We start from the raw sequence: 57671 nt of genomic DNA on the forward strand, positions 1-57671 counted from the left end.
ATGGTCAAAAAAATCCGCACATGTTTCGAAGCGTCGAGCGCATGATGCAAAAGAATGTGCTAGGTACCGAGAGAGCCATGGAACTTTTCAAGGTCAAGAGCATGCAGGACCTGAAAGTCGAGCGTTTGAGCGATCCCGGAGTACGAACCAATCTATTGATGAACAATGCAGACAGCTTGGCAATGTTAAGTTTCATGCTTGCGGAGTCGGCTGTGAAAGGCCGTCTGAGAAGCTGGGGTGCATTGGTATAATGCCGGCAGTGGGCAAGGCTGACAGTTTTTATAGCGGCACGCCCATAGCCGGGAATAAGGTCATATCAAACTTTCATGGATGAAGGTCATGAGTTCGATTGTGCACAGCAATACGCCAATACTGGCGGTCATTGACCCGCGTGCGCTGGCCGTGCGTAGCGTGCAGTTCTGTCGAACTGTGGCCGGGCAGCCTCTTGCCGCGCGGGTGACCCATCAGCGCTATGACTGGGCAGGGCGTCCGGTTGTCGGTCGTGATCCGCGTCTGTTCAGTCGCTCGGAAACCGAAGCGCAGACCCCGGCAAATCGGCTGGTCAGGTTCAGTCTGTCCGGAGCGGCCTTGCTGAGCGAAAGCGTCGACTCGGGTTGGCGACTGAACCTGATGGGCGAGGCCGGGCAGTTGCTTGAAAGCCGGGACGGGCGAGGCACTCAGCGCTTGATGGAATACGACAGTTCGCTGCGCCCGGTCTCTGTGACAGAGCAAGGGCTTGTCGTCGAACGCCTGGCCTATGGTGGTCCCGACGCCGCTGAGCATAACCAGTGCAATCAACTGATTCGCCATGACGATACGGCAGGCTCGCGTTTGCTGCATGATTACGGCCTGCTTGGCGCTGCGCTGGGTGAGGAACGGCATTTTTTGCAAGCGCCTGAAAGTCCGGACTGGCCGCTGCCCGAAGCAGAGCGCGATGCGTTGCTTGAGCCTGTCGGGCTGCAAACCCGCTGGGGTTTCAATGCGCTGGGCGAAGTGCTCGTGCAGACCGATGCCATGGGCAACACGCAGGCCTTTGGCATGACCGTTGCTGGGCAGTTGAAAGCTGCTGAACTGACATTGGCCGGTGCCGCACAGTCGCAGACGCTGGTCAGTGAAATACGTTACAACGCGCTTGACCAGGTCGAACAGGAAACGGCGGGCAATGGTGTTGTCAGTCATTTCCAATATGATCCGCAGGACAGTCGGCTCGCTGCACTCAACGCGATGGCGGCAGATGGCGCGCTATTACAAAAGCTGATTTACAGCTATGACCCGGTTGGTAATGTTCTGGTGGTCAACGATGCGTCCCAACCAGACCGCTATTGCGACAACCAGCTTATAGAACCGATCAGTCGCTTCGGGTACGACACGCTGTATCAACTGATCGAAGCCAGCGGCCGTGAAGTCAGAAACGGTGCCAGCCATGGTCCCGCGTTGCCGGGCCTGCAATCTCTGCCGACGGATGATCCGTGTCAGGTCAGCAACTACACACAGCGTTACAGCTACGACGCTGCGGGTAATCTGCTGCAAATGCGCCACGAAGGCGCGCACAACTTCACCCGCAACATGCACGTTGATGCCGACAGCAATCGCAGCCTGCCCGACGATGAAGGAGAAGTTGATTTCGCCACAAGTTTCGACGCCAACGGCAACCTGTTGCAACTCGTGCGTGGGCAGACCATGAGCTGGGATGTGCGTAATCAGTTGCAGCACATCACCACTGTGCAACGTGAAGACGAACCGAACGATGACGAACGCTATGTCTATGACGGCCAGGGTCAACGCTGCCGCAAGATCAGTACCGCGCAGGCATCAGGTCGCACACTGACCAACGAGGTGCGCTACCTGCCGGGGCTGGAAATTCGTACCACGGCCGATGGAGAAACTCTCCACGTCGTTACGGCTCAGGCGGGTCGCAACAGCGTGCGGGTGTTGCATTGGGAAGCTGGGAAACCAGATTCCATTACGAACGATCAGGTGCGTTACAGCCTGGGTGATCATCTGGGCTCAAGCACGCTGGAGCTTGATCAGCAAGGCGGTCTGATCAGTCAGGAAAGTTATTACCCCTTTGGCGGCACGGCCTGGTGGGCGGCGCGTAGTGCAGTGGAGGCCAAGTACAAGACCGTGCGTTATTCGGGTAAAGAGCGTGACGCCAGCGGGCTTTATTATTACGGGTTCAGGTATTACGCGCCGTGGTTGCAGCGGTGGATCAATCCGGACCCGGCAGGGGATGTGGATGGGTTGAATCTGTACAGGATGGTCAGAAATAATCCGCTTGTTTACGTTGATGCGAAGGGCCAGCAACCTGAACCTGTTCCAAAAACTATTCACCAGATCTGGATAGGTGAAAACAAGAAGGCCTTGAGAGCTCAGGTTAGCAATATCAACAGAACCGTTGAAATGGCCTCGGGCTATAAAGTAATGTTGCATCTGGAAACGAGCAGGCCGGATAGTTACTCTGAAATCGAAAAAGATTTGAAATCGGAAGTCGTCCCGCTCGCTGGGTCCGATTTTTTCCAGCGCTTCAAGGAGCAGCCGCTTTACGTAGCTTATGAAGATTTCCGAAAAAACAATCAGAATTACGCATTCGCGGTAGACGTTTTACGTATGCATACCGTTCATGAATTGGGCGGAATTTATTCAGACGTTGATGATGTTTATGCCGGCGCAGATACCGAGGATATGACGCCGTTGGGAGATCAATCACTGCTTGCTGAGCAGAACGAAGTTCTAACACTGAACCCGGTTCATGTGCCTTGGGAATCTGAATATTCGGTTGACAGTTTCATGGTTAATAATAGCTCTTTTGCCGCTCATGCCGGTGCTGGCGTATTACACGATATGATGGACGAAGGTGTCAAACGGTATAACAGTGCTTTAAACAGCGGGCTCTATCCAGATCCCATGGGGCTGTCGGGGATCGGCTTTAATTTAATTTGGAACGATGATGCAGACGCAAGGGTGCGAGTATTGTCAAACATCGTAGGCCCTGGTCTGTTTACAGACGTAATAGGCCGATCTGATCAAGAGTACGGAGACTTACTGGATCATTTTAGAGCTTACGTTTTTGACGACGCCCCTTTTACAGCTGACGAACAAATGATGAGGAAAATGCCGTTGAACGCCTATATACGGAGCGGCGCGGCGCAAACCTGGCGCTGACCATAACCGATAAAACCCGCCTCAATGAGACGGGTTTTATCCGGTGTTTACTGCACTTCCACCGCCAGACTGTCGCTGATCTTCTTCTGCCAGATCTGCGGGCCGGTGATGTGAACGGATTCACCGGTGCTGTCGACGGCAACGGTCACCGGCATGTCCTTGACCTCGAACTCGTAGATCGCTTCCATGCCCAGCTCGGCGAACGCCACGACGCGGGATTTCTTGATCGCCTGAGCCACCAGATAGGCAGCACCACCAACGGCCATCAGGTATACGGCCTTGTGGTCACGGATCGCTTCGATCGCGGTCGGGCCGCGTTCGGACTTGCCGATCATGCCCAGCAAACCGGTCTGATCGAGGATCTGCCGGGTAAACTTGTCCATTCGCGTGGCCGTGGTCGGGCCGGCCGGGCCGACGACTTCTTCGCGTACCGGATCAACCGGGCCGACGTAGTAGATGAAGCGACCCTTGAGGTCCACCGGCAGGGTTTCGCCCCTGTTGAGCATTTCGACCATGCGCTTGTGCGCCGCGTCGCGGCCGGTGAGCATCTTGCCATTGAGCAAAACGGTTTCGCCCGGTTTCCAGCTTTGTACTTCTTCCGGGGTCAGCGTATCGAGGTTGACGCGGCGGGCCGATGGGCCGGCTTCCCAGACGATTTCCGGGTAGGCGTCCAGCGATGGAGCCTCCAGCGAAGCAGGGCCGCTGCCGTCGAGCACGAAATGTGCGTGGCGGGTGGCGGCGCAGTTGGGGATCATGCACACCGGCAGCGACGCGGCGTGGGTCGGGTAATCCATGATCTTGACGTCGAGCACGGTGGTCAGGCCGCCCAGCCCCTGAGCGCCAATGCCCAGTTGGTTGACCTTCTCGAACAGCTCCAGACGCATCTCTTCGATACGGTTCTGCGGGCCGCGGGCCTTCAGTTCATGAATGTCGATGGACTCCATCAACACTTCCTTGGCCATGACCGCGGCTTTTTCTGCGGTGCCGCCGATACCTATGCCGAGCATGCCTGGCGGGCACCAGCCTGCGCCCATGGTCGGAACGGTTTTCAGAACCCAGTCGACGATCGAGTCGGAAGGGTTGAGCATCGCCATCTTCGATTTGTTTTCCGAACCGCCGCCTTTTGCCGCGACGTCCACTTCCACGGTGTTACCCGGGACGATGGAGTAGTGAATGACGGCCGGGGTGTTGTCCTTGGTGTTTTTGCGAGCGCCTGCCGGATCGGCAAGGATCGAGGCACGCAGCACGTTTTCCGGCAGGTTGTACGCGCGGCGCACGCCTTCGTTGATCATGTCGTCCAGGCCCATGGTGGCGCCGTCCCAGCGAACATCCATCCCCACGCGCACGAAAACCGTGACGATGCCGGTGTCCTGGCAGATCGGGCGATGACCGGTCGCGCACATGCGCGAGTTGATCAGGATCTGGGCGATGGAGTCACGAGCGGCAGGCGACTCTTCACGCAGATACGCCTCGTGCATGGCCTGGATGAAGTCTACGGGGTGGTAATAGGAAATGAACTGCAGTGCGTCTGCAACGCTCTGAATCAGGTCGTCTTGCTTGATCACGGTCATGCGGCGCGCTCCTCTGTAAGGACGGGAACATTCAATTACGCTATCGGCGGCAGTCTGGAACTGCGGCTTGAACCAGAGCTGTCAGGGTGGCGATAGCGGGCGCAAAAAGGCGCGGCAGTATAACCCGCCCGACAGGCCAGTCTGTACAATCGCCGTTATTTTCTGCACAGGCCGTTTTGATGCCTCAATTGCATGTGGGTGAGCTTAGCTGGTCGGTGGCATCGGCCAGCAATCTGCTTGACGCCCTGAACCATGCCGGTATTCCGGTCCCTTACAGCTGTCGTGCCGGCAGTTGCCACGCGTGTCTGGTGCGCGTCGTAAAGGGCGAGCCTGAAGACGCTTTGCCCGACGCGCTGCCTGCCGAAAAGCGCCAGCAGGGTTGGCGGCTTGCCTGTCAGTGCCGAGTGACGGGGGATCTGGCTGTCGAGGTGTTTGACCCGCAGCGTGATGGCCTGCCTGCCACGGTGGCAGGCTGCGACTGGCTCTCTGTATCGGTGCTGCGTTTGCGTCTGGAGCCAGCGCGACCGCTGCGCTACAGCGCCGGGCAGCACCAGGTGTTGTGGACTGACAGCGGTGTTGCGCGGCCTTACTCGCTGGCGAGCCTTCCCGGTGAGGATGTGTTTCTGGAGTTTCACATCGACTGCCTGCAGCCCGGGGCCTTCCGTGACGTTGCCCGCCAGTTGCAGGTCGGTGACGCCCTGAGGCTTGGCGAGTTGCGTGGCGGGGCGCTGCGTTACGACCCCGACTGGCAGGAAAAACCCTTGTTGCTGCTGGCCGCCGGCACCGGGCTCGGGCCCTTGTGGGGCGTACTGCGCGAGGCTTTGCGCCAGGACCATCAGGGCGCCATACGCGTGATTCATCTGGCCCGCGATAGCCAGGAGCACTATCTGGCCGATGAACTGCACGCCCTGGCTGAACGTCATCCCCAACTGCATGTTGAGCTGGTTACCCCGCAGACGCTACAGGCAACCCTGGCTGAACTGCGCCTGTTGTCGCGGCACGCGATGGCGCTGGTGTGCGGCAGTGGCGACAGCGTGGAGATGTTTGCCAAGCGCCTTTATCTGGCGGGGCTGCCGCGTAATCAGTTGCTGGCGGATGTGTTTGTGTCGCGCGAATAAAAGGCACGTTAGTTAAAGCTCTCGTTCTTCGGCACGATAATCACATGATTCGCAGGGCTGACCCAACGCAAAAAGGCCCCGACTCTTGCGAGACGGGGCCTTGGCTTGCCGTGTGCTGCGATCAGACCAATGGGTCGCCGACGTGCAGAATCTTCATGCCGTTGGTGCCGCCAATGGTGTGGTAACTGTCGCCCTTGGTGAGGATGACCCAGTCACCTTGCTCGACCAGACCACGCTTGAGCAGTTCGTCGACTGCGGCCTGGCTGACCTGACCTGGCGGCAGGGCTGCCGGGTCGAATGGCACGGTGTAGACACCACGGAACATCGCTGCACGCGCCTGAGTACCACGGTGCGGAGAGAACGCGTAGATCGGCACCGAAGAGCGGATGCGCGACATGATCAGCGGGGTATAGCCGCTTTCGGTCAGTGCGATGATCGCCTTCACACCCGGGAAGTGGTTGGCGGTGTACATGGCCGCCAGCGCGATGCTTTCATCGCAACGGGTGAACGAGTGACCGATACGGTGGCTGGAAGTCTTGCCGGTCGGGTGCTTTTCAGCACCGATGCAGATACGGGCCATGGCCTGAACCGCTTCGATCGGGTAGGAGCCTGCAGCACTTTCAGCCGACAGCATCACGGCGTCGGTGTAGTCGAGCACGGCGTTGGCCACGTCGGACACTTCGGCACGCGTCGGCATGGGGCTGGAGATCATCGACTCCATCATCTGCGTGGCAACGATCACCGCCTTGTTGTGGCGACGAGCGTGCAGGATGATGCGTTTCTGTACGCCGACCAGTTCGGCATCACCGATTTCGACGCCCAGGTCACCACGAGCGACCATGACCGCGTCACTGGCGCGGATCAGTTCATCCAGCACTTCGTCGTTGGCAACGGCTTCGGCGCGTTCGATCTTGGCCACCAGCCAGGCCGTACCACCGGATTCGTCGCGCAGCTGGCGAGCGTATTCCATGTCGGCGGCGTCGCGCGGGAAGGAAACGGCCAGGTAGTCCAGGTCCATCTCGGCAGCGAGCTTGATGTCCTGCTTGTCTTTTTCGGTCAGTGCCGGCGCCGTCAGGCCACCACCACGACGGTTGATGCCTTTGTGGTCGGACAGCGGACCACCGATCAACACAGTGCAGTGCAGTTCGTTAGCGGTCTGGGTGTCGACGCGCATGACCACGCGGCCATCGTCGAGCAGCAACTCGTCGCCTACGCCGCAATCCTTGACCAGATCCGGGTAGTCGATACCCACGATCTGCTGGTTGCCACTGGTCAGCGGATGAGCGGTGGAGAAGGTGAACTTGTCACCGACCTTCAGCTCTATTCGCTTGTCGGTGAACTTTGCGATACGGATCTTCGGACCCTGCAGGTCGCCCAGCAGAGCGACGAAGCGCCCGTGTCTGGCGGCGATTTCGCGGATCAGCCTGGCGCGAGCCTTGTGCTCGTCCGGAGTACCGTGGGAGAAGTTCAGACGAGCAACGTCCAGACCCGAAAGGATCAGTTGTTCGATGACTTCCGGCGAATTGCTGGCAGGGCCAAGTGTGGCGACGATTTTGGTGCGGCGAACGGTCATGCACAAACTCCTTAATTGAAGCGCAGCGAGAGGCTACTCCTGTCTGGGTCTTTAGTCATTGTTCCTTTGCACTACCGTGTCAGGGTCAGGGAGGGCAATCGGCTGACAACCGGCGCTCTATTGGCCTGAAGAAACAGGCCGTGAAGCCGATACAGGGCAGAGAACAGGAGAGTCCCATGCGTATTGTAACGATTGTTGTATTACTGACTGCGCTCAGCGGTTGCACCCGCTGGGCGATGAATTCCAACCTTGATCACGCCTACCGTGCCTATCAGGAGGGCGACTGTGATCGGGTGATGCTCGATCTCTCCAAGGTCGAACGCCAGAGCCGCTCGCGCCGTTATGTCCAGCCGGAAGTGTCGATGTTGCGCGGCCAGTGCCTGGAACGGCAGAAATTGTATGTCGATGCGGCACAGACCTATCAATTCCTGATGGCGCAGTATCCAGAAAGTGAATACGCCTTCCGTGCACGCGCCAGACTCGACACGCTGGCACAAACAGGTCTTTACCCCAGGACTCAACCTGCCAGACCCATACCTGTACCGGTTCGAAACGCTCCTGTATCGAAATAATTACCCTCGTTTGAATGGAAGGTGCTGTGTTCGGGTGGATTTCGAATAATTGTGAGCTAGGCTGAGGTCACAAAGCGAACGAGCTGCAGGGCTCCGGGTCGAGACTGTTTCCTGGATAGCCGCTGTCGTGCAGTGCATTAGAAGTCCGCAACGAACACACGGTGCCGCGTGGTCGCAGCATCGGTCTCGGAAGGCAGTCTGCCATGTATAAAGAGCGAAAAATCGAACGTCATCAACTGCAGGATTATCTGCAGGTTTTCAATTGTCATACCGGCAAGCTGGTGGGGTGTCTGGGGAATGTGTCCGGTGATGGGCTGATGCTTATCAGCAGCCTGCCGGTGCTTGTGGGCGCGAGATTCGATCTGTGCCTGAAACTGCCGAATGGCAATGTCGGACAGCCGATCGATGTGAGCGCCAAGTGCCTCTGGTGTCACGAAGACGAGACACCCGGCAGCTATGACTCTGGTTTTGAATTGTGTCAGGTCTCGACGGAGTATCTGGAGTTCGTGCAGTTGTTGCGACGGTACTTCTGTTTTTACCCTTCCTACGAAGCCTCTGCCTGATGTTGCTGCCTGACGGGCAGGGCGTTGTTCATAAAGTCCCTGCCTTTTTCCAGCTCATGTAACGGTTGACCAACTGTGGCCCCAGTTCTCCTGGCCGCGCATCCATGATCACGATGCCTTGCGCACTCAAACGATCGTGCAGCGAAGCGCGGGCGTTGAGGAAGTCGATCGTCCCGCAGTAACTCAGCGCTTCATCGTAGGTGTGTACCGGTGAGTGGCGCAGGCCGTCGAGGACTTCTTCGCGCAGACTGGCGATCAGTACCCGATGCTGTTTGCCGAGCTGCCTGGCAGCGGCTAGCAGTTCTTCATCGTCTTCATCGCGCAAGTTGGTCATCAACACCACCAGTGAGCGTCTTTTATGACGAACCATCAGCTGGCGCACGGCGGCGCTGTAGTCAGCGGGGCGCCGGGTGGTCTGCAGGTCATAAACCGAGTTGAGCACCCGATTCAGCTGCCCGGGGCCCTTCACCGGCGCCAGATAACGATCCTGCTCGCCGGCAAAAGTCGCAATACCGACAGAATCACCCTGACGCAGCGCGACATAACTCAGTAGCAGACAAGCGTTGAGGGCGTGATCGAAGTGAGACAGGTCGCCGTCCTGACTGCGCATCCGACGTCCGCAATCGAGCATGAAAACGATTTGCTGATCCCGCTCGTCCTGATATTCCCGTGCAATGGGCGCTCGCTGGCGGGCGGTGGCTTTCCAGTCGATCTGGCGCAGGCTGTCGCCCTCGCGAAACTCACGCAACTGGTTGAATTCCATGCCCAGCCCACGGCGTTGCAACTGGCGCACGCCCAGTTGGCTCAGCCAGTTATCCACCGCCATCAATTGACCGCCGCAGAGGCGGGCGAAATCCGGATAGACCCGCGTGGTGCCGGGCACTGCCAGGTAGCGTCGTGTCGTCCACAGGCGCAACGGCCCCGGCAGGCTGATTTCGCACTGCTCAAACGTAAAGTGACCCCGGCTTGACGGGCGCAGGCGATAGCCGATGCTGCTTTTACCGCGTGCGGCCAGGGTGAGGGACTGAGGCAGGTTTTCGTGTTCCAGCCCGTGCGGCACATGATCGAATAGCCGCACGGTCACGGGTCTGCCACCGTCGTGCTGCACGTCGAGTCGGGCTTCGTTCCAGCGATCCAGCGTCAGACTGCCCGCCAGCTCGCGCTGCACGCGTGGCGAGGGGCTTCTGAGCAGCCAGATTGCATCAAGCACGCTCACGACGACGAGGGCCAGCAATGCCCCCCAGTAAAGGTCGTCGATTTTTGCCGGATACTCGATGCCCAGCGCATGAAACGTTCCGAGCAGCAAGGCCACGCCCATCAGTCCACCGAGCCAGCGCAGCAGCGTTATCGACGGCTTGAGGACCTGTTTCACAGGCGCGGTGCCGAGACCTGGTCGAGGATCTGCCTGAGCACCTGATCCACCGACAGCCCTTCGATGTCCAGCTCGGGCGACAACCTGACCCGGTGTCGCAGCACCGCCAGTGCACAGCCCTTGATATCGTCCGGGGTCACGAACTCGCCGCCACGCAACACGGCTCGGGCCCGCCCGCCACGCACCAGCGCAATCGAAGCGCGAGGACCTGCGCCCTGACTCAGACCTGGCCAGGTGCGCGTGCTGCGTGCCAGTCGCACGGCGTAGTCCAGCACCTGCTCATCAATAGGCAGCTCGCTGGCAATGCGTTGCAGCGCCTGAACCTCGCGAGCCTGCATGATGACCCTGAGCGGTCGCACATCCAGCATGTCAGCCCGGGACGAGCGGGTGACCTGACGCACCATGTTCAGCTCTTCCTGCGCTTCGGGATAATCCATGCGCAGTTTGAGCATGAAGCGATCCAGTTCAGCTTCAGGCAGTGGATACGTGCCTTCCTGTTCGATGGGGTTCTGGGTCGCCAGCACCATGAACGGCTGCGGGATCGGCAGGGCGCGCCCTTCAAGGGTGACTTGCCGCTCCTGCATCGCTTCGAGCAAAGCCGCCTGGGTCTTGGCCGGTGCCCTGTTGATTTCGTCGGCCAGCAACAGGTTGGTGAACAGCGGCCCCTTGCGCAGCTTGAACTGCTCGGTCTGCAGGTCGTACACCGCATGACCGGTGACATCGCTGGGCATCAGGTCCGGCGTAAACTGGATGCGCGCGAATTCGCAGCCGATGCAACTGGCCAGCGCCCGAACCAGCAGCGTCTTGCCAAGTCCCGGAACACCTTCCAGCAACACATGCCCGCCACCAATCAGCGCGGTCAGCACATCGTCGATAACCGCATTTTGTCCAATCACGGCCTTTTGCAGCTCATTGCGCAACGCCTGAGCCAACTGGCTGGCGCGCTGCCGCTGCTGCAACTGGGTGGTGGATTCGGCTGCGGGCTCGGCAAGTGACTCGGTGCTGCTGCCTGATGGGGCGGGTGTTTGATCGCTCATAGGGCATTCCTGAGAGTTTGCAGGTGGGCTACCTGGCGGGTGAATTCGCTGTGTGACAGGCGTTGCGGCGGGCGAGGGCGCAGCGCGTCGCTGATGGCGCTGGTGGGCTGACGGGTCAGGCGTGCAAGCACTTGCCATTGTTCGGCAACGACCAGCCGCTCGAAACCGGGATGCAACCGGCGGGCGCGACGCAGGATGTCCTGTTGCAGGCGTTTGATCAGCGTCTGCTGCCCGGTGTGTTTGCGCAGGAACTCGGCACTGGCGCGCAGGTGCTCGGTCAGTTGGCGGCGTGCAAGTGGTGCGGGCCTGCGCAACGGGCCCTCGCGCAGACCGATGTGCCACAGACCCAGGCCGATCAGCAGTGCCAGCGTCAGCAGCGCCTGAGGGTAGTTGCGCAGCAACAGGCTCAGCAGGTTGTCGTGTTCGGTTTCCAGCACCAGGGTCACCTGGCTGTCCTGCGTCAGATACCAGAGCAGCCAGGCATTGTCATAGTGGCCGATCGAGCGGGTTTTCCACAGGTTGGCGTCCGTGATAACCGTGATCAGCCCAGTGCCCCGGCTTATCTGCAGCAGGTGCGTGGCATCGGCGCTGTTGGCCCAGGATTGAGCGTGATCTTCCGGGTCTTCGAGGTGAAACGCCGGATCGAAACTCATGTAGGCCGGGGCGCTCTCGTTTTCCAGGTACAGGCGGGTCAGCTCTGGCCAGGGCATTTTCTTGTGTTTGGGGGCCGGCGTCATCAGCGGGATGGGCAGTGGCGGCTGAGCGTCGGTCAGTTGCTGTTCCTTGGCATTGATGTCTTTGGTGAGGTACTGATGAATCTGCAGGCTGTCCAGCAGCAGATCGCCGCTGCGGCCTTTTTGTTCGTCCCACAGTTGTTCGGCGACAAACAGCAGGTGCCCGCCTGCTTCGGCCCAGTCCAGCAGTTTTTGGGTTTGCGTCGGCGTCATGTCTTCCCGGTCATCGAGCAGCAGCAGGGTCTGGGTGCTCTGACTCGGGTCGGGGAGCTGGGCCAGCGTATCGACGGTATTCACTGTGACAGAGAGGCCACGCAGAAAATGTTCGGCCGCCAGCCAGGGATTGGCCTTCGCCTCTGGCGAGGGGCCCTGATCGACCGTTTTCTCGTAGCGCTCGAGCTGAGTGCTCAGAAACAGCGCGCCACCTGCCAGCAGCAACAGGACCAGCAGCCCGATCAGCAGTCCGGTACGGCGGCTCATGGCTGCGCTGCCTGGTTGAACAGGCGACGCCAGCCATCGCAGAGTTCCTGCCGGGCATGCGCCGGTGGCAGGCGATGCCCGTAGGCGAGGTTTTGCCAGTGTGCGGTCAGCGCGCGGCTGAATTCACTCAGCAGCGGCTGGTTGAGCGCGGCGATACGTTCGAGTACCTGACTTTCGGTATCAGCATTTTTCAAGGGCAATCGATAGTCGCTCAGCAAGCGGCTGAGCAAGGCGCGGTACAGCAGACCCAGCGCTTCGCGGGGCTGGCTGTTCCAGAGCTGCTCGGCCCGGCCGGCAACATCGTCAGGCAGGCTTTGAGCATTCACTTGCAGACCAAAGAGCTGCTCGGGTGTCGGGCGGGTGGTTTTGGCCTTGTCGGTCTTCCGGCCAACGAAGGTCCTGAACCAGTCCCTGTAACGAAAGATCACCAGCCCCACAAGCCCGATGACCACGCCCCACAGCAGTACTTCAATCAGGCTGGCCAGGGCGCTCGCTGCGTGCAGAAGCCGGTTGAGCCAGGTCATCAGCCAGCTCTGATCACGCGTGTCCCGCGCCGCAAACTGGCCTTTCTGTTTTTCAGGAAAGCGCCAGCCAGTTTCAGTCCTGGGGTTGCGGAAGGGCGGCTGTTGCAGAACGTTGTGGATCTGGCTGCGCGCCGCTTCGCTGGTCAGGGACTGGCGGGTCAGGCGCGGTGTGTCGGGCGTCGCCACGGACGGAGTGGATTGCGCAGGGGCGGACTCCGGCAGCGGGCAGCTGTAGCTTGGCTGATCGGCCCAGACCGGTGCTGGCGCTGCCGAAAGTACCAGCCCGACGCCCATCAACACGGCATAGGCCGTACCGATCAGGCGCTGACGCAGGCGTCGGAAGATCAGTTCTATGTCCCAGGCTTCAAGAACCGTGCGGCGGTTCAGGTACAGCGTGAAGCCGCAGGCGACATACACGGGCTCCCAAAGTATCAACGCCAGGGCATAGAAGAGGTTGGTCAGGTGGTCGATCCACAGCCATTGGTTTTCGACGTCGAGCAGACTCATCCAGTGCCAGTCGATCTGGATCTGCTGCGGTATCAGGGCGTAGAGCAGGACCAGCAGGCCTATCCACAGTGCGTATTCCAGGTGTGCGCCAACGATGGTGAGCAGCTGTGCGGCACGCAGGTCTTTCTGGCTGAGCAGGCTGATGCGCAGGGCGCGCTCGGTGCCTGCCAGATGCTCCAGTTGCTGTACTGGCAGTTGGAAACTGCGACTCAGCGAAAGACGTCGCCAAACGAGGCTGGGCAGCAGTTGCTCCTTCAGGGTCGCCGGCCAGGCCTTGAGGGCCTGTCGCAGTGTCGGCGTGGCCCCGAACAGTGACTGCGAAAGGATCAGCAGCGGCAACCGTTCGAACGCAGGTTTGAGCCACCAGAACAGCAGAATGGCGGCCGTGGGGTAATCCCAGAGCAACGCACTGAGGACGCAGAAAAAGGGCAGGGTGACGATTGCCCAACTGCTCATCAAAACACCGCGGTGCCGCCCGGCGAGCAGCACGCCCAGGTCGATGGCTTCCCACGGCGAGCGAGGGCGTATGGCAACAGTCGACTCAGTCAGGCGCATGAGGTGTACGTCCCGCCAGAGTCAGATACGCGGCCACCAGCAGCCACAGGACGGCACCTGTCAGGTACTTGAGAAGCGGTCCGGGCCAGGTCATCGATGACCAGTACGCCTCGATGAAGGCTGCGATCAGCAGAAACAGGATAACCCCGCCGACCAGCTCCATGCTGGCTCGCGCGGCGATGCGCAGTGCGGCACTGCGCGTCAGCCTTCCCGGAGCCAGCAAGGCCCAGCCCAACTTGAGGCCCGCCGCCCCGGCGAGGGCGATGGCTGTCAGCTCGAAGGCACCGTGACCGATGACGAAGGGCCAGAAGGTCTGCCCGTAACCGATGTCTGTCAGGTGCCCGGCGATTGCGCCGGTCATCAATCCGTTGAAGAGCAGGAAAAACAGACTGCCCAGCCCGAACAGCAGGCCGCTTGCATAGGTTTGGAAGGCGATACCGATATTGTTCATGATGTAGTAGCCGAACATCATCCAGTCCGTATCGGAACCGCGTTCGACGGGCTGACCGACCCGGCTGGCCGACGGGTCATACATACTCTGCATGTCTGCCAGTTGTTCGGGGCTGACGACGCTGTAGATCAGTTGTGGAAAACCATACACCAGCAGCGCCATGCCGATCAGGCTGCCGAACAGCAGCAGGCTGGCAACCAGTACAAAGCGCCACTCGGCCCGCACGCGTCGCGGAAAGTCTGCCAGAACGAAGCTCAGTAGTCGCACTCCGGCAGTGCTGCGGTGGCGGTAAAGTTGCTGATGACCGCGCATGGCCAACTGATGCAAGGGGTCGACCAGATGGCTGCTGTAGCCGCGCTCCTGCGCCAGCGCCAGATGGTGGCAGAGGCGTCGATAATCGCCGGGAAAGGTCGCGCCGCCGCTGACATCGGCCTTGCCCTGTTCAAGGGCCGTCAGGCGCTGCTCGAAGCGTTGCCACTCCTGCTGATGGCGGGTTTCAAACAGGCTCTGCTTCATGTCGGCCCCAGCAGGTTGCGGGCGATGCCGTTTACATGAGCGACCGCCGTGTCGGCGGGGATACGCAAGGGTTCGGCGAGGATGGCCGCTAGTTCCTGGGTTCGCGCGCTGGACAGTTCACCCTGCCGCTCCGCCAGGCCGAGCACCGCCCGCTGTTCATCCAGACGCAGAGCAAAGGGCACCATGACCGGTTCGGCCTGCGGCAGGGTAGGGCGCGCCACCGGCCGGTCGCTGTAAATCACCAGCGTTCCGGCGGCGAGATCACCCAGCCGTTTGAATAGCGGATGGTTCAGACAAGTGATCGCCCCCAGCCCGTAGCCCAGCGGGAGCATGTCGACGAAGCGCAGCAGGTTGCGGATCAGCGACGAAGACCAGTCTATGGGCGTGCCGTCGTCGTGCACCACTCGCAGCCCGAGCAGGCGCTTTCCCGGTGTGCGTCCCTGGTTGAGCACTTCGAACAGCACCATGTACCACCAGTTCACCAGAAAAAACACCAGGGCGGCCAGACCCATGCCGAGCTTGTCGAACAACTGCAGAAGCACGAAGAACACGCCGAGGAGGGCTGCGCGAATGGCGAAGTCGATGCCGAACGCCAATGCGCGGGAAACCAGCCCGGCAGGGCGCAGAAGCATATCGATGCCTTCTGGCGTCTCGATTTCAATACGCGTGTCCAATGGCGTGGGCAGCGCTGCATTCCTTGGCGAAGCGGGACGGGATGACATTGTCGGAAGGACGCGCCTGAAAACGAAAACTGATGCTAGCTACCGCAGCGGAGCTAAGCAACCGACCATTCAATACGCGGGCTGTAAGAAAACATTTCCCGGTGCGCCGGATATGACCCGATTAGCCAATGACACCTGTCACGCCCTACACTTCGCGGGTCTTTTGTTCAGGATCAGCCCGTGACCTCCAGCATCTTTTGGTACGACTACGAAACCACCGGTATCAACCCGCGCAATGACCGTGCGCTGCAGATGGCCGGAATTCGCACGGATACCGACCTCAATGAAATCGCGCCTCCGGTCAATCTGCACTGCCAGCTGAGCGATGACATCCTGCCTCATCCTGCCGCCTGCATGATTACCGGAATCACTCCGGCCACGCTGGCAGAAAAAGGCCTGTGCGAGGCCGATTTCATGACGCGCGTACATGCCGAACTGTCTGCGCCGGGTACCTGTGGCGCGGGTTACAACACCTTGCGTTTTGATGATGAAGTCACGCGCTACAGTTTTTATCGCAACTTCTTCGACCCCTACGCGCGCGAATGGCAGGGGGGCAACAGTCGCTGGGATCTGATCGATGTCGTGCGGGCCGCCTACGCATTGCGCCCCGATGGCATTGTCTGGCCGGAACAGGACGGTCGGGTCACGCTGAAGCTGGAGCGGCTGACGGCTGCCAACGGTATTGATCACGGGCAGGCGCACGACGCGTTATCCGATGTGCGTGCAACTATTGCTCTGGCGCGTTTGATTCGTGAAAAGCAGCCGAAGCTTTACGACTTTCTGTTCGCCTTGCGCAGCAAGCAGAAAGTCCAGGAACAGGTACGCCTGATGCAGCCTCTTGTGCATATTTCAGGACGTTTTTCTGCGGCGCGCAATTACCTGGGCGTGGTGCTGCCGTTGGCGTGGCACCCGCATAATCGCAACGCGCTGATCGTGTGTGATCTGCACCTGGATCACTCACCGTTGTTGCACGAGGACGCTGAAACACTCAAGCGGCGTTTATATACGCGGCACGACGCGCTGGGCGACGGCGAATTGCCCGTGCCGCTCAAACTGTTGCATATAAACCGTTGCCCGGTGATCGCGCCGCTGGGGGTGCTGCGCAGCGAAGATCAGCAGCGGCTGCAACTGGACATGGCTGGCTATCAGGTGCGCGCAACGCAATTGAGTGAACGCCGCGAAGTTTGGCACGATAAACTGGCGGCGGTTTACGGCAAGGACGATTTCGCCGCAAGTGAAGATCCCGAACAGCAGTTATATGACGGTTTTATAGGTGATCGTGATCGTCGACTGTGTGAGCAAGTTCGGCAGGCCGAGCCCGAACAACTGGCGCGTGACGCCTGGCCGTTTGATGATGCCCGATTGCCTGAATTGTTATTCCGGTATCGCGCTCGTAACTTTCCTGACACCTTGAGTGGCGAAGAGCAAACACGCTGGCGGGATTTCTGTCAGCAGCGCTTGCGCAACCCGGAATGGGGCGCTCCCAACACCCTGCATGACTTTACGGCCGCATGGGTAGAATGCTCCCTTAGTGCCGCGCCAGAGCAGTTGGAGGTGTTGCGGCAATGGCAGGATTACGCACACGAACTGAGTAACCGTCTGGGCGTATAGAAAATACCGGGCAATAAAAAACGCCAGCAAGCTGGCGTTTTTGCAATCGCGATGAACCGCGATCTGGTGAAGCTTAGCCCAGCAAAGTGGCCCAGCTTTCAACGTCGTCGCTGCCCCACTTGGCTTTCCACTCTTTCAGCGTCTTGTGGTTGCCACCTTTGGTTTCGATGACTTCACCGTTGTGCGGGTTCTTGTATTGCTTGACCTTGCGGGCGCGTTTGGTGCCGGCAGGTTTAACAGCGCCGCCACGAGGGGCCTTGTTTACCTTGGCATCCGGATCCAGCAGGGCAATGATGTCACGCAGCGACTTTTGGTATTCGCCCATCAGCGTGCGCAGTTTGCCTTCGAATTCCAGCTCGGTTTGCAGTTTGTCGTCTTGCGACAGGTTCTTCAAACGGGCTTGCAGTTCTTTGATGGCTTCTTCTGTAGCGCGGTATTCGTTGATCAGGGACATGAGGAGACCTTATGTTGTGAGGGTTGCAGGGATACAGTGCGGCAATAATAGTCACTGTAAATGAGCAAGTAAACATTAAATAAAAGTTTTATTTGAATTATTTAGCAATATACACACGTCCTACAGACGTCTGAACTAGGGGCGCGTCACGCTTCCTTCAAAAGATCGCCGCTATAAAGCCCTCTTTATTACAGGTTTTGTTTAGCGCTGGGCACCCGGAAAACGCATACTGGCAAGGTGCAATCTTTGGCCTTGGCGGTGTGCTTTTTCGCCATCTGAATTCAGGCAACAGAGATACTGCAGTTTTGCTGCGCAGCCGCTAGAATAGCGGCTTTGCGAAGTTCTGGAGTTTCCCCCAATGCGCACTTTTCGTCTGGTGATTGCTTGCCCGGACCGTGTAGGCATCGTTGCCAAAGTCAGTAACTTTCTGGCGTCCCATAACGGCTGGATCACCGAAGCGAGTCATCATTCGGACAATCTCAGCGGCTGGTTTTTCATGCGTCACGAGATCCGTGCCGACACCCTGCCTTTTGACCTGGACGGCTTCCGTGAAGCCTTCACGCCGATCGCCGAAGAATTTTCGATGGACTGGCGCATTACCGACTCGGCGCAGAAGAAGCGCGTCGTGCTCATGGCAAGTCGCGAATCGCACTGTCTGGCCGACCTGCTGCACCGTTGGCACAGTGACGAGCTCGACTGCGACATCGCCTGTGTGATCTCAAACCACCAGGACCTGCGCAGCATGGTCGAGTGGCACAACATCCCTTACTACCATGTTCCGGTGGACCCGAAAGACAAGGAGCCTGCATTCGCCGAGGTATCGCGTCTGGTCGGTCATCATCAGGCTGATGTCGTGGTTCTGGCGCGTTATATGCAAATCCTGCCGCCGCAGTTGTGCCGTGAATATGCCCATCAGGTTATCAATATCCACCACAGCTTCCTGCCATCGTTCGTCGGGGCCAAGCCTTATCACCAGGCCTCGTTGCGCGGCGTCAAACTGATCGGCGCGACCTGTCACTATGTGACCGAAGAGCTCGACGCCGGTCCGATCATCGAGCAGGACGTCGTGCGCGTCAGCCACCGTGACAGCATCGAAAACATGGTGCGTTTCGGCCGCGACGTGGAAAAAATGGTGCTGGCCCGCGGCCTGCGCGCTCACCTGGAAGACCGCGTTCTGGTTCACGACAACAAGACAGTCGTCTTCGGCTGATCTATCTTTTCCGGAGCGCGTCTGTCGCGCTCCCGACTCAGCTGTCGGCAATGGTGCAACGCGCAAGGTGACAGCCAATGACCGATCCTCTCGACAAAGCCACTTCCACCGCTCCGGCAACGCTTGGCGAAGGCTGCCTGAGTCGCTATGACCCTGCTGAACTGACTGCGGAAAACGGCACTGATTTCGACGGTGCCGCAGCGCTGTGGCGCGAGCTGCAGCAAGCGCAATCGCCTGTTGAAGGGCTTGAGGAGGAGGGCGCGCAGGGGGATAAGTGAGTCAAACCCTTGAGCGGTGCAAGGCATGCACCGCCCGAAGGGTTTTAGGCTCTGTACGAAAAGTGGCTGCGCTCGGTGATGCTTCGTTAAAAACAGGCTCGGAATGCGAGTCCAATCGGAATGCTCATTTACAACACGTAGAGTCGAACGCGACCCCGGCCGTTCCTCGCCTGTTTTTGCCTCGCCTGACCTTCGCTCGCCGACTTTTCGCACAGGCCTAGATCAGGCCAGGGCCTTGGAAGCCAGCCAGAACAACGCTGCGGACAAGGCGACCGTTGCCGGTAGGGTCAGCACCCAGGCCAGCAGGATGGTGCGCACGGTTCCGCCTTGCAGGCCGCTCTTGTTGGCGACCATGGTGCCAGCTACACCCGATGACAGAATGTGCGTGGTGGACACAGGAAGACTGAACACGTTGGCCAGACCGATCGCGCAAGCGGTGGTGATCTGCGCCGACATGCCTTGTGCGTAGGTCATGCCCTGCTTGCCGATCTTCTCGCCAATTGTCAGTACCACACGTTTCCAGCCGACCATGGTGCCGATACCCAACGCCAGTGCGACCGCCAGAATCACCCAGAACGGTGCGTACTCGGTGGTGGTGGTCAGGTCCTTGCGAAGTTTCTCCAGGTCGGATTTTTCACGCGCTGACAGGTCTGGAAGTTTGCCGACCTTGCGGGCGGTATCGTCCAGGCACAACAGGTAGCGACGAACTTCGATGCGGCTTTCAGGGGCCAGCGCATGGTAATCGGACACGCCCTTCAGGCGGTCGAGCAGCGCGTCGATGGTAGGTTCGGTCTGCTTCGGATTACAGGCGGAACTGGATGGCAGGTCGCCTTTTTCAGCTTTACCCATGGCCAGATATTCGCCAAGCGTGCTGCTGTTGCGCTGATAGAACTGGTTCAGGTGCTGGGTCGCGTCGCGGGTGCGTTCGATCTGGTAGGTCGTGCTGGTGAGGTCAAGCACGAACTGGCTGGGCACGATACCGATCAGCACCAGCATGATCAGGCCAATACCTTTCTGGCCGTCATTCGAACCGTGTACGAAGCTGACCGCCATGGCGGAAATGACCAGCACCAGACGGTTCCAGAACGGCGGGTGCTTCTTGTCATCCAGTTTGCGGCGCTGGTCAGGGGTCTTGTGCATCTTCGACAGCGGGCGCCACCATTTCAACGCAACCAGTACCAGACCCGCAACGATAAAGCCGGCCAGCGGCGAGAACACCAGCGAAGCGCCGATATCGATCGCTTTCTGCCAATTCACGCCATCGGCCAGCGGGATATCGTTGAGCAGCGCATTGGCCAGACCCACACCGAGTATCGAGCCGATCAGCGTGTGCGAACTGGAGGCCGGAATGCCGAAGTACCAGGTACCGAGGTTCCAGGTAATCGCCGCCGCCAGCAGCGAAAACACCATGGCTAGGCCATGTCCGGTGTTGACGTTGATGAGCAGTTCGACCGGCAGTAGATGGACGATGGCATAGGCAACGCCCACGCCGCCCAGCAACACGCCGAGAAAGTTGAATACACCGGAAAAAAACACGGCCAGGTGAGGCGGCATCGCTTTGGTGTAAATGACTGTCGCCACCGCGTTGGCGGTGTCATGAAAGCCGTTGATGAACTCGAAGGTGAGGACGAAAGCCAGGGCGAGCAACAGGCTCACAAGCACCCAGGCATCAAGCCCGCTGAATAAATCGATCATGTAGGTTTTCTGACCGGGTCTGAAGGGGGCGCGATTATGACAGAAAAAATACCGAACGACTTGTCGTCACCACGCGGTGTCGCCTCAAACCAAAAAAAAGACGCATGAGCGCCGCCCCGTTGAATGTTCAATGAGGCAGTAAGGCGTGTAATTCCGGGGGCTGGAAGTCAGAGTGTCGGGCAGGGATCGGCAGACCCGTGCTGTCATGGCTCTTCTTTCAGGCCTTCTTCCATTTTTTGCAGTTCTTGCTTGAACGCCTGGTCCAGCAGGCTGGCTCTTTTGCGCCAAGGCTTGCGTTCCGGTTCCGGTTGCGCGGCGTAGGTGGTGATTTCACCGCCGTAGACATCCTTGTAGCGTTGTTCCTGGCGCTCAAGTTCCGCGCGCAGTTCATCTTTAGTCACTTTAATACCTGATCGAGTCGAATGGGCTCTGGCGATGACGCAGAACATCGCAAGTATGTTCACTCCAGTCTGGCCGTATACCAAATACAGTCAGCGTCCTGTTCGGGCAATTGCGCGAAAGGGTTACTGGACATACCTGTTGTTGTCTGCGGCTACGTGCACCAGAGAAAAACACCTGTCGTAGCGACACACGTTTGATTTCAAGCACAGGGCTTGTGCTGGCAGGCTTGCTGATGGTCTCGCGGCGATACTGCACCGTGACAGCGCGCCGACAGGGCAGTCGATGCGAAAATCGGGTGAGTGGATCAATCGTTGCGAGGGTATTGCCAACCAACTGACGGATACTATCTCCAAGAACTTCTGCTACGTCAACAACAGAGGTTGAATGAGTTCACATGTCTGGTTTTTTTGTACGATTGTTCCGAAGTTTCAGTGAGCCGTTTATATGACATAAGTTTTATAAAACAGTTTTCACTTTCGACGACAAAATGTTGGCGAAGAAATTCCACGCTTTTTATATGCAGGATGTGTGGAGTTGCGCGGCAGGCACCGATCGCGAACGGGATGAGGAGGAGGGTGTCGCGAGCATCGGGCACGAGGGATGCGCCTGAGTAATGAAAACGGCCTTGCTTGGTGAGCAAGGCCGCTGCCTTGGACTTCTCAGTGGGTACCTGACCAGTATTTCCAAGAAGTCACTTCGTGGCAGAGGTAAAGGTATAAGTATATTTACATGGGGTCAATTGCGATTATCGGCCACCTGTTCGATAATCGCACAGACGGGGAAGGGCTTCGCTCCCCTGAAAAGAGCTGAAACCTACGGTTTACAGGGCCTGAAAGGCAGTTACATAAGGTGTGTCAATGAACGACGAACTGCGTAAATCTTTTGCCTCATTGGCACCGCCCATCGTGGCGTCGCCCGCAAAGCGCATTCAGGCGCTGACCGGTGACCCGGATTTCATGACCTCGCTGGCGCGTGGGCTGGCGGTGATTCATGCCTTTCAGGAGCGCAAGCGGCACCTGACCATTGCGCAGATCAGCCATCGCACGGAGATCCCTCGCGCGGCAGTGCGTCGTTGCCTGCACACCCTGATCAAGCTTGGTTATGCGACCACTGATGGCCGGACCTACTCGTTACTGCCCAAAGTGTTGACTCTGGGTCACGCCTATTTGTCATCGACGCCACTGGCAACGTCGTCGCAGCCTTATCTGGACCGTATGAGTGATCAACTGCACGAGGCGTGCAACATGGCCACGCTGGAAGGCGATGACATTCTGTATATAGCGCGCTCTGCGACCACGCAGCGGCTCATCTCGGTCGACCTTTCCGTGGGCGGTCGTCTTCCCGCGTACTGCACGTCCATGGGCCGCATTCTGCTGGCCGCACTGGATGACGTGTCGCTGCATGAATACCTTGACCATGTCGATCTGCAGCCCAAGACCAGCCGCACCATTCGCACGCCGGAAGCCTTGCTCGAATGTCTGCAACTGGTTCGGCAACAGGGCTGGTGCATTGTCGATCAGGAACTGGAGCAGGGGCTGCGTTCGATTGCCGTACCGGTCTATGATGCGTCGGGCCAGGTGCTGGCTGCGCTGAATGTCAGTACCAGTGCCGGGCGTGTCGCACGCAGCGAGCTGGAACAGCGCTTTCTGCCGATCATGCTCGATGCCAGTCGCGACCTGAGTACGCAGCTGTTTACCTGACGTGGCCGTGTTTTCCCCGGATTGAATTCGTTCGATTACCGAACGTTTAGTCGATTATCGGATTGTTTGCCTTCTTGCTCAGGCATAACCTCATTTTCATTCCGGCGCAGGTCTTCGCGCTGATCATTGAACGTGATGTTGGGTTCGGAGCACCTCATGGCAGACATTCTTTCTCTACGCGATGCGGTGAAGCAACTGGTCAACGATGGCGACACCGTTGCGCTGGAAGGCTTCACGCATCTGATCCCCACGGCCGCTGGCCATGAAATCATCCGTCAGGGTAAAAAAGACCTGACCCTGGTGCGCATGACGCCCGATCTGATCTACGACCAGTTGATCGGTGCCGGCTGTGCGAAGCGGCTGATTTTCTCGTGGGGCGGCAACCCTGGCGTTGGCTCCTTGCACCGTTTGCGCGACGCCGTTGAAAAGCAGTGGCCGCGCGCGATGGAAATTGAAGAGCACAGCCATGCCGACCTCGCCAACGCTTATGTAGCGGGCGCGTCCGGTCTGCCGTTCGCCGTGCTGCGCGCTTACGCCGGGTCCGACCTGCCCAAGGTCAACCCGCTGATCAAGACGGTCACCTGCCCGTTCACCGGCGAAGTGTTGGCAGCGGTGCCTTCGGTACGTCCCGACGTAACCGTGATTCATGCGCAGAAAGCCGACCGCAAGGGCAACGTGCTGTTGTGGGGCATTCTCGGTGCGCAGAAAGAAGCCGCACTGGCTGCGAAGCGTTGCATTGTGACGGTGGAAGAAATCGTCGATGACCTCAAGGCGCCGATGAACTCCTGCGTGTTGCCGACCTGGGCGCTGAGCGCGGTGTGCCTGGTGCCAGGCGGTGCGCACCCGTCTTATGCGCATGGCTACTACGAGCGTGACAACCCCTTCTATCAGGCCTGGGACCCGATCGCCCGAGACCGGGAGACCTTTACGGCGTGGATCGATGAATACATCCACGGCACCGCAGACTTCAGTGAATTCCAGAGCAAGCTGGCTCGCGCGTCGGAGGCCAAATAATGACTTACTCCACCAGTGAAATGATGACCGTTGCCGCAGCCCGTCGCTTGCGTAATGGTTCTGTGTGCTTCGTCGGCATCGGCCTGCCTTCGAAGGCAGCGAATCTGGCACGTCTTACCTCTGCGCCTGACGTGGTACTGATCTACGAGTCCGGCCCGATTGGTGCCAAGCCCACGGTGTTGCCGTTGTCTATCGGTGATGGCGAGTTGGCTGAAACCGCCGACACAGTGGTATCCACCAGCGAAATCTTCCGCTACTGGCTGCAGGGCGGTCGCGTCGATGTCGGCTTTCTCGGCGCGGCGCAGGTCGACCGTTTCGGCAACATCAACACCACCGTGGTCGGCGATTACCACCATCCAAAAGTGCGTCTGCCGGGTGCAGGTGGTGCGCCGGAGATCGCCGGTTCGGCCAAATCAGTGCTGATCATCCTCAAGCAGTCGGCGCGTTCGTTCGTCGACAAGCTGGACTTCATCACCTCGGTCGGCCATGGCGAAGGCGGCGACTCGCGCAAACGCCTGGGCCTGCCAGGTGCCGGTCCGGTGGGCATCATCACCGACCTGTGCATCATGGAGCCGGAAGCCGGCACCCACGAGTTTGTCGTCACCACGTTGCACCCTGGCGTGACCCGCGAGCAGGTCGTTGCCGCAACCGGCTGGGAGATCCGCTTTGCCGACACGGTGGCGGTTTCCGAAGAGCCTACCGACGTCGAGCTGACGGCGCTGCGTGATCTGGAAGCACGAACTGCCGCGGCTCATGGTCAGGTTGCAGGAGAAGCGTGATGCGTGAAGTATTTATTTGCGATGCGATTCGTACGCCCATCGGTCGCTTTGGTGGCGGGTTGTCTTCGGTGCGAGCAGACGACCTGGCGGCGGTGCCGATCAAGGCGCTGATGGAGCGCAATCCGTCGGTCAACTGGGAAGAGATCGACGAAGTGTTCTTTGGCTGTGCCAATCAGGCCGGTGAGGACAACCGCAACGTTGCGCGCATGGCCGCACTGTTGGCCGGGCTGCCGGAAAGTGTACCGGGCGTCACCCTCAATCGTTTGTGTGCGTCCGGGATGGACGCCATCGGCACCGCTTTCCGGGCCATCGCGTCAGGTGAAATCGAGCTGGCCATCGCCGGAGGCGTCGAGTCGATGTCCCGCGCCCCCTTTGTGATGGGCAAGGCCGATGCCGCGTTTTCGCGCAACATGAAGCTGGAAGACACCACCATCGGCTGGCGCTTTATCAATCCGGCGATGAAAGCGCAGTACGGCGTGGACTCAATGCCCGAGACGGGCGACAACGTGGCAACCGACTTCAGGATTTCTCGAGCCGATCAGGACGCTTTCGCCCTGCGCAGCCAGCAACGCACTGCCGTTGCCCAGGCTGCGGGCTTTTTCGAGGAAGAGATCGTGCCGGTGCGGGTCGCGCACAAAAAGGGCGAGACCCTTGTCGACAAGGATGAGCATCCGCGTGGCGATACCAGTCTGGAAACCCTGAGCAAACTCAAGCCGGTCAATGGCCCGGACCGTACGGTGACTGCCGGTAATGCGTCCGGAGTCAACGACGGCGCTGCTGCACTGATTCTGGCGTCGGCCGAAGCGGTCAAAAAGCATGGCCTGACGCCCCGCGCCCGCGTGCTCGGGATGGCCAGCGCCGCGGTTGCACCTCGGGTGATGGGCATTGGCCCGGTGCCAGCGGTGCGTAAACTGGTCGAGCGGCTGGGCCTGGCGGTGACCGATTTCGATGTCATCGAGCTCAATGAAGCGTTTGCCAGCCAGGGGCTTGCGGTGCTGCGCGAGCTGGGTCTGGCGGACGATGCGCCGCAGGTCAATCCCAACGGCGGGGCGATTGCCCTAGGCCATCCGCTGGGCATGAGCGGCGCGCGGCTGGTGCTGACGGCGCTGCATCATCTGGAGAAAACCGGCGGGCGCAGAGGTCTGGCAACCATGTGCGTTGGCGTCGGGCAGGGGCTTGCGCTGGCCATCGAGCGGTAAGCCCTCCCGCTTCAACCTGTTGTCCAGCAACCCGGATCGTTTGTCTGCCTCCACGAAAAGGCGGGCCGATGATCCGGGTTGTTGTTCGTCTGGGCACTGAATGTTCAACCCTGCCGATTTTCCTGGTGGCTGAATTGCTCAGACTGATTGTGCTCGATTAAAGACGGTGTTACAGATTGTTTCTTATGGACAGTTCTGCTTGGGGAAAATAATGACTACAACATCAAAAGCACCGCATTACACCGGCGAGGAGCGAAGCAAAAGAATTTTCGCGATTGTCGGTGCTTCATCCGGCAACCTGGTCGAATGGTTCGACTTTTATATCTACGCCTTCTGCGCGATTTATTTCGCACCGGCTTTCTTCCCTTCCGATGATCCGACCGTTCAGTTGCTCAACACCGCAGGTGTGTTTGCCGCTGGCTTTCTGATGCGTCCGATTGGCGGATGGCTGTTTGGTCGTGTCGCAGACAAACATGGCCGCAAGAACTCCATGCTGATTTCGGTCACCATGATGTGTGCCGGATCATTGATCATTGCCTGTCTGCCGACCTATGCATCGATTGGCGCCTGGGCGCCGGCCTTGCTGCTGATGGCGCGCCTGCTGCAAGGCCTGTCGGTGGGTGGCGAGTACGGCACCACGGCCACTTACATGAGTGAAGTGGCGCTGCGTGGCCAGCGTGGCTTTTATGCTTCGTTTCAGTACGTGACTCTGATCGGCGGGCAACTGCTGGCGGTGTTGACCGTGGTCATCCTCCAGCAATTCCTGACCACCGAAGAGTTGCGTGACTACGGCTGGCGCATCCCCTTCGTGATCGGTGCTGCCGCTGCGGTCATTGCCTTGCTGCTGCGTCGCACCCTCAATGAAACCACCACGGCCGAAAGCCGGCAGGACAAGGACGCGGGCAGTATCGCGGCACTGTTCAAGCATCATGCGGCTGCCTTTATCACGGTGCTGGGTTATACCGCCGGTGGCTCGCTGATTTTCTACACCTTCACGACCTACATGCAGAAATACCTGGTCAACACCGGGGGCATGGAAGCCAAGACCGCCAGCTACATCATGACCGGCGCGCTGTTTCTATACATGTGCATGCAGCCGTTCTTCGGCATGCTTGCGGACCGCATCGGCCGTCGCAATTCGATGCTCCTGTTCGGCGCGCTGGGTACGCTGTTTACAGTGCCGATCCTGATGACGCTCAAGACCACCACCAACCCGTTCATTGCCTTTGTGCTGATTACCCTGGCGCTGGCGATCGTCAGCTTCTACACCTCGATCAGCGGGCTGGTCAAAGCCGAGATGTTTCCGCCTCAGGTTCGTGCGCTGGGCGTGGGGCTGGCGTACGCGGTGGCCAACGCGATGTTCGGCGGCTCGGCTGAGTGGGTTGCGCTGAAACTCAAGAGTGCCGGGATGGAGAACAGCTTTTACTGGTACGTGACGGCCATGATGGCGGTGGCGTTCCTGTTCAGTCTGCGCTTGCCCAAAGAGCCCAAGTACCTGCATCAGGATCATTGATCGCAGGTATGTTTCGGCCACAAAAAAACCACCTGATCAGGTGGTTTTTTTGTGTGCCGCTGTCAATCAGAACAGCTGAACCGAAGGCTTCTCCTTGGAGATGGTTTCGGTCTGTCCGGTTCTTTCATACCAGCCGCCGCCGAGGGCCTTGTACAGGTTGACCTCGCTGGTCAGCTGCGACAGGCGATCGGTGATCAGTGTTTGTTGCGCACTGAACAGCGAGCGCTGGGCGTCGAGGAAGGTCAGGTTGCTGTCGATGCCGATCCGGTAGCGACGCTCGGCCAGACGGTAGTAATCCTGGTTGGCCGCGACGAAGTCACGTTGCGCCTGGAGCTGCTCGTCATAGGTCTTGCGTGAAGCCAGGCCGTCGGACACTTCCTGGAAGGCGGTCTGAATCGCCTTCTCGTAGTTGGCAACGCTGATTTCCTTCTGGATTTTCGAGTAGTCCAGGCTGGCGCGCAGGTTACCGGCGTTGAAGATCGGAATGTTGATGCTTGGCTGGAACAGCCAGGCGCCCGATCCGCCCTTGAACAGGCCGGACAGCTCGCTGCTGCTGGTCCCGGCACTGGCCGTCAGGCTGATGCTCGGGAAGAACGCTGCACGTGCCGCGCCGATGTTGGCGTTGGCCGCCTTCAGCGAGTGCTCGGCTTCCAGTATGTCCGGACGACGCTGCAGCAGGTCGGACGGCAGGCCTGCCGGCATTTCGGTCAGCATGTCGGAATCGAGCAAATGGCTGGCCGGAAGGTTGTCAGGCAGGCTGGTGCCGAGCAGCAGCACCAGGCTGTTCTGATCCTGGGCAACCAGGCGCTGGTACTGGGCCAGTTTGGCGCGCGCGCTTTCAACGGCGGTGCGTGACTGGCTCAGGTCCAGTGCCGAAGACACGCCGACTTCGCTGGCGCGCGAGGTCAGACGGAAGCTTTCTTCGTAGGTCTTCAGGGTGTCCTGCGTCAGCTTGAGCAGTTCCTTGTCGGCCTGCCAGGTCATGTAGGCATTGGCGACGCTGGCCACCAGACTGATCTGGGTGCTGCGACGCGCTTCCTCGCTGGCGAAGTAGGTCTCCAGCGCCTGCTCGCTGAGGCTGCGGACCCGGCCGAAGAGGTCCAGCTCGTACGAGCTGACACCCAGAGAGGCCGAGTAGCTGCTGGTGATGCCTGATTGACCGGTTTGCGACTGATCGGCTGGCACGCGCTGACGTGTACCGCTGCCGGTGGCCGAAACAGCAGGGAACAGGTCCGAGCGCTGGATACGGTACTGGGCGCGGTAGGCGTCGATGTTCAGCGCCGCAACCCGCAGGTCACGGTTGTTGAGCAGTGCAGTCTGAATCAGCTGTTGCAGCGCCGGGTCATTGAAGAAATGCCGCCAGCCTTGTTCCGCGGCGGCCATTTTGGCGCCTTCGACCGGCGAGTACGCCGGCCCTTGCGGGTATTGTGCCGCGACCGGTGCTTCCGGCTGCTTGTAATCGGGGATCAAAGAGCAGCCGCCGAGAATGAACGCGGTAACTGCAAGTGAGATCAATGACTTGCTCATTGGCCAGCCTCATCGTGTGAAATATGTTTCTGCTTGCTCTTGAAGAGCCCTGAAACCGTTACGAAGAACAGGGGCACCCAGAAGATCGCCAGAATAACTGCGGTGATCATACCGCCAATTACGCCAGTACCGATCGAATGCTGACTGCCCGAACCTGCGCCCGAGGAAATCGCCAGCGGCACGACGCCGAGAATGAAGGCCATGGAGGTCATGATGATCGGGCGCAGACGCATGCGGCAGGCCTCGATCGCCGCGTCCACCAGGCTCTTGCCCTGTTCGTGAAGCTCTTTGGCGAACTCGACGATCAGAATGGCGTTTTTCGCCGCCAGACCCACCGTCACCAGCAACCCGACCTGGAAGAACACGTCGTTGGACAGACCGCGCAGGCTGGTTGCCATCAGTGCACCGATAACCCCCAGTGGCACCACGAGGATGACCGCGATCGGAATCGACCAGCTTTCATACAGCGCCGCCAGACAGAGGAACACGACCAGCAACGACAGGGCATACAGGGCAGGGGCCTGCGAACCGGACAGACGTTCCTCGTAGGACAGACCGGTCCACGAGATGCCGATGCCCTGCGGCAGCTTCTTGGCCAGCGCCTCGACTTCGTTCATCGCGTCGCCGCTGCTGTAACCAGGGGCTGGCGTACCGAGCACTTCCTCTGCCGCCACGCCGTTGTAGCGTGACAGTTTCGGCGAGCCGTAGGACCATTTGCCGCTGGCGAAGGCCGAGAACGGCACCATCTCACCCGCGCTGTTGCGCACGTACCATTTCTTCAGGTCTTCAGGCGTCATACGCGCACCTGCATCGCCCTGGATGTACACCTTCTTCACACGGCCACGGTCGATGAAGTCGTTGACGTAGCTGCCACCCAACGCGATGGACAGGGTATTGTTGATGTCGGACAGGGTGATACCCAATGCGCTGGCGCGCTCGTCGTCGATGATCAACTGGTATTGCGGTTCGTCGTTCAGACCGTTCGGACGCACGCCCGCCAGAATCTTGCTCTGTGCAGCCATGCCGAGGAACTGGTTACGCGCCTGCATCAGTTTCTCGTGACCGACGCCGCCTTGGTCTTGCAGGTAAACGTCGAAGCCGGTGGCGTTACCCAGCTCCAATACCGATGGCGGCACGATGGCAAACACCATCGCGTCGCGCAGGCTGAAGAAATAGCCCTGAGCCCGCTTGGCCAGTTCGAAAACGCTGTTGTCGGAATCACGTTCTTCCCACGGCTTGAGCATCACGAACGCAATCGCCGAGCTCTGACCGCGGCCCGCGAAGTTGAAGCCGTTTACCGAGAACACCGACTTCACCGCGCCGCTTTCCTTGGTCAGCAGGTACTCGCGCATCTGATCGATGACTTCCTGCGTACGCTCGGTCGAGGAGCCGGCCGGTGTCTGGATCTGGGCGAAGATAACGCCCTGGTCTTCTTCGGGCAGGAACGCAGCCGGAATACGCATGAACATGAACACCATGCCCGCGCAGATCAGTATGTAACCCAGGTACGCAGGCCACTTGTGCTTGAGCATGTTGCCGACGCCGCGCTCGTAACTCAGAACGCTGCGGTCGAAGGTGCGGTTGAACCAGCCGAAGAAACCACGTTTCGGTTGCCCGTGCTTCTCGTGATCGATGGGCTTGAGCATGGTGGCGCACAGCGCCGGGGTGAAGATCAGCGCAACCACGACCGACAGGGCCATGGCCGAGACGATGGTGATCGAGAACTGCTTGTAGATCACCCCGGTGGAGCCGCCGAAGAACGCCATCGGCAACAGAACCGCCGACAGCACCAAGGCAATACCGACCAGCGCGCCCTGAATTTGTGTCATGGATTTGATCGTGGCGTCGCGTGGGGAGAGTTTTTCCTCCTCCATGACCCGCTCGACGTTTTCCACCACCACAATCGCATCGTCCACCAGCAAGCCGATGGCCAGCACCATACCGAACATGGTCAGGGTGTTGATGGTGAAGCCGAAGGCCGCGAGGATGCCGAACGTACCCAGCAAGACCACCGGAACCGTCATCGTGGTGATGATGGTTGCGCGGAAGTTCTGCAGGAACAGGTACATCACCAGGAACACCAGCACGATCGCTTCGATCAGGGTGTGCACCACGCCGTTGATCGATTCGCTGACCACCGGTGTGGTGTCATACGGGTACACGACTTTCATGCCCGGCGGGAAGAACGGCTCCAGCGACGACACGGTCGCGCGGATGGCCTTGGCGGTGTCCAGTGCGTTGGCGCCGGTGGCGAGCTTGATCGCCAGACCGGAAGCCGGTTTGCCGTCGAACTGCGAATCGGTGCTGTAGTTCTCTGCGCCCAGGCCGACCGTGGCGACGTCTTTCAGGCGAACCTGCGAGCCGTCAGTGTTGACCTTGAGGAAGATGTTGCCGAACTGCTCGGCGGTCTGCAGGCGGGTCTTGCCGATGATCGTGGCGTTCAACTGCTGGCCGCTGATCGATGGCAGGCCGCCCAACTGGCCGGACGACACCTGAACGTTCTGCGCGGTGATCGCGTCTTTCACGTCCACTGGCGTCAGCTGGAAGTTGTTCAGCTTGGCCGGGTCCAGCCAGATACGCATGGCGTACTGCGAACCGAACACCTGGAAGTCACCCACACCGGAGGTCCGCGAGATCGGGTCCTGCATGTTCGACACAATGTAGTTGGCCAGGTCTTCCTTACCCATGCTGCCGTCTTCCGACACCAGGCCGATCACCATCAGGAAGTTCTTCACTGCCTTGGTGACGCGGATACCCTGTTGCTGCACTTCCTGCGGCAGCAGCGGGGTCGCGAGGTTGAGCTTGTTCTGCACCTGGACCTGCGCCGTATCCGGGTTGGTGCCCTGATTGAAGGTCGCCGTGATGGTCATGCTGCCGTCGGAGTTACTTTCCGAGCTGACATAACGCAGGTTGTCGATACCGTTGAGCTGTTGCTCGATCACCTGAACCACGGTGTCCTGGACCGTCTGGGCAGACGCGCCCGGATAGGTAACCTGGATACCGATGGCGGGCGGTGCGATGCTCGGGTACTGGTTGATCGGCAGGCTGGAAATCGACAGCGCACCGACCAGCATGATCACGAGGGCAATAACCCAGGCAAAAATGGGTCGATCAATAAAGAATTTCGACATGGGTTACTCCCCTTTGCTGCCTGCGGCTTTATCAGTGGCCGGGGCAGGTGCCGGGTTTGCTCCTTTGACGTTGGTCGCTTCGGCGACTTTCACTTCGGCGCCTGGTTTGACGTACTGCAAGCCTTCGGTGATGACACGATCACCTTCTTTCAGGCCGTCTTCGATCAGCCAGTCGCTGCCCACGGTGCGATTGGCCACCAGCGTACGCATTTCAACCTTGTTGTCCTGATTGACGACCATGGCGGTCGGCGTGCCTTTCAGGTCGCGCGTCACGCCTTGCTGCGGCGCCAGAATGGCTTTTGAATTGACGCCAGCCTGCAACTGCGCATGAACGAACATGCCCGGCAGCAGACGGTGTTCAGGGTTCGGGAACACGGCACGCAGGGTCACGGAGCCGGTGGTCTGGTCAACCGACACTTCGGCGAATTCCAGTTTGCCTTCCTGGCCATAGACGCTGTTGTCTTCCAGGGTCAGCTTGACCTTGGCCGCGTTGTCGCCGGCTTTCTGCAGCTTGCCGCTGTCCAGGTCGCTGCGCAGTTTGAGCATGTCGGCAGAGGACTGCACCACGTCGACATAGATCGGATCGAGTTGCTGGATGGTCGCCATGGCGTCGGTCTGCGCGCTGCTCACCAGTGCGCCTTCAGTCACCGCAGAGCGACCGATACGACCGGAAATGGGCGCCAGCACCTTGGTGTAGCGCAGGTTGATCTGGGCGGTCTGCAGGGTTGCCTGAGCTTCCTGGGTCGATGCCAGCGCCGTGTCGTACTCCTGGCGGCTCACCGCCTGCTCGCTGACCAGCTGCTTGTAGCGATCGGACATCGACTTGGCGGATTGCAGGGTGGCCTTGGCGCTGTTGGCGTTGGCTTCATAGACAGCCGGGTCGATCTGGTAGAGCTGCTGACCGGCTTTGACGTCGCCACCTTCGGTGAACAGACGCTTGAGAATGATGCCGTTGACCTGAGGACGAACCTCGGCGACGCGGAAGGCGGTGGTCCGGCCCGGCAGCTCGGTGGTCAGGGTATAGGGCTGTGCTTTGATGGTAACGACGCCTACCTGAGGGGTTTGCGCAGGCGGGGCGGCCTGTTCCTTCTTGCTACAGCCACTGAGCAGGGTTGCCAGGGCGACGGCAGTGACCAGAACGGTAACAGCTGGCTTGAATTGCATGAAGATCCTCGGGGCAGGAGCCTGTTATCTCAACAGTACGTTGAAGTGTAAAAAAATATTTCGGCTAGATAAGTAGCATGCTAAGGAATATACTTACATTCGCGGCTGTTTGTAAACACCGCAATGCGCATTCGGCCACTATTCAGGGAGCCGGGAGCCAATTCGGGACAAGGCGAGACAAATGCCGCCCGGCCATATCTCGAGGCATGACGCAAGACGCGTGCCTGAGGTGAATTTTTTGAGGTCTTATTGCCATGGTTCGTCGCACCAAAGAGGAAGCTCAGATCACTCGCAGCCAGATCCTGGAGGCTGCCGAGCAGGCTTTTTATGAGCGAGGCGTCGCCCGCACGACGCTGGCCGACATTGCCACCCTTGCCGGTGTGACGCGGGGCGCCATCTATTGGCACTTCAACAATAAGGCCGATCTGGTGCAGGCCATGCTCGACAGCCTTCAGGAGCCCCTCGACGAAATGGCGCAGGCCAGTCAGAGCGAGGACGAAGAAGACCCGCTGGGCTGCATGAGAAATCTGTTGATTCACCTGTTTCATGAACTCGCACTGGACCCGAAAACCCGTCGCATCAATGAAATCCTCTTTCACAAGTGCGAGTTTACCGACGAGATGTGTGATTTTCGTCGTCAGCGTCAGGACAACGCCATACAGTGCCACGACCGTATCACCCTGGGGCTGAACAACGCCGTACGCCAAGGGCAATTACCCAAAGGGCTGGACACGGCCCGGGCTGCAGTGGCGCTGTTTGCCTACGTCAACGGCATCATTTACCAATGGCTGCTGGTTCCGGACAGCTTCTCGTTGCCCGCAGAGGCCGAGCAACTGGTCGACGTGTGTCTGGACATGCTGCGTTTCAGCCCGACGTTGCTGATCGATAGCAACCGCTCGACAGTTGGCGCCTGACAGAGCGTGAGCGGCGGCGGCACCCGCCGGTTCCGCCTGCCAGCGACGCTGTGCAGAGCCTAACTCCAATCCCTGCCTCTTATATAGTGTGTTTGCTGATCGTTTATCGGTATTCATTGATAGCGCTCACCGTGCAGGCATCAGCGAGCGTTGATCTGACAAGATATTGTAGGAAGCAAGTAGGACATTTCCTGATACATGTAGCTGATTTCCCAAAGTAAATTCCGAGTATTGCTCCGCAGGAAAACTCCCTTCACTCTTCGCCTCCTGAAAGATCAGAAGAGAGGAAGGTTGCATGTTTTTGCCGAATCTTGCGCCTATGTGCCCTGAAATCATCGCCAGTTACGCTGATGTCCACTCGGGCGGGCAGGGCCATGGCTATCCACTGAACGGGGACATTTCCGGCGTGACCGACACCTGCGAAGGGCATGCAGGTACGCGCAAAAACCTGACCCCCGCGACTGATGGGAGGGCAGGGCATGTCGGACACTGCAACTGATGCTGTGAGGTTATTGGCCAGGATCACGCAACAATCCGAACGTGTGGCCATGGATTCCGTGTTGGGCACGCCGGTCATACGCTTGGGATTGATCACCACGCTGTATTTTCACAATGGCCACACCGTGGAGATGAAGCGTCGCGTCGAAGCCTGCTTTTTGCGCTTTTATGACGCGTTCAAAACCAGACTCAAATGGCAACTCTTCAAACGCATGCGCCGCCTGAGCGGCTCCGGGTTCGCCTCGACCCGGCGTCAGATTGTCGAGAGCCCGCCAGACGAGCAGTTCATCTGGTCTATCGCCAGCGCCACTCAGGCTGAAGTCGCTACCTACAGCCTGTTCGTGATGAACACCTCAGAGGGGCAGGCCGACAACGACCGATCGTGTCTGAAAATGGTTCTGCCCTGGTCGTACCTGGCCGAGCCCGACGGCTTGAAACAGTATGAGGAGTGGATCAGGTACCTCAGCAGCGAACTGCAGGCCGAGCATGGCTTTGGTGGCCTTGCCTGCGTGTTGCCGTGCGACGGCCATCAGTATTTACCGTGGGAATTTCGGCTTGCTCAGGATTTCAGCGGACTCATGGTCGACCCCGGCCCGCACATTGAAAGCCTGCGTCTGCTGGACCGTATCAAGGGCGTCAGCTGGTACACCGTGCTCGGTGATGCGTTCGTCAGGCAGTTGGGAGGCAGCGACAAAATGCGCGGCGAGATGAGTGCGCACAGCGAGATCGTGTTCCACACCTACCGCAACGGCCTGATCATTCGCGCCGGCGAGGTGCCTGAGCTGGGCGGGCGAGGGCTGCCGCCGCCAAAGCCTTATGTGACGGTCAACAGGATGATCAAGCCGATTCGCCTGCAGGACACCGGCAACCTTCATCCCTACCTGGCTCCCGGGATTGGCTTTACCGATGAAACCACTGCGCAGTGGTATGCGCGATTCGATGAAAAGCCGCTGCCGCCGGTCTATGCCGGGCAAGCATGCCCTCGCTCAGGCAGCTGGTTCAGCAGTGCACAGTCCGGCTCGCGTCGGCACTTCGACGAGGGCGAACTGATGCCTGCGTTTGCCCATATAAAGAGCAAGAAAACGCAATGGTTCTGGGCCGGGATGCCTTCCTGAACCAGAAAGGCAGTCAGTCCCGTCCTCGCAGCAACGTATTGGGCATCACCGCGGCTGCCGCAAGACCGAGCAGCGAAATGGCCGCGCTGGTGACCAGCAGGTTTCTGAAGGTCAATGCCAGTTCGGCGCGCAGGGTTTCCAGCGCGGGTCCGGTGGCCGCGTTAAGGCTGTCGAGCAGGACATTGCCGGAGCCGCCTTCGCCACCCAGTGCTCCTGCGCCGAGTTGGCCGACCCCGGTGTGTTGCAACATGGCCAACAGCAGCGCCGACATCAGTGCCACGCCCACTGCACCACCCAGTGAGCGGAACAGATTGGTCGTGCTGGTGGCCACGCCCATATCCCGGGGCTGAACCGAATTCTGAGTGCCGACCAGTGAGGTGGGGAACTGCATGCCGGTCGCAACACCGGTGAGGACCATGAACAGGCTCATCACTATCAGCGATTGCGGCGGCGTGAAGGCCATGCCCAGAATCGCAACCGGCATCAACAGCGCACCGGTCAGGATCAGCGGCTTGTAGCGCCCGGTATGCGCGGTGCGTCGCCCGGCGAAATAGGCACCCATCGGCATACCGATCGCCAGCGGAAGCAAGTGCAGGGCGGCGCTGTCTGCGCCGCCCCCGGTAACGGTCTGGTAACGCAGTGGCATCAGGACAATCAGGGAGATGGCCTGAAAACTGGTGAAGAACACGGTACACCAGCACAGCACGGCGCTCTTGTTGGTGAACAGATGCATGGGCAGCAAGGGTTCGGCTGTGCGACGTTCGTACCAGACGAAAATGGCCAGTGTCAGCAGCGCCGTGCCCAGTAACAACAGAACCTCGGTATCGCCCAGACCGTGGCCTTGACCAATTTCGGTAATCCCCAGCAGCAGCGCTGTCAGGCCGATGATCATCAGCACGGTACCCAGGTAATCGATAATCGGCTTGCGCTGCGGTACTGGCAGGCCGACGAGGGTCCGATACGCGACGATCAGCGCGGCGGCTCCCAAGGGCAGATTGATCAGGAACACCCAGCGCCAGGACAGGTATTCGGTCATCAGGCCACCGAGCACCGGCCCGGCAACGCTGGCCACGGCGTACATGCTACTGAAGTAACCCTGATAACGGCCACGCTCGCGAGGTGGAACGATGTCGGCGATGATCGCTTGGCTGACCGAAACCATCCCGCCGGCGCCGATACCTTGAAGAACGCGCGCCAGGACCAGTTGTTCCATGCTCTGCGCCAGGCCACAAAACAGCGAAGCCAGGGTAAAAATCCCCAGCCCGAACAGCATCAGTTTACGTCGCCCGTAAAGATCGCCGAGTTTGCCGTAGATCGGCACGGCCACGGTCAGCGACACCATGTAGGCGGAGATGACCCAGGCCAGTAGATCGATGTCTCTGAACTGCGCAGAAATGGCGGGCATCGATACCGCGACGATGGTTTGGTCCAGCGCGCTGAGCAGGACTGCCATCATCAACGCAAACAGGATGCTGCGGATGGCCGGAGGCGTTTGATTAAGACTGGTCAAGGCAAAACCTGATGGCAGTGTTGACCCGCCGCAAGTGTGGCGGGAGAGTCCGGCCAGTCTAATCCGATAGCTTGCTAATCGATAGCTGCCTTTGCGCAATGGCGATGCAATTCACGCTGTGCGAGCCTCATCGCAAGGCACTGAAGGTTGCATCGGTTGGCACGCAATGGCCAAACGTACAGCTGGAGACATAGGGGGCCTGGCGCGCCAGTTCGTTACGATAGGCACCGGCGGTGTAGACAGCCAATACCGCCAGAGCGCCTGCGACAACCATGCATTTTCTTGTTATTACTTTCATGACGCACTCCTTACCTCGGCTACAGAGCAGTTTGAAAGAACTGATTAGAGTGTAGGACAAGGTTGGGTTTTGCGTCGGCTGCCTTATCGCTGCATGCCGCGTGTCGGACGAGGCGAAAGACGCGCTAGAATTCGCGCTTTGACGTATTGGCAGGGTTGAGAGACATGGCACGCAAGGAATACAACGGGTTTGAAGTGGTCTCGGCAGTGATGCCGTCCGAGCAGGGTTATAACGCGGCGATTGCCGTGAAGGCGCTGGGCGCCGGCGGCGCACCGCGCTTCCATGCGCTGCTGCCGGACCAGAAATTCAAGACCGCCGATGATGCCGACCTGGCCGCCGTGCAAGAGCTGCAGCGGCTGGTCGATATCGATGCAGAGGGCGAACCGGTGTGGGCTGACGCCTGATCAGGCGCCTGGGCGGAACATCTTGAACAGCGCTTCCGGGCCGAGCTGGAAGTAATCCGCCGGGCCGCCGCCGCGCAGGATAGGCTCGGCGGCGGCAGTGTCGTAAACGCCGTCCTTGAGCAGCGACTTGTCGATATGCACCGCCACCACCTCGCCAAGAATCAACCAGCTGGGCACCAGCTCTTTGTCGGCACGCTGCAACTGAATGATCTGCGTGACCTTGCACTCGAACGACACCGGCGTTTCAAGTACACGCGGCACCGAGACGATCTGCGAGGCCAGTGGGGTCAGGTTTGCCAGCTCGAATTCGCTGACATCCGGCGCTACCGGTGCGCAGCTCTGGTTCATGGCTTCGGCCAGCGAACGGGTCGCCAGGTTCCAGACGAACTCGCCGGTCTGCTCGATATTATTGAGGCTGTCTTTGCGACCCACGCTGCAGAAGCCGATGATCGGCGGCACGTAGTTGAAGGCGTTGAAGAAGCTGTAAGGTGCCAGGTTGAGTTTACCGTTGGCATCCTGCGACGAAATCCAGCCAATCGGGCGTGGGCCTACAATCGCGTTGAACGGGTCGTGCGGCAGGCCGTGACCCTTGGATGGCTCGTAGGAGTGAATAGCGTCTGACATGCTCGGTTCCTGATGGGCTCAATAGTGGATGTCAGCATAGTGCTGCGCATTTGCAGAGGATGCCAGAGCGGCGTGTGTGTTTCATCCTGAGCCAGACATGAAGAAGCCCGACATGAGCCGGGCTTTGGGGGTGTTGCGTGAGTGATCAGCCCAGACGATTGGCGCCTACGCGATCTGCACCGTCTGCAGCAAGACGATTGGCACCGACGTGGTCTGCACCATCGGCAGCCTGACGGTTTGCACCGACGCGGTCTGCGCCATCAGCGGCGAGACGATTGGCACCGACATGATCTGCGCCGTCAGCCGATACACGGATCGAGCCGACGTTAGTGTGTTTGGTGCCGCCTTCAGCAACGAGGGTGGCGCTGGACAGGTCGCTTTGAACGTGGGTGGCCGGAAGTGCAAATGCGCTCGAAGCCAGAACAGAGATAGCCAGGCCAAAGATCAGTGTGTTGGTTTTCATGATGATGTCTCCAATGCGTGTCGGGTGAGTTGTCATCCCGGTATGGAGGCAATGCTACGCGCCAGCGGATTATTAAGAAGTTAATAGGATTGCTAGCGATCATCGTTGAAAATGATAGTTGGCTGTGATGCTCTGATTTCGGGCCTTTCAGCGGGGGTTGCATTATTGTGGTGCAATTCTTGAAAAGTCTTGTAATAAACGCTCTTGACAAATTAAAAGTGCAGTTTATTCAATCGGTTATTGCTGAAAGTTGGTTGAATAACGCACCGCTCTGTAACACTCTGTTGCAGGTGCTGTATGTAATTGATTGTTTTGGAGCGGCCGTTGTATCGATGCGGACGATGATATTGATCGTTGTAAGTGAGCCTGAATGACTCTTCTGCCTGCGCGGAGTCCTCAGCGTTATACACACGTCTCGATAAGCCCGAAAAATGGAGTGACGGGGCGGCGATCCCCATTGCTCACGAAGAGTCAGTCATAACGCTCTATTTCTGGAGGCTTTACCGGGCTCTTCGCGAGCAAGCTCGCTCCCACGAGATTTGTATATAACGATGAGAGCGGAGCCTGGGCACGAGAATCGTCGCAATCCGATCAGTCAGTTTCGATACGCGAGTGCTTGCGGGTGTCTTTCATGAACACATACACCAGCAGCGAGCAGGCAATACACGCGGTGACGTACCAGTAGTAACCGGTTTCCATACCGATGCTCTTGAACCACAGCGCTATGTATTCCGCAGTGCCGCCAAAGATCGATACCGTCAGGGCGTAAGGTAGACCGACGCCCAGCGCGCGGATCTCGGTGGGAAACAGCTCGGCCTTCACCACTGCGTTGATCGAGGTGTAGCCGCTGACAATGATCAGTGCCGCCATGATCAGGAAGAACGCACCCCACCATGTCTGAATGGTATGCAGCGTGGTCAGGATCGGTACGGTGCACAGCGTTCCCAGTACGCCGAACGCAATCAGGATCGGACGACGCCCGATCTTGTCGGACAGCGCACCAACGACCGGCTGCAACAGCATGAACAGAAACAGTGTCGCCGCTGATATCGACGTCGAGTCGGTGATGCTCATGCCGACGGTGTTGACCAGATACTTCTGCATGTAAGTGGTGTAAGTGTAGAAAGCCAGCGTCCCGCCCATGGTCAGACCCACGACGGTCATCAGTTCCTTGGGATGACGCATCAGCGTGCGCATCAGGCTTTCCTTGGGCTTTTCCTTCTTCTTGCGCGTGAACGACTCGGTTTCTTCCATGCCACGACGCAGAAACAGCGCGACGATTGCGCACAGTGCACCGATGACGAACGGGATACGCCAGCCCCAGGCATACAGTTGCTCGGTGGTCAGCGTCTGCTGCAGAACGATCAGCACGCCCAGCGCGATGAGCTGGCCGGAAATCAGCGTGACGTACTGAAAGCTGGAGAAGAAGCCGCGACGCTCCTTGGTGGCCATTTCGCTGAGGTAGGTGGCGGACGTGCCGTACTCGCCGCCGACAGACAGCCCCTGCAGCAAGCGGGCAAACACCAGCAGGATCGGAGCACCGACGCCGATGCTTTCATAGCCTGGCGTCAGGGCAATGATCAGCGAGCCGAAGCACATCAGCAGCACCGAGGCCATCAGCGCAGCCTTGCGCCCTTTGTAGTCGGCGTACAGCCCCATCAGCCAGCCACCGATGGGCCGCATCAGAAAGCCGACGGCAAAGATCGCGGCGGTGTTGAGCAACTGGGCGGTGGTGTCGCCCTTGGGAAAGAAGGCTTTGGCGAAGTACAGCGAGAAGGCGGCGTAGACGTACCAGTCGTACCACTCGACCATGTTGCCGACCGAACCACTGAAAATCGATTTGAGACGGCTGGAGGTGGTTTTCTGGCCAGCGGCACTAGCAGCCGACCCATGGGAGGCGGGATTGGAAGTTTCCATGGTGTTCCTTGTTTTTCATTATTTTTGGAAGGAGGCATTGGATGCCCTGCGTGTTACATAGCAGGAGCTGTGCCAGACCATGAGGGCTTGTTCTAGAGCGGTCGGGCGACTTTGATGAGCAAGAATCCGCTTATCTGCCCGGCTGGGGTAAGCGGATTCTTGCCGATGGAAGCGCTCGCAGCAGGGTGTTCTGGTCGATTGCCGACAGAAAGACCGCTCAAGCGCTCATTTTAGAGGAGATCAACAGCGCCGCCATGACGATGCTCAGCGTGCCGATGATCACCTTGATCGTGTGCCTTGCATAAAACTGCCGAATCTTCTGCCGGGCAGGCGCCGTCTGAAACAGGTAGCGATAAGGTGACAGGGCGACCCACAGCACCGCCAGCAGCAGATAAGTCAGCAGTGTGCGTGGGCCATCAAGCACGTGGACAAGGCCCAGAAACAAAAACGGAAGGCCATGCCGCAAGAGCAGCGCCTGGGCACCGGGCCAGCTCAGCACCTTGGGCAGTAACTTGCTGCTCAGCCAGGCATCGGCAGGCTCTGCCAGAATCATCAGCGGACGCCATACGCAGATAAAGATGAAGAAGCCGACGGTTGTCCAGAGCGGTGTCAGGAACAGCACGAGGACCCGCGTTCCCGGATTGTATTCCGTGCCTTCAGGCGCTAGCGGGGGTGCCAGCAACGCCAGCAGAAACGCGCCGATGTAGACCCAGATGAGCGGCGTGAAGTCGCTCTGCTCACGCATGAGTTTCCAGGCGTTCAGGTCTGCTTTGGGGTAGCGCTTGAGGATATCGGGGTAGTGGACGGCCAACTGCTCCTGAATATGCGCGCAGGCGTTCCACACCGAGGCGTCTTGCTTGACCGCGGTACGGATCCGCGCGGCCAGACGTGGCGGCTTGAACATCAAGTGCGCGGCCTTGCCTTCGGCAGTGCTCGGTTTGGCGTCGAGCAGGCGTTGCAGATGCTCGGCGTACTCCACTTCTTCGTATCGCTGGCGCAGCGTCTGCCAGAGGTCTTCGGGGCCGGGGTGAAGGTTTTGCTGCAGGTTCCAGCCAAATACCGCGCGTGTCTGTTCCAGCAGGTCAGAGGTCACATGCTGGCTGGCAATCAGCAAGACCATGCACCTGCATTGCAAATGCTCTCGACGCTCCAGCTCTGTCAGCCAGGGCTGTTGCTCCAGCGTCTGAAGTTCTTCAATGAAGCGTGCATGCTGCCCGCTCTCGATGAGTGCGCTGAACGCTTCGAACGCCTCGCGCAATATCGCCTCGGCCAAGGCGTGCTGCTGGTAGCTGTTGATGTGAATGCTTTGCCATACCGTCAGCCAGCGCAGATGCTGAAATGCAGCTTTGATCAACTCGACACGACGCGCTGAGTCGTTCAGGCACTCCAGCAGCAACAGTTGTTGAAAGCGCTCTGCCTGTCCATGCTCCATGGCGAGCTGCTGGTGCTCGAGCAGGTTCTGCGCAGTGGTTTGCCTGACCTGTTGAAGCCAGTCCATGCCATCGGGCTGCTCGACAACGGTCGTTGTCAGCAGGGGGGCAGGCGAGGGCTCAGGCAAGGGCTGGCGCAGCATGACAGGCTGGTCGTCTTCATCTGCGCGTGATCGTGCCCGCTGCAGCGCCTCTTCATAGGCATCACGCAGATTCTGGAAGGCTACCGGGTCTTCATCTGGGCGGTTGACCTTCAGTAACCGGGCATATTGTCGTTTGATGCTGCGCTCGTCGGCATCGTTACTCAGCTCAAGTACTGACCAACAGTCGATCATCTTGCGCCCTGCTCGAACGTGTCGACTTCCTGTTTGAGTTGCTTGCGAATTTCGCTGATCTGCCGCTCGTCCTGTGTCTCCAGCACATGCTGGAACTGGGTGGTCCAGTGATCGATAAGTTCTCGATCGCTGCCCAGGCATTCCTGATACAGGCGTTCAAGTCTGGCGATCAGATGAGTATTGGCCTGCTGTTCGCGCGGATGGACTTTGAGTGCTTCGAGTACCTGAAGGCGCTCCTGTATTTCATCAGGCGTCATCACGCCAGGGTTGTTTTCGATGACCAGCTTGTGACGTTCCCCGGTCAGCTGTGTCATCACATCGGCCTCCAGCAGGCCGTTGTTGTCATAGGTAAAGCGTACATCCAGCGCCACTTCGCCGGCCTTCGCCTTGGGGATCGGGATAATGAGCTCGCCCAGGGCGATGTTGTCCTTGACCATGCGGCTTTCGCCTTGAAAGATCCGCACCATAACGTGCTCTTGATCATCACTGACGGTCTGGACCGTTTTTACCCGGCTGACCGGTACGACACTGTTGCGTTCGATAATGGGCAGGTAATGACCGCTTTCATAGCGATTGCCAACTTGCGTGATGGTCTCGATCCCCAGTGTGTAAGGGCACACATCGGTGAGGACGATCTCTTCCAGCGCTGCGTCCCGGTGCTTGAGTGCCGCCTGCACCGCTGCGCCCTGAGCGACGATTTCGTCGGGATTGAGCGCAATGGAAGGGAAGCGCCCGAACAGGCTCGCGGCAAGCTTGCGGATCAGTGGCATGCGCGTGGTGCCGCCCACCAGCAGAATCTCATCCAGATCGGCGACGCGTATCCGCGCGTCTCGAAGCGCACGCTCGGCCGGCGCGCGCAGGCGGTTGAGCAGGGGCGCATAAAAATCGCTCATTTGCTCTTGAGTAATGGTCTTTCGCCATTCCCTGTCGGCGTGACGCAATACGAAGTCGGCACTCCCGTCCTGGCCCAAAGCCCTGCGCACCCGCTCGGCTTCGCGCCGCAAGGCCGGTGCAATCAGATCCGTTGACGGGAAGTCCGGCTCATCGCGGTGCAGGTTCACAAAGTGCTCGACCATGACCTGATCGAAATCCTCGCCCCCCAGAAAGTTGTCGCCCGCGCTGGCACGCACTTCCATCACGCCGTCGAAAAGCTCGAGGATCGAGATGTCGAAGGTCCCGCCACCCAGATCGAAGACCAGAAACGAGGTTTCGCCTTCCTTCTGGTGAAGGCCATACGCAAGTGCGGCCGCTGTCGGCTCGTTGATGAGCTTCTCGACCTTGAGCCCCGCCAGCTCACCGGCAATACGCGTGGCTTTACGTTGAGCGTCGCTGAAATAGGCCGGGACGCTGATCACCGCTTCGGTAACAGGCTCGCCAAACGCGCGCTCGACATCAGCCTTCAGGCTTTTGAGCACCAGCGAGGACAGCTCTTCCGGGCGGTAAGTGGCCGATCCCAGGCGAATTTCCTGAGCGCTGCCCATGTAGCGTTTGAACAGGGCGGCGGTTTTTTCCGGGTGGGTCTGCAGGCGTTCGCGGGCTGCCTTGCCGACCAGAATCTGCCCGTCGTCGTCCAGCCCGACAACGCTGGGGGTGAGTGTTTCTCCCAATGCGTTGGTCACCAGCTCGCTGCTGCCGTCGCGCCATACGGCCACCAGGCTGTTGGTGGTGCCCAGATCAATACCGACGATCATCTCGAAAATGCTCCCTGCTCTAAGAGTGTTGCGATGTTTTGCGTGATTCTGAATCAAGGCAACCGGTGTTGTCTTGGTTTTATGCGTCGGAAGTGCCGGGATTCACTCATGCGTATCAGGCATCAGTGAATCCGCTGGCGTGATGAATTGATGCGAATCCATCCCCTCAGTGCTCGCCGGTACGACTCACGGCCTTGTGCAGAATCGCCGCCAGATCGTCTCTGGAATAGGGTTTCTGCAACAGGTCGAAGCGGTGTGTTTCGTCCTGAGCGATCGTCGCGAACTCAGTGCTGTACCCGGTGGTGAGAACCACCGGCATCCACGGATAGCGCGCTTCGATTTCGGCGTACAGTTCCAGGCCGCTCATGCCCGGCATGGCGATGTCCGAGAACACCACATGAAAGTTTTCCGGGTTGCCGGAAAGCTCTTTCAGCGCTTCGGCGGCACTGCTCACCCAGAGCACCTGAAAGCCCAATTGCTCAAGCATCGGGCGGGTATAGGTGCCGATGTCCTGATTGTCCTCGACCATCAGTACGCACAGCCCGGGCAACGGGGTGAGGGTGTGGCGATGGTCTTCCTGGACGACTTCGTGATTCTGTGCGCTGGGCAGGCACAGCGTGAAGCGGCTGCCTTTGCCCAGCTCGCTTTCAACCAGCACTTCACCGCCCGACTGCTTGGCAAACCCGAATACCTGCGACAAACCCAGCCCGGTGCCCTGGCCGACACTCTTGGTGGTATAGAACGGTTCGAAGATCAGGCCCAGCTTTTCCTTGGCAATACCGGCGCCGGTATCGGTCAGCGATACCTTTACATAGTCACCCGCGCTGTGTGAGGCCGGCTGGTCTGCAGTGCAGTGGGCAGCGCATTCAACCTTGATGACCAGCTTACCCGCGCCGGACATCGCATCGCGGGCGTTGACCACCATGTTGACCAGCGCAGTATCGAACTGGCTGCCGTCGGCGAAGATGAAGCACGGCTCGGCAGGCAGGTCGATGCTGACCTGAATACGTGCGCCGGTAAGCGTGTCCATCATCTCGCCGATGCGCGCCACACTCTTGCAGACATCGAACACTTCCGGCTGCAAGGCCTGACGGCGGGCAAACGCCAACAACTGTCCGGTCAGGCGCGCGGCCCGGTCGACCGTGCTGGAGATGGCCTCGACGTACTTCACACGACGGTGCTCTTCAAGGTTCGCTGACTTCAGCAGGTCGCTGCAGGAGCGGATCACGGTCAGCAGGTTGTTGAAATCATGCGCCACGCCGCCGGTGAGTTGACCGATGGCTTCCAGCTTCTGCGCCTGATGCAGTGCGTCCTGGGAAAGCCGTAGCGCTTCATTGGCCTCTTCTTCGGCCTGAATGTCACGGCCGACGGCATGGATGAATTGCTTGTCCGGCACGGCAGTCCAGGAGATGGTCCGGTACGAGCCGTCCTGATGACGATAGCGATTCTTGAAGTGCGGAATCGTGCGGCCGCTCTCCAGCCCGCTCATGGCGGCCAGCGTGCTGTCCACGTCTTCAGGGTGCACCAGTGCCAGAAACTGGCTGTCGAGCAGTTGTTCTTCCGACCAGCCGAGGGCTTGCGTCCATGCCGGATTGACTGCCGATATGATCCCGTCGAACTGCGCCACCAGCATCAGGTCGGTCGACAGCCGCCAGATGCGATCACGGTCCTGGGTGCGTTCGACCACGCGTTGTTCAAGGGTCTCGTTAAGCGACAGCAGGGCTTCTTCAGCGTCTCTGAGCTGGGTCATGTCCCTGGAGACACAGAGGATCTTCTCCGGTTTGCCATCCTTGCCGAAAATCGGGCTGACCTGCACATGCCACCACTTGGTGGTGCCCGCCAGGGTCTGCGCCGAGCCGGTGAAGCTGGCGTTCTGACCCGCTCGTGCCGCGTCAACCGCAGCAATGGCGTCCAGATTGCCCTGGTCCTGCCAGAAGTCAGGCCAGGGGCAGCCGCGAATCGCGTTGAAATCGCTGACTTCCATGATGTGCTGACCGCCTTCACTCATGAAGGTCAGGCGCGAATCGAGGTCCAGCACCTTGATGCAGTCGTTGATGCTCGACAGCACGCGGTCCGTGAACGCTTCGTTCTCCGACTGGCGGGCTTCGGCCATGACCTGCAATGTGGTCTCGTTGACCCGGCAAAACACGCCTTCGATCAGGCCGCTATCGCCATACAGTGGCGAGTAGGACAGCGACCACCAGGTCTGCTCGGGCTTGCCATTGTGGACGATGGTGCGCTGAATATTGTCAGACCGGCGGCTTTGTCCGGCCAGTGCCTGCTCGGCGAGCGGCCGTACGGCTTCCCAGGCATCGCCCCAGACCGAGGCAATGGGCTGCCCCTGCGCCTGTCGGGCGGCAATCGGCAGGACCTGAGAGTAAGCGTCATTGAAAAACAGGGTGTAGTCAGGTCCCCAGAGCAGGTACATGCTGTCCGGGCAACTGAGCATCAGATTCATTGAAGACAGTAGTGCTGCGGGCCATGCTTGCTTCGGTCCCAGCGCGGACGTCGACCAGTCCGTCTCTCGGATAAACCGACCCATTTCGCCGCCTCCCAAGGGGAGGTCGAGGGGAGTATTCACGGTAGAAAATGCCCCATCTTTCGGACTGTCAAAGTGAGCTGAATAACCAGGTGGGCATGATGTCATTATGCCTCGCAAGTATCCAGCCATCACGACCTCATATAGCCGTGAACAGTATGCAGACCCGGCGCTGCGGGAAATGTTCGGTTATCGCCGGAACAAGCTGTACGGAATGTGCGCCGCCTTCATTCGAGGAACGTTTCGCGTACCAGAGCATGGCGCTGCATCTTCTCGTTCAGCGTCCGCCGCGGCAGTTGCAACTCATTGAGCACCGCCTTGATGTCGCCTTTATGACGGGCCAGCGAAGCGCGCAGGCATTGCGCTTCGAAGGCTTCCTGACGCGCCGCCAGTGAGTGCCCGGCCGATTGGGTATCAGGTTGCGGCAGGGCGTGCTCCAGCCCCAGGGCCTGCCGCTCGGCGGCATTGGCCAGCTCGCGCACGTTGCCTGGCCAGTCATGGCCGAGCAGACGGCTCAGATGAGCTGCGTCCAGCGCTGGCGGCTCCCGACCCACGCGCTCGGCGGCGGCGCGGGCGAAGTGGCTGAACAGTTGCGCGATGTCTTCAAGGCGCTCGCGCAGCGGCGGCAGGCGCAGCTCGGCAACGTTGAGGCGGTAGGCCAGGTCTTCGCGGAAGCGCCCGGCACGCGCCTCTTCGAGAAGATCAGGCTTGGTCGCGGCAATGATTCGCAGATCGACGTCGATACTCTGATTCGAGCCCAGCCGCTCAAGGCGCTTGTCCTGCAGAACGCGCAGCAGCTTGACCTGTTGCGCCATCGGCATGCTCTCGATTTCATCGAGGAACACCGTGCCGCCGTCGGCATACTCCAGGCGACCGATGCGCTTGCCCTGCGCGCCGGTGAAGGCGCCGCTTTCGTGGCCGAACAGCTCGGCTTCGAACAGATGCTCCGGGATGGCCGCGCAGTTGAGTGCAACAAAAGGTCTGGCGGCGCGCGGCCCGAAATCGTGCAGGCAGCGAGCGATCAGTTCCTTGCCGCTGCCGGTTTCCCCGCGAATGATCACGTTGACCGGCAGTTGCGCCAGTTCCAGCACCTGGCGGCGCAGTGTCTGCATGCCGGGCGATACGCCGAGCAGCGTGGCGTCCAGCCGGGTTCTGGCATCGGCCTGCTCATGCAGGCGGCGGTTTTCCAGCACCAGCTGGCGTTTCTCGAGGGCGCGCCGCAGGTTGCTGATCAGGGTTTCCGGGCTGAAGGGTTTTTCCAGAAAGTCATAGGCCCCCTCACGCATCGCCTCCACGGCCATCGGCACATCGCCATGGCCGGTCAGGAGGATGACCGGCAGGTCGCGGTCTGCGCCTTGCAACCGGGTCAGCAGCTCCAGGCCGCTCATGCCCGGCATGCGCACATCGGACAGCACGACGCCGGGGAAGTGTTCCGGTATGTGTGCCAGGCACTCTTCGGCGCGGGCGAAGACTTGTACCTCGAACCCCGACAACGTCAGCCATTGTTCGACGGCTTGCCGAATGGGCGCCTCGTCGTCTACCACGATGACCGAATTCAACATGCCGGGTCAGGCCTCCAGAAAGTCGTTGGGTAAGCTGAACCAGAACTCGGCGCCGTCCGTATGGTTTTGCGCCGTCAGTTGTCCGCCCAGTTCATGAATGATGGCGTACGACACAGCCAGGCCAAGGCCCAGGCCGTCGCCCACCGGTTTGGTAGTGAAGAACGGATCGAAAATGTCGGGCAGATTCTCCGCGGCGATCCCGCTTCCGTTGTCCCTGACACTGAGCCGCCACTGGTTGTCGACGGCGTCGATGCGCACTTCAAGGCGCCTTGAGCGGCACTCGCGCATGGCGTCCAGTGCATTGCGCAGCAGGTTTATCAGCACCTGCTCCAGGCGGATGGCGTCGCCGCGCACCCATGCCGGGCGAGCCAGATGGAGGACGCAGTCGACGTGTTCCTCGCGCAGGCGCGGGTCGAGCAACAGCAAAGCCTGATCGACCACCGTGGCCAGGTCCAGCCTCTCGCGCAGGCCGCTTGGGCTCTTGCGCGCGAAGGTTTTCAGATGGCTGGTCAAGGCGGCCATACGCGTCAGTTGCTGATCGACTGGAACCAGCGCTTTGCAGGCTTCATCGATGCGGCCCTGATCGAGCAGCAGTCGCAGGGTTGCCAGTTGCATGCGCTGGGCGGTCAGCGGCTGGTTGATTTCGTGGGCCAGCGCTGCCGACATCTGCCCCAGCGCTGCCAGTTTGGCCGACTGCACCAGACCGTCCTGCGCGGTTTGCAGATCACGCGTGCGCGCTTGCACCAGACGCTCCAGTTCATCCCGGTTGCGTTCCCTTAATCGCGCCAGTCGCCAGCGCTGATAGAGAAACAGGCCCAGAAATACCAGCGCCAGCCAGATGCCTGCGGCGGCCAGCCCTGCATTGCGAACGTCCTCACTGGAGGCGGGCGGCTTGCGCAGCAGGTGCAGGGTCCAGTTCTCATCCACAAGGGGCAGCGACTGCCAGAGATAATCCGTGGTGCCGTCCGGGCCGTCGACATGGCTCAAATGGCTGTTTTCGCTGAAGCTGTCGATGACCCGGCTGCGCAGCGGTGACAATACCTGCTTGTCGTACTGGCGGGTGCGCAACAGGGTGGCACGGTCTTCCACCGAGATCGGCAGCAGCTCGCGATAGCGCCAGCCTGGTTGATTGGCGATGAACACGATGCCTTTCTCATCGCTGACCAGCAGCAGATCCTCACCCTGATCCCACTCCTGCTCAAGGCTGGGGAACTCCAGCTTGACGACCATCGCCCCCATGAAGCCACCGGTATCGTTCAAGACCGCGCTGGACAGAAAGTACCCCGGAATTCCGGTGGTCACACCGACCGCATAAAAGCGCCCGGTGCCCTTGGCGCGGGTTTGCAGAAAGTAGGGTCGAAAAGCGTAGTTGTGGCCGACATAGCTATTGGGCGTACGCCAGTTGCTCGCGCCAATCGCCAGACCATGGCGGTCGAGTAATTCCAGCGTCGACGAATGAGCCGCACTGTTGATTTTTTCCAGCCTGAGGTTGAGTGCGTTCTGCACCTCACCGGTCACCGGGCCGCTCAGCGCGGCTCGAATTTCCGGGTCCAGCGCCAGCACGGAGGGCAGGGCGCGATAGCGCTCGATCAGGGTGTGCAGGGTATTGGCATACAGTGCCAGCTGTCCTTCGGCACGCGCGGCGTCTTCCGACATTGCGTGACGCTGCGCCTGACGCATCGCGAGCCCGGCGCACAGGGCTGCACCGGCCAGAATCAGCAGCACGTACAGGGTAATGCGCCAGTAGCGATGCTTGAGCGTCATGTCGCAGCCTGATTGAACCCTGCTGGCGCGTTCCCGAGCGAATGCTCACGAACGCGCCACGCGCAGGGTTTACAACAGATTGAAGGTCGCTTCTTTCACTGCTTGCGAGTCCAGGCCGATCATGACCTTGAATTCGCCAGGTTCCACCACGTGCTTGAGTTCGGTGTTGTAGAACTTCAGGTCGTCTTCACTGAGGGTGAAGGTCACGACTTTTTCTTCTCCGGGCTCAAGCATCACTTTTTCGAAGTTCTTCAGTTCTTTTACCGGACGGCTGATCGACGCCGCTACGTCATGCAGATACAACTGCACGACGGTTGCACCGGCAACCTTGCCGGTATTCTTCACGGTCACGCTGGCCGTCAGCTTGCCTTTGCGCGTCATGTTGGCGTCCGACAACGTGATGTCCGAGACGTCGAACTGGGTGTAGCTCAGACCATAACCGAACGGGTACAGCGGGCCATTGGGCTCCTCGAAATAGTGCGAGGTGTAGTTGCCTGGCTTGCCTTCGTGATACGGACGGCCGGTGTTCAGGTGCGCATAGTAGACCGGCAGTTGACCGATCGAGCGAGGAAACGTCATGGCCAGCTTGCCCGACGGGTTGTAGTCGCCGAACAGCACATCAGCCACTGCGTTGCCGCCTTCGGTGCCCGGGAACCAGGTTTCGAGCATGGCGTCGGCCTGTTCCTGTTCATCGACCAGAACCAGCGGACGGCCATTCATCAGCACCAGCACCAGTGGTTTGCCAGTGGCCTTGAGCGCCTTGATCAGGTCGCGCTGTTTACCCGGAATATTCAGGCTGCTGCGGCTGGCCGATTCATGCGACATGCCGCGCGATTCACCGACCACGGCAACGATCACATCGGCCTGCTCGGCGACCTTGACCGCTTCGTCGATCATTTCCTGCGCTGGACGCGGGTCGATCTCTACTTCCTTCTCGATGAAGTTCAGGTAGTTGAGGACGTGTTCGTTGTCACTGACGTTGGCGCCGCGTGCGTAAACCAGCTTGGCCTTGTCGCCGACCGCGTTGGCCAGCCCTTCATACACTGTCACCGACTGGTTGGGACGACCTGCTGCCGACCAGCTGCCGAGCATGTCGAGGTGACTTTGCGCCAGTCCGCCGATCACTGCGATGGTGCCTTGCTTCTTCAGCGGCAGTGTCTCGTTCTGGTTTTTCAGCAGCACCAGCGTCTTGCGCGCTACATCGCGAGCTTCGGCACGGTGCAGGCGGTCATCGGAATAGGTGTCGGCCGGATCTTCGGCAGCGACGCCGATGCGACCGTAAGGCGAGGCGAACAGGCCCATGTCGTACTTGGCACCCAGCACCTCACGCACGGCGTTGTCGATTTCCTTCATGGAAACCTCGCCGTCTTTCACCAGACCGGGCAACTGCTCGCCATAGGCCGCGTCGTTCATGCTCAGGTCAACGCCCGCCTTGATCGCCAGCTTGGCGGCCTCGCGGAAATCCTTGGCCACGCCGTGGTCGATCAGCTCCTTGAGCGCGCCGTGGTCGCTGATGGTCACGCCCTTGAAGCCCCAGTCCTTGCGCAACAGGTCCTGCATCAGCCATTTGTTGGAGGTCGACGGCACGCCGTTGATCGAGTTGAGTGCGACCATGATGCCGCCGGCGCCGGCATCGATGCCGGCCTTGTAGGGCGGCAGGTAGTCCTGGTACATGCGCGTCATGCTCATGTCCACGGTGTTGTAGTCGCGTCCGCCTTCTACCGCGCCATACAGGGCGAAGTGTTTGACGGCGGCCATGATGCTGTCGCTGGCTGCGACGTTCTTGCCCTGGAAGGACCTGACCATCACGTCGGAAATGCGTGACACCAGGTAGGTGTCTTCACCGAAGCCTTCGGAGCTGCGGCCCCAGCGAGGGTCGCGGGAAATATCCACCATGGGGGCGAAAGTCATGTCGATGCTGTCGGCACTGGCTTCTTTGGCCGAGACCCGGCCCATCGTCGCGATGGCGTCCATGTCCCAGCTGGCGGCCATGCCCAGGCTGATCGGAAAAATGGTCCGGTGACCGTGAACCACGTCATAGGCAAAGAACATCGGAATTTTCAGACGGCTTTTGGCGACTGCGGCTTCCTGCAGCGGACGATTTTCCGAGCGGGTAATGGAGTTGAACGTGCCGCCGATTCTTCCGGCAGCAATTTCCTTGAGAATTTGCGGCTGTGGCATTTCCGAACTGATACTGATGAGTCGTAACTGACCGATCTTTTCGTCCAGAGTCATTTTTTTCATGAGTTTGCCGATGAAGGCATTCTTGGCCTGAAGCGTTGTATTGTCCGTGGCGGCAGCGGTCTGGGCCATCACCGACTGACTGGCCATACCGACCAGCAAACCTAATAAACACAGCTTATTCATGAATGATTTCTCAAGGCTTTTGTCAGTAACTCGCGTTTAATGTCCGACAGCCAGTTTTTGGGTTATGGACCTTTGGCGTTATGGTTCGTACGGGATGCAAGGATAGTTGCCATCCGCTTCACTGTACGAAGTCTTCCCAAGGTGTGTACGAAAATGGCGGTTTGATTGATTTTTGTACAGACCCTGTCGATCAAATAGTGACCGCATCAGGTGTTGGCGGTGGATTATGCCGGGGAACTTGTGTTTTGGCTAAGGCGTGTCGTTTCAATGGATTCAAAAAAACACCGGAGGTCTGGATTTTGAAGTCTGTTTCACAGTGGATGTTGTATGTGGTGATGCTGTTGGGAGGGGTATTGCGTGCCGAGGCAGAGCCGTCAGCACTGGTTTTTCCGCCGATGACCGGCAGTGTGGTGGATGCCGCACAAATGCTCGACAGCCAGACTACGGTTCGTCTGGCCAGACTTCTGAGCGCCCATGAAAAGGCGACCGGGGAGCGGGTGGTGGTGGTGACCCTGGCTGATCTGCAGGGCACGAGCATCGAAGAATTCGGCGCTCGACTCGGTGACACCTGGGGCCTGGGGCTGCACGGCAAGGATGACAGTGTTCTGCTGGTGGTCTATCGCGACAAGCGCAAGGTGTTCATGGAGGTCGGCGGCGCGCTGAAGGATCGTCTCAATGACGCCCAGGCGTCTCTGATCATCGACATGCTGATGACCCCCGAGTTTGACGACAACCGGTTTGCCGTCGGCATAGAGCGCGGTACGCGCGCGGTCATTGCGGCATTGGGCGGGCAGATACCTGATTATCCGGAGCCTAAAAGACAGATGTCCGAAGATAACCAGCAGACCAATGACGACCAGGTCTGGCTGATCGGGATCGTGTTGACCCTCATCGTGCTGGGGATTGTCATCATCAGCGTCAGGCGCGGCGGCGCTACCCGGCCCGCCCGTGAAAGAGCCGCTGATCGCAGCGGCGGACGTTTCGGCGGTGGCGGTGCTTCAGGCAACTGGTAGTTGATTGATTCGGAATGAGGGAACCATGGCTTTACTGAACAAAGACGAACAGCGGCAGGTTGCCGAAGCGATTGACCGCGTCGAGCAGCGTACTGACGCCGAGCTGGTCACGGTGCTGGCCGCTCGCGCTGACGACTATGCCTACATGCCGCTGATCTGGGCAGGTCTGATCGGCCTGCTGGTGCCGGGCACGATCAATTACTGCCTGCAATGGCTGAGTGCGGACGAATTGATGCTCGCGCAGATGAGCACGTTCATTATCGTTGCGCTGGTGTGCCACCTGTCGAAGGTCTCAGCGTTGCTGGTGCCGCTTTCGGTGCGGCGTTGGCGGGCCGGAAACCTCGCGCGCCGGCAGTTTCTCGAACAGAACCTGCACAAGACCCACGACGGAACCGGCATTCTGGTGTTTGTCAGCGAGGCCGAACGGTATGTCGAAATCCTCGTTGACCATGGCATTGCCAGTCGTCTGCACAACGATACCTGGAAGGCGATGGTCGATGTGTTTACCCAGCAGGTCAGAGACGGGCAGACCTTGCAGGGTTTTCTCGGCTGCATCCATGCCTGTGGCGAGCTGCTTGCCGATCATGTTCCCGTGACCCACGGCAGGAATGAATTACCGAACAGGTTGGTGGTGCTCGGCTAAAAGCGAAAGCAGGCGTCGATTCTATCGACACCTGCCTTTCTGAATAGGGGGTATGTCAGAGCGTGCGGTTGATATCGTGGAACGATTTCAGGTAAGTCTTCAATTGTGCAACATGCTCGCTGGCCGAAACCGTTGAGTCGTTTTGCTGTGCGCTCTTGTCCAGAAAGCGATACAGCGATCGATACACGTGTCTAACCTCCTGAACCCAGGCCTCTTTGCTCTGCTCGACTTGCGACAACAGTGTCAACTCTTCGAGTTTGAACAGCGTGGCCCTGACTTCCTGAGCGTTGGCACGCGAATCGTCCAGCAGCGTGTTGTAACGCTGCCTCAACTTGTCGCGCTCTCCGGTCAGCTCTGAATAATTGATGGCGTCGCTGATTTTTCCCAGCAGCTTTCCGAGTCGGGCAATCCCGGCTTGTAGAAGGGCAATCTCTGGCGACGGTACATTGATCAGCGCCAGTTCTTCTGCGCTGGGGAGCAGGTCTTTGAAAATATCGGCCAGATTGTATTTTTCGTACGCCTTGATCGTTTCATCCAGCAGACGTCGATCTTCGGCAATCACGCTCATCCGGATGTCCAGATCGGTCTTGCGCTGAGTCAGGCGATCAACGTGCTTGTGCAGCGTACTTTGAACGCGGCTGCCGTCCAGCTTCAGGTTGATCTGTTGCATGCGATCGCTGCTTTCAGCAATGGCGTTGGCCGCTTTAAGGATGATGGCTGTCAGCCCTGTCAGTTGACGAGTACGCTCGACGTTCAGCATACGAATGGCCAGCTGTTTCTGCAGATCACTCAAGTCAGCGTGCGCCTCGATCTGCTGCTGTTTCAAGTCAATCGGTGCCAGATTAACGCTACGCAGTTGCGCCACGATAGCGGCCAGGTGCTCACCCCACAGCGCCTCGGCATGACTGAGCGCCCTTTGAAGAGGCTGCAGCTTTTCTTTCATGACCGGCAGGAAGTCCAGCTGCAAAGACATGACGTGGTCGTAGATATTCTGCCGGGCGGACTCCATGATTCGGGTGTCGGGCGGGGTAAGTTCCAGACGGTTAGAGAGGGTGTGTGCGTTCACGGTAATATCCTTATTGGGTGATGTATTTGCCGGAATTGAACTGGTCTAGTGCACGTTCAAAGGTGTCCAGTAATTCGGTCGAAATATTTCTTATTTCCAGCCACGGCGAGACCACTCCCTGGAAATGTAACGCGAAAATGAACAGTGCCTGATCGTCCTCTAGGGTCGCCAGTTCCCGTGCGGAACTCTTGATGTAAGACGACAACAAGGCCCAGACGTCTTTCAGGTTAGTGGCGCCCTGTTGGGCATCCTGCATGCGCAGGTTCATGTCTTCGAAAATTAACTGCAGGCTGAGGATGGCCGCCGCAAGAGGGCGCTTTTCCTTGAGTTGCTGGACTTTGGCAGTTTTGATATGGACCAACCGATCCTTGTCCTTGCGTATCCTTTCTGCCAGGCTGCCGAATATGCCTCCGGTAATGGCGACACCGATGGGGCCTCCAATGATCCCCCAGGCAATATTGTTCTTGGCCGTCGTATACTCCTTCATCTTTTGTTCGATATCGCGTGTTAACCGGTCGATATCGCTTTCCAGGTCTTGGATCTCCTGGTCCAGCTCCGAGTTGTTCGAAAGCGTTACCTTGTGTTGAATGCTCGGCATGATCTCCGCGTTCAGGGTATTGCTGAAGGTGTTTATTTCTTCAGTCAGAAGCTCCGCAGAGTGGCGATGCATGTCTATTCGTTCGGCCATTCGCGTCAGTAAACCGGACAGGGCGCCACAGACTTGTTTTTCTGTTGAGCTCAGCGGCACACGCTTCAGGCCGCTGATGTCCTCGAGCTTCAAGTCGGCAATCGTCAGCGTCAATTGTTCGATGACGTCCATTCTTTCGATGTGGGTGATAATCAGACCGCCTTGGTTAACGAAATGAGCGGCAAATATTCCGATATCGAAGCCAGTGGTCTTCACAGCATTTTCAATTGGCGACCAGCTTCGGGCATGCCGATTGATGGTGATGTAAGTGTCCATGACATCTTTCGGCTCAAGTCCGGGAATGCCGCTTTTTTCGAACCCCAGGTACTGTTCCGTGCGTGCCAGTGTGGTGGGCAGATTCAGACCTTGTCGTTCATAGCGTTTTAAGCTGATGACGTCTTCATCGGTCACAATCAGGCCAGGCCTTCGGCCTCCTTTATCGCCGTCTTCAACTATCGCTCTCAGGTATTCGACGGGTTTTGTTGTAACGCGTGCGATATCCTCGGTTATAAGGGTGTTTACTGGGTTAATCATGATGCACGGTCCTTGTGCAATGAGTACGGTAGAGCCAATGCTCCTGTTTTATATCGGCTGATCGGTCTCTCTCAGCCGAGAGCCAATATAAAGAAAGGTGCCCACGGTTCAAGGTGTAATAATGGAACCTGGCAGTGATACTTTTACCGTTTATGTACAGTTCAATATTCGATGTAGGCCATTGCGGACGGCCTCTGTGGTCCCGCAAAAATAAGGGTGCCCGGCAACCCGTCACGGGCTAAAATGCGCGCCTGATTTTTTCAAGTCCCGCTCGGGACGTTCGAGGCACCCTTTAATGTCAGTCAACACTCCCGCGCCACTCACAGCTGCGCCTGAGCACCTCGCGCAGTTCCTCGGTCTGCTGGAGACCAGCCTGTCGCAGAACTCGCTGATCAAACTGGTCCTGGCCAAATACGTGGGCAGCGAGGCTGATCTGCAGCGCATTATCATCAAGCCGCTGACCGTCAAGGCGCAGCCCTGCCTGAGTTTCGTGTATCGCTACAAGACGCGCGATATCACCAGAAACTTCTCGCTTGCCGAAGCCGTGGAGGTCATTGCCGGCCTGATACCCGCGTCGTTCAAGAACGCACACCTGTTGTCGCTAAGCGACGAGGTGCAGCTGGAGTTCAGCAAGAAGGGCAAGACGACGCTGTTCAAAAGCAAGGCTCAGCAGGAGCGCCAGGCCCCTTCGGCAGGGCATGATCGCGAGAAGAAGCGCTATCTGGAGCTGACCCGGCCATTCCTGACCGACCTTGGCGTGACCAATCGGCAGCATGAGCTGATTCCGGCCATGTCGCGCAAATGGAAGCAGATCAACAAGTTCATCGAAGTGTTTTCCCATGCACTGAGCTCATCGCCGCTCAAGCTCGATCAGCCGATCAAGGTTGCGGACTTCGGCTCAGGCAAGGGGTATCTGACCTTCGCCATCCACGACTACCTGTGCAACACCTTGCAGGCGCAAGGGCAGGTGACCGGTGTCGAGCTGCGCGAAGACATGGTCACGTTGTGCAACGAGGCGGCGGCGAAGCTCGATCATCCGGGGCTGACCTTTGCTCAGGGTGACGTGCGTACAGTGGCGCCCAGCGCGCTGGACGTGATGATCGCGCTGCACGCCTGTGACATCGCGACAGACTATGCCATTCATATGGGCATTCGCTCCGGC

The 57671-nt window shown here is 59.2% G+C and carries 47 protein-coding genes (2 of these 47 cut by a window edge); 20 read left to right on the plus strand and 27 right to left on the minus strand.

From position 1 onward, the window contains the following. Both LIX91_RS00500 and LIX91_RS00505 read left to right on the plus strand, forming a co-directional pair. Window positions 1-251 carry the end of an RHS repeat-associated core domain-containing protein gene (locus LIX91_RS00500; protein ID WP_226487814.1) on the plus strand. Its footprint begins 2566 nt before the window's first position, so only the last 251 of its 2817 coding nucleotides appear in the window; its start codon lies off the left edge, out of view; its stop codon occupies window positions 249-251. Window positions 252-339: 88 nt separating this feature from the next. Then, entirely contained in the window at window positions 340-3162 is a 2823-nt protein-coding gene (locus LIX91_RS00505) for an RHS repeat-associated core domain-containing protein (protein WP_226487815.1), read from the plus strand. A gap of 47 nt (window positions 3163-3209) precedes the next feature. Here LIX91_RS00505 and LIX91_RS00510 read toward each other — a convergent pair whose 3' ends face one another. Then, window positions 3210-4733 carry a fumarate hydratase gene (locus LIX91_RS00510; protein WP_003418683.1) on the minus strand — a complete coding sequence of 508 codons (1524 nt, stop codon included), beginning with the start codon at window positions 4731-4733 and terminating at the stop codon, window positions 3210-3212. 179 nt (window positions 4734-4912) lie between these two features. On the opposite strand from LIX91_RS00510, the gene LIX91_RS00515 reads away from it, so the two are divergent. Then, entirely contained in the window at window positions 4913-5851 is a 939-nt protein-coding gene (locus LIX91_RS00515) for an iron-sulfur-binding ferredoxin reductase (RefSeq protein WP_226487816.1), read from the plus strand. A gap of 121 nt (window positions 5852-5972) precedes the next feature. Here LIX91_RS00515 and pyk read toward each other — a convergent pair whose 3' ends face one another. Next, a complete protein-coding gene (gene pyk / locus LIX91_RS00520; RefSeq protein ID WP_003345368.1) occupies window positions 5973-7424 on the minus strand; it encodes a pyruvate kinase in 1452 nt (483 codons plus the stop codon). A 176-nt stretch (window positions 7425-7600) separates the two neighbouring features. On the opposite strand from pyk, the gene LIX91_RS00525 reads away from it, so the two are divergent. Next, entirely contained in the window at window positions 7601-7996 is a 396-nt protein-coding gene (locus LIX91_RS00525; RefSeq protein ID WP_003418679.1) for a tetratricopeptide repeat protein, read from the plus strand. Window positions 7997-8199: 203 nt separating this feature from the next. Then, window positions 8200-8559, plus strand: coding sequence for a PilZ domain-containing protein (locus LIX91_RS00530; protein ID WP_003418677.1), 360 nt, complete (start codon window positions 8200-8202; stop codon window positions 8557-8559). A gap of 28 nt (window positions 8560-8587) precedes the next feature. Here LIX91_RS00530 and LIX91_RS00535 read toward each other — a convergent pair whose 3' ends face one another. Genes LIX91_RS00535 through LIX91_RS00560 form a run of 6 tightly spaced genes read right to left on the minus strand, consistent with a single transcriptional unit; the run spans window position 8588 to window position 15457 of the window. Continuing rightward, window positions 8588-9931, minus strand: coding sequence for a DUF58 domain-containing protein (locus LIX91_RS00535; RefSeq protein WP_226487817.1), 1344 nt, complete (start codon window positions 9929-9931; stop codon window positions 8588-8590). Then, window positions 9928-10968: an AAA family ATPase gene (locus tag LIX91_RS00540; protein WP_016568864.1), complete on the minus strand. Its 1041-nt coding sequence runs from the start codon at window positions 10966-10968 to the stop codon at window positions 9928-9930. The genes LIX91_RS00535 and LIX91_RS00540 overlap by 4 nt, the downstream gene beginning before the upstream one ends. Further along, entirely contained in the window at window positions 10965-12182 is a 1218-nt protein-coding gene (locus tag LIX91_RS00545) for a DUF4350 domain-containing protein (protein ID WP_226487818.1), read from the minus strand. Before LIX91_RS00545 ends, LIX91_RS00540 begins: the two co-directional genes overlap by 4 nt. Then, window positions 12179-13768: a DUF4129 domain-containing protein gene (locus tag LIX91_RS00550; protein WP_226487819.1), complete on the minus strand. Its 1590-nt coding sequence runs from the start codon at window positions 13766-13768 to the stop codon at window positions 12179-12181. The genes LIX91_RS00545 and LIX91_RS00550 overlap by 4 nt, the downstream gene beginning before the upstream one ends. Next, entirely contained in the window at window positions 13755-14735 is a 981-nt protein-coding gene (locus LIX91_RS00555) for a stage II sporulation protein M (RefSeq protein ID WP_226487820.1), read from the minus strand. Before LIX91_RS00555 ends, LIX91_RS00550 begins: the two co-directional genes overlap by 14 nt. Further along, window positions 14732-15457 carry an RDD family protein gene (locus LIX91_RS00560; protein ID WP_032699556.1) on the minus strand — a complete coding sequence of 242 codons (726 nt, stop codon included), beginning with the start codon at window positions 15455-15457 and terminating at the stop codon, window positions 14732-14734. Before LIX91_RS00560 ends, LIX91_RS00555 begins: the two co-directional genes overlap by 4 nt. 180 nt (window positions 15458-15637) lie before the next feature. Here LIX91_RS00560 and sbcB point away from each other — a divergent pair, with 180 nt between their 5' ends. Then, window positions 15638-17068 carry an exodeoxyribonuclease I gene (sbcB, locus tag LIX91_RS00565; RefSeq protein WP_046271646.1) on the plus strand — a complete coding sequence of 477 codons (1431 nt, stop codon included), beginning with the start codon at window positions 15638-15640 and terminating at the stop codon, window positions 17066-17068. 73 nt (window positions 17069-17141) lie between these two features. Here the strand turns inward: sbcB and mvaT are convergent, their stop codons facing one another. Then, a complete protein-coding gene (gene mvaT / locus LIX91_RS00570; RefSeq protein WP_002554971.1) occupies window positions 17142-17522 on the minus strand; it encodes a histone-like nucleoid-structuring protein MvaT in 381 nt (126 codons plus the stop codon). A 358-nt stretch (window positions 17523-17880) separates the two neighbouring features. Between mvaT and purU the strand changes: the two genes are divergently transcribed. Next, complete coding sequence (gene purU / locus LIX91_RS00575) at window positions 17881-18732, plus strand: formyltetrahydrofolate deformylase (RefSeq protein ID WP_003413243.1); 852 nt, start codon at window positions 17881-17883, stop codon at window positions 18730-18732. 77 nt (window positions 18733-18809) lie between these two features. After that, window positions 18810-19010 carry a hypothetical protein gene (locus tag LIX91_RS00580; RefSeq protein WP_103696080.1) on the plus strand — a complete coding sequence of 67 codons (201 nt, stop codon included), beginning with the start codon at window positions 18810-18812 and terminating at the stop codon, window positions 19008-19010. 222 nt (window positions 19011-19232) lie between these two features. Here the strand turns inward: LIX91_RS00580 and LIX91_RS00585 are convergent, their stop codons facing one another. Both LIX91_RS00585 and LIX91_RS00590 read right to left on the minus strand, forming a co-directional pair. Then, on the minus strand, window positions 19233-20705 hold the full coding sequence (locus LIX91_RS00585) for an inorganic phosphate transporter (RefSeq protein ID WP_100072472.1): 1473 nt from the start codon (window positions 20703-20705) through the stop codon (window positions 19233-19235). Window positions 20706-20908: 203 nt separating this feature from the next. Continuing rightward, window positions 20909-21106, minus strand: a complete 198-nt coding sequence (locus tag LIX91_RS00590) for a hypothetical protein (protein WP_002554967.1) — start codon at window positions 21104-21106, stop codon at window positions 20909-20911. An 858-nt stretch (window positions 21107-21964) separates the two neighbouring features. Between LIX91_RS00590 and pcaR the strand changes: the two genes are divergently transcribed. From pcaR to LIX91_RS00615, 5 genes are all read left to right on the plus strand, one after another. Beyond that, window positions 21965-22807, plus strand: coding sequence for a pca regulon transcriptional regulator PcaR (gene pcaR, locus LIX91_RS00595; RefSeq protein ID WP_003363842.1), 843 nt, complete (start codon window positions 21965-21967; stop codon window positions 22805-22807). 156 nt (window positions 22808-22963) lie between these two features. Then, on the plus strand, window positions 22964-23821 hold the full coding sequence (locus tag LIX91_RS00600; protein ID WP_003395944.1) for a CoA transferase subunit A: 858 nt from the start codon (window positions 22964-22966) through the stop codon (window positions 23819-23821). Continuing rightward, the gene (locus tag LIX91_RS00605) at window positions 23818-24600 is read left to right on the plus strand and encodes a CoA-transferase subunit beta (RefSeq protein ID WP_174518690.1); all 783 of its coding nucleotides are present in this window, start codon (window positions 23818-23820) and stop codon (window positions 24598-24600) included. Before LIX91_RS00600 ends, LIX91_RS00605 begins: the two co-directional genes overlap by 4 nt. Then, the gene (gene pcaF / locus LIX91_RS00610; protein WP_173929316.1) at window positions 24597-25799 is read left to right on the plus strand and encodes a 3-oxoadipyl-CoA thiolase; all 1203 of its coding nucleotides are present in this window, start codon (window positions 24597-24599) and stop codon (window positions 25797-25799) included. Before LIX91_RS00605 ends, pcaF begins: the two co-directional genes overlap by 4 nt. A gap of 211 nt (window positions 25800-26010) precedes the next feature. After that, entirely contained in the window at window positions 26011-27312 is a 1302-nt protein-coding gene (locus LIX91_RS00615) for an MFS family transporter (RefSeq protein WP_003413237.1), read from the plus strand. 66 nt (window positions 27313-27378) lie between these two features. On the opposite strand, the gene LIX91_RS00620 is transcribed toward LIX91_RS00615, so the two are convergent. Genes LIX91_RS00620 through LIX91_RS00630 form a run of 3 tightly spaced genes read right to left on the minus strand, consistent with a single transcriptional unit; the run spans window position 27379 to window position 33134 of the window. Beyond that, entirely contained in the window at window positions 27379-28839 is a 1461-nt protein-coding gene (locus LIX91_RS00620) for an AdeC/AdeK/OprM family multidrug efflux complex outer membrane factor (protein ID WP_003431378.1), read from the minus strand. After that, a complete protein-coding gene (locus tag LIX91_RS00625; RefSeq protein ID WP_003418653.1) occupies window positions 28836-31970 on the minus strand; it encodes an efflux RND transporter permease subunit in 3135 nt (1044 codons plus the stop codon). The genes LIX91_RS00620 and LIX91_RS00625 overlap by 4 nt, the downstream gene beginning before the upstream one ends. A 3-nt stretch (window positions 31971-31973) precedes the next feature. Beyond that, complete coding sequence (locus LIX91_RS00630; RefSeq protein ID WP_003413226.1) at window positions 31974-33134, minus strand: efflux RND transporter periplasmic adaptor subunit; 1161 nt, start codon at window positions 33132-33134, stop codon at window positions 31974-31976. Between the two features lie 254 nt (window positions 33135-33388). On the opposite strand from LIX91_RS00630, the gene LIX91_RS00635 reads away from it, so the two are divergent. From LIX91_RS00635 to LIX91_RS00645, 3 genes are all read left to right on the plus strand, one after another. After that, window positions 33389-34048, plus strand: coding sequence for a TetR family transcriptional regulator (locus LIX91_RS00635; protein WP_003413223.1), 660 nt, complete (start codon window positions 33389-33391; stop codon window positions 34046-34048). A 295-nt stretch (window positions 34049-34343) separates the two neighbouring features. Further along, window positions 34344-34547, plus strand: coding sequence for a hypothetical protein (locus LIX91_RS00640; RefSeq protein WP_032703149.1), 204 nt, complete (start codon window positions 34344-34346; stop codon window positions 34545-34547). Further along, the gene (locus tag LIX91_RS00645) at window positions 34528-35661 is read left to right on the plus strand and encodes a DUF3396 domain-containing protein (RefSeq protein ID WP_226487821.1); all 1134 of its coding nucleotides are present in this window, start codon (window positions 34528-34530) and stop codon (window positions 35659-35661) included. The genes LIX91_RS00640 and LIX91_RS00645 overlap by 20 nt, the downstream gene beginning before the upstream one ends. Window positions 35662-35674: 13 nt before the next feature. Here LIX91_RS00645 and LIX91_RS00650 read toward each other — a convergent pair whose 3' ends face one another. Then, a complete protein-coding gene (locus tag LIX91_RS00650; RefSeq protein ID WP_100072469.1) occupies window positions 35675-37171 on the minus strand; it encodes an MDR family MFS transporter in 1497 nt (498 codons plus the stop codon). A gap of 127 nt (window positions 37172-37298) precedes the next feature. Beyond that, window positions 37299-37469: a hypothetical protein gene (locus tag LIX91_RS00655; protein ID WP_180301239.1), complete on the minus strand. Its 171-nt coding sequence runs from the start codon at window positions 37467-37469 to the stop codon at window positions 37299-37301. A gap of 164 nt (window positions 37470-37633) precedes the next feature. On the opposite strand from LIX91_RS00655, the gene LIX91_RS00660 reads away from it, so the two are divergent. Continuing rightward, complete coding sequence (locus LIX91_RS00660) at window positions 37634-37873, plus strand: hypothetical protein (protein ID WP_003406313.1); 240 nt, start codon at window positions 37634-37636, stop codon at window positions 37871-37873. Here the strand turns inward: LIX91_RS00660 and LIX91_RS00665 are convergent, their stop codons facing one another. From LIX91_RS00665 to bglX, 9 genes are all read right to left on the minus strand, one after another. Beyond that, the gene (locus tag LIX91_RS00665; protein ID WP_003406312.1) at window positions 37874-38497 is read right to left on the minus strand and encodes a flavin reductase family protein; all 624 of its coding nucleotides are present in this window, start codon (window positions 38495-38497) and stop codon (window positions 37874-37876) included. Between the two features lie 145 nt (window positions 38498-38642). Beyond that, the gene (locus tag LIX91_RS00670; protein ID WP_011268785.1) at window positions 38643-38960 is read right to left on the minus strand and encodes a hypothetical protein; all 318 of its coding nucleotides are present in this window, start codon (window positions 38958-38960) and stop codon (window positions 38643-38645) included. A gap of 591 nt (window positions 38961-39551) precedes the next feature. Further along, window positions 39552-40877, minus strand: a complete 1326-nt coding sequence (locus LIX91_RS00675; RefSeq protein ID WP_003413212.1) for an MFS transporter — start codon at window positions 40875-40877, stop codon at window positions 39552-39554. Window positions 40878-41094: 217 nt separating this feature from the next. Beyond that, window positions 41095-42642 (minus strand): J domain-containing protein, encoded by a 1548-nt coding sequence (locus tag LIX91_RS00680; RefSeq protein WP_103689401.1) that lies wholly within the window; start codon window positions 42640-42642, stop codon window positions 41095-41097. Continuing rightward, window positions 42639-44333 carry a molecular chaperone HscC gene (locus LIX91_RS00685; protein WP_024648714.1) on the minus strand — a complete coding sequence of 565 codons (1695 nt, stop codon included), beginning with the start codon at window positions 44331-44333 and terminating at the stop codon, window positions 42639-42641. The genes LIX91_RS00680 and LIX91_RS00685 overlap by 4 nt, the downstream gene beginning before the upstream one ends. Before the next feature lie 166 nt (window positions 44334-44499). After that, on the minus strand, window positions 44500-46875 hold the full coding sequence (locus LIX91_RS00690) for a PAS domain-containing protein (protein ID WP_226487822.1): 2376 nt from the start codon (window positions 46873-46875) through the stop codon (window positions 44500-44502). 224 nt (window positions 46876-47099) lie between these two features. Next, window positions 47100-48434, minus strand: a complete 1335-nt coding sequence (locus tag LIX91_RS00695) for a sigma-54-dependent transcriptional regulator (RefSeq protein ID WP_226487823.1) — start codon at window positions 48432-48434, stop codon at window positions 47100-47102. A gap of 6 nt (window positions 48435-48440) precedes the next feature. Beyond that, entirely contained in the window at window positions 48441-50198 is a 1758-nt protein-coding gene (locus LIX91_RS00700) for an ATP-binding protein (protein WP_226487824.1), read from the minus strand. Between the two features lie 69 nt (window positions 50199-50267). After that, entirely contained in the window at window positions 50268-52565 is a 2298-nt protein-coding gene (gene bglX / locus LIX91_RS00705) for a beta-glucosidase BglX (protein WP_226487825.1), read from the minus strand. A 320-nt stretch (window positions 52566-52885) separates the two neighbouring features. Here bglX and LIX91_RS00710 point away from each other — a divergent pair, with 320 nt between their 5' ends. Continuing rightward, window positions 52886-53578, plus strand: coding sequence for a TPM domain-containing protein (locus tag LIX91_RS00710; RefSeq protein ID WP_226487940.1), 693 nt, complete (start codon window positions 52886-52888; stop codon window positions 53576-53578). Window positions 53579-53603: 25 nt separating this feature from the next. Beyond that, window positions 53604-54221: a TPM domain-containing protein gene (locus LIX91_RS00715; RefSeq protein ID WP_003413191.1), complete on the plus strand. Its 618-nt coding sequence runs from the start codon at window positions 53604-53606 to the stop codon at window positions 54219-54221. Window positions 54222-54276: 55 nt separating this feature from the next. Here LIX91_RS00715 and LIX91_RS00720 read toward each other — a convergent pair whose 3' ends face one another. Together LIX91_RS00720 and LIX91_RS00725 are read right to left on the minus strand one after the other, a co-directional pair. Next, on the minus strand, window positions 54277-55293 hold the full coding sequence (locus tag LIX91_RS00720; RefSeq protein WP_226487941.1) for an alpha-xenorhabdolysin family binary toxin subunit B: 1017 nt from the start codon (window positions 55291-55293) through the stop codon (window positions 54277-54279). A gap of 4 nt (window positions 55294-55297) precedes the next feature. Then, complete coding sequence (locus LIX91_RS00725) at window positions 55298-56509, minus strand: alpha-xenorhabdolysin family binary toxin subunit A (protein WP_046237512.1); 1212 nt, start codon at window positions 56507-56509, stop codon at window positions 55298-55300. 295 nt (window positions 56510-56804) lie between these two features. On the opposite strand from LIX91_RS00725, the gene LIX91_RS00730 reads away from it, so the two are divergent. Continuing rightward, window positions 56805-57671 carry the 5' portion of a class I SAM-dependent methyltransferase gene (locus LIX91_RS00730; protein ID WP_003418631.1) on the plus strand. 354 nt of this gene lie beyond the right edge of the window, so only the first 867 of its 1221 coding nucleotides appear in the window; the start codon lies at window positions 56805-56807; its stop codon lies beyond the right edge, outside the window.

Origin of the sequence: Pseudomonas sp. B20 (genome assembly GCF_020515755.1) — a bacterium.
Taxonomy (GTDB): Bacteria; Pseudomonadota; Gammaproteobacteria; order Pseudomonadales; family Pseudomonadaceae; genus Aquipseudomonas; species Aquipseudomonas syringae.

Coding starts and splice junctions, on each gene's coding strand:
- pcaR (WP_003363842.1), top strand. CDS start 21,965: ATGAACGACGAACTGCGTAAATCTTTTGCCTCATTGGCACCGCCCATC.
- LIX91_RS00645 (WP_226487821.1), top strand. CDS start 34,528: ATGTCGGACACTGCAACTGATGCTGTGAGGTTATTGGCCAGGATCACG.
- LIX91_RS00715 (WP_003413191.1), top strand. CDS start 53,604: ATGGCTTTACTGAACAAAGACGAACAGCGGCAGGTTGCCGAAGCGATT.
- LIX91_RS00665 (WP_003406312.1), bottom strand. CDS start 38,497: ATGTCAGACGCTATTCACTCCTACGAGCCATCCAAGGGTCACGGCCTG.
- LIX91_RS00655 (WP_180301239.1), bottom strand. CDS start 37,469: ATGAAAGTAATAACAAGAAAATGCATGGTTGTCGCAGGCGCTCTGGCG.
- bglX (WP_226487825.1), bottom strand. CDS start 52,565: ATGAATAAGCTGTGTTTATTAGGTTTGCTGGTCGGTATGGCCAGTCAG.
- LIX91_RS00625 (WP_003418653.1), bottom strand. CDS start 31,970: ATGTCGAAATTCTTTATTGATCGACCCATTTTTGCCTGGGTTATTGCC.
- LIX91_RS00710 (WP_226487940.1), top strand. CDS start 52,886: ATGTTGTATGTGGTGATGCTGTTGGGAGGGGTATTGCGTGCCGAGGCA.
- LIX91_RS00510 (WP_003418683.1), bottom strand. CDS start 4,733: ATGACCGTGATCAAGCAAGACGACCTGATTCAGAGCGTTGCAGACGCA.
- LIX91_RS00540 (WP_016568864.1), bottom strand. CDS start 10,968: ATGAGCGATCAAACACCCGCCCCATCAGGCAGCAGCACCGAGTCACTT.
- LIX91_RS00545 (WP_226487818.1), bottom strand. CDS start 12,182: ATGAGCCGCCGTACCGGACTGCTGATCGGGCTGCTGGTCCTGTTGCTG.
- LIX91_RS00600 (WP_003395944.1), top strand. CDS start 22,964: ATGGCAGACATTCTTTCTCTACGCGATGCGGTGAAGCAACTGGTCAAC.
- LIX91_RS00515 (WP_226487816.1), top strand. CDS start 4,913: ATGCCTCAATTGCATGTGGGTGAGCTTAGCTGGTCGGTGGCATCGGCC.
- LIX91_RS00725 (WP_046237512.1), bottom strand. CDS start 56,509: ATGATTAACCCAGTAAACACCCTTATAACCGAGGATATCGCACGCGTT.
- LIX91_RS00640 (WP_032703149.1), top strand. CDS start 34,344: ATGTTTTTGCCGAATCTTGCGCCTATGTGCCCTGAAATCATCGCCAGT.
- LIX91_RS00685 (WP_024648714.1), bottom strand. CDS start 44,333: ATGATCGTCGGTATTGATCTGGGCACCACCAACAGCCTGGTGGCCGTA.
- LIX91_RS00530 (WP_003418677.1), top strand. CDS start 8,200: ATGTATAAAGAGCGAAAAATCGAACGTCATCAACTGCAGGATTATCTG.
- LIX91_RS00680 (WP_103689401.1), bottom strand. CDS start 42,642: ATGATCGACTGTTGGTCAGTACTTGAGCTGAGTAACGATGCCGACGAG.
- LIX91_RS00550 (WP_226487819.1), bottom strand. CDS start 13,768: ATGCGCCTGACTGAGTCGACTGTTGCCATACGCCCTCGCTCGCCGTGG.
- LIX91_RS00505 (WP_226487815.1), top strand. CDS start 340: ATGAGTTCGATTGTGCACAGCAATACGCCAATACTGGCGGTCATTGAC.
- LIX91_RS00620 (WP_003431378.1), bottom strand. CDS start 28,839: ATGAGCAAGTCATTGATCTCACTTGCAGTTACCGCGTTCATTCTCGGC.
- LIX91_RS00585 (WP_100072472.1), bottom strand. CDS start 20,705: ATGATCGATTTATTCAGCGGGCTTGATGCCTGGGTGCTTGTGAGCCTG.
- LIX91_RS00670 (WP_011268785.1), bottom strand. CDS start 38,960: ATGAAAACCAACACACTGATCTTTGGCCTGGCTATCTCTGTTCTGGCT.
- purU (WP_003413243.1), top strand. CDS start 17,881: ATGCGCACTTTTCGTCTGGTGATTGCTTGCCCGGACCGTGTAGGCATC.
- LIX91_RS00695 (WP_226487823.1), bottom strand. CDS start 48,434: ATGTTGAATTCGGTCATCGTGGTAGACGACGAGGCGCCCATTCGGCAA.
- pyk (WP_003345368.1), bottom strand. CDS start 7,424: ATGACCGTTCGCCGCACCAAAATCGTCGCCACACTTGGCCCTGCCAGC.
- LIX91_RS00690 (WP_226487822.1), bottom strand. CDS start 46,875: ATGGGTCGGTTTATCCGAGAGACGGACTGGTCGACGTCCGCGCTGGGA.
- LIX91_RS00635 (WP_003413223.1), top strand. CDS start 33,389: ATGGTTCGTCGCACCAAAGAGGAAGCTCAGATCACTCGCAGCCAGATC.
- mvaT (WP_002554971.1), bottom strand. CDS start 17,522: ATGTCCCTGATCAACGAATACCGCGCTACAGAAGAAGCCATCAAAGAA.
- LIX91_RS00615 (WP_003413237.1), top strand. CDS start 26,011: ATGACTACAACATCAAAAGCACCGCATTACACCGGCGAGGAGCGAAGC.
- LIX91_RS00675 (WP_003413212.1), bottom strand. CDS start 40,877: ATGGAAACTTCCAATCCCGCCTCCCATGGGTCGGCTGCTAGTGCCGCT.
- LIX91_RS00580 (WP_103696080.1), top strand. CDS start 18,810: ATGACCGATCCTCTCGACAAAGCCACTTCCACCGCTCCGGCAACGCTT.
- LIX91_RS00630 (WP_003413226.1), bottom strand. CDS start 33,134: ATGCAATTCAAGCCAGCTGTTACCGTTCTGGTCACTGCCGTCGCCCTG.
- LIX91_RS00555 (WP_226487820.1), bottom strand. CDS start 14,735: ATGAAGCAGAGCCTGTTTGAAACCCGCCATCAGCAGGAGTGGCAACGC.
- LIX91_RS00700 (WP_226487824.1), bottom strand. CDS start 50,198: ATGACGCTCAAGCATCGCTACTGGCGCATTACCCTGTACGTGCTGCTG.
- LIX91_RS00525 (WP_003418679.1), top strand. CDS start 7,601: ATGCGTATTGTAACGATTGTTGTATTACTGACTGCGCTCAGCGGTTGC.
- LIX91_RS00660 (WP_003406313.1), top strand. CDS start 37,634: ATGGCACGCAAGGAATACAACGGGTTTGAAGTGGTCTCGGCAGTGATG.
- LIX91_RS00560 (WP_032699556.1), bottom strand. CDS start 15,457: ATGTCATCCCGTCCCGCTTCGCCAAGGAATGCAGCGCTGCCCACGCCA.